This is a genomic window from Pedobacter sp., assembly GCF_040513095.1.
Lineage (GTDB): Bacteria > Bacteroidota > Bacteroidia > Sphingobacteriales > Sphingobacteriaceae > Pedobacter.
The window spans coordinates 1-46,367 of the sequence record NZ_JBEVDX010000010.1 but is presented as its reverse complement, the minus strand read 5'-3'; the positions used below and the strand labels follow the sequence as shown (position 1 = coordinate 46,367).

38 protein-coding genes and 1 tRNA gene are annotated in these 46,367 nt (G+C 43.5%); 16 read left to right on the top strand and 23 right to left on the bottom strand.

The window, feature by feature from the left end; all coding sequences use genetic code 11:
* Both ABWY16_RS01500 and ABWY16_RS01495 read left to right on the top strand, forming a co-directional pair.
* Positions 1 to 864, top strand: an 864-nt coding sequence (locus ABWY16_RS01500) for a HEPN domain-containing protein (RefSeq protein WP_353902881.1), incomplete at its 5' end; no start/stop codon positions are given.
* Positions 857 to 2,116 (top strand): hypothetical protein, encoded by a 1,260-nt coding sequence (locus tag ABWY16_RS01495; RefSeq protein WP_353902880.1) that lies wholly within the window; start codon positions 857 to 859, stop codon positions 2,114 to 2,116. The genes ABWY16_RS01500 and ABWY16_RS01495, both read left to right, overlap by 8 nt.
* 106 nt (positions 2,117 to 2,222) lie before the next feature.
* Here the strand turns inward: ABWY16_RS01495 and ABWY16_RS01490 are convergent, their stop codons facing one another.
* The 3 genes from ABWY16_RS01490 to ABWY16_RS01480 all read right to left on the bottom strand — a co-directional run bounded on the left by ABWY16_RS01490 (position 2,223) and on the right by ABWY16_RS01480 (position 4,594).
* Positions 2,223 to 2,864, bottom strand: coding sequence for a phosphotransferase (locus tag ABWY16_RS01490; protein ID WP_353902879.1), 642 nt, complete (start codon positions 2,862 to 2,864; stop codon positions 2,223 to 2,225).
* A gap of 473 nt (positions 2,865 to 3,337) precedes the next feature.
* Positions 3,338 to 3,411: transfer RNA gene (locus tag ABWY16_RS01485), tRNA-Pro, on the bottom strand.
* A 157-nt stretch (positions 3,412 to 3,568) separates the two neighbouring features.
* Positions 3,569 to 4,594, bottom strand: coding sequence for a GntR family transcriptional regulator (locus ABWY16_RS01480; RefSeq protein ID WP_353902878.1), 1,026 nt, complete (start codon positions 4,592 to 4,594; stop codon positions 3,569 to 3,571).
* 249 nt (positions 4,595 to 4,843) lie between these two features.
* On the opposite strand from ABWY16_RS01480, the gene ABWY16_RS01475 reads away from it, so the two are divergent.
* On the top strand, positions 4,844 to 4,984 hold the full coding sequence (locus ABWY16_RS01475) for a hypothetical protein (RefSeq protein WP_353902877.1): 141 nt from the start codon (positions 4,844 to 4,846) through the stop codon (positions 4,982 to 4,984).
* A 148-nt stretch (positions 4,985 to 5,132) separates the two neighbouring features.
* A complete protein-coding gene (locus ABWY16_RS01470) occupies positions 5,133 to 7,583 on the top strand; it encodes a TonB-dependent receptor domain-containing protein (protein ID WP_353902876.1) in 2,451 nt (816 codons plus the stop codon).
* Between the two features lie 358 nt (positions 7,584 to 7,941).
* Here ABWY16_RS01470 and ABWY16_RS01465 read toward each other — a convergent pair whose 3' ends face one another.
* Together ABWY16_RS01465 and ABWY16_RS01460 are read right to left on the bottom strand one after the other, a co-directional pair.
* Positions 7,942 to 8,412: an Lrp/AsnC family transcriptional regulator gene (locus tag ABWY16_RS01465; RefSeq protein ID WP_353902875.1), complete on the bottom strand. Its 471-nt coding sequence runs from the start codon at positions 8,410 to 8,412 to the stop codon at positions 7,942 to 7,944.
* A 168-nt stretch (positions 8,413 to 8,580) separates the two neighbouring features.
* Positions 8,581 to 8,760, bottom strand: a complete 180-nt coding sequence (locus ABWY16_RS01460; protein ID WP_353902874.1) for a hypothetical protein — start codon at positions 8,758 to 8,760, stop codon at positions 8,581 to 8,583.
* A 108-nt stretch (positions 8,761 to 8,868) separates the two neighbouring features.
* Here ABWY16_RS01460 and ABWY16_RS01455 point away from each other — a divergent pair, with 108 nt between their 5' ends.
* From ABWY16_RS01455 to ABWY16_RS01430, 6 genes are all read left to right on the top strand, one after another.
* On the top strand, positions 8,869 to 9,117 hold the full coding sequence (locus ABWY16_RS01455) for a hypothetical protein (RefSeq protein WP_353902873.1): 249 nt from the start codon (positions 8,869 to 8,871) through the stop codon (positions 9,115 to 9,117).
* A 42-nt stretch (positions 9,118 to 9,159) separates the two neighbouring features.
* Positions 9,160 to 10,035 carry a DUF808 domain-containing protein gene (locus tag ABWY16_RS01450; protein ID WP_353902872.1) on the top strand — a complete coding sequence of 292 codons (876 nt, stop codon included), beginning with the start codon at positions 9,160 to 9,162 and terminating at the stop codon, positions 10,033 to 10,035.
* Between the two features lie 4 nt (positions 10,036 to 10,039).
* The gene (locus ABWY16_RS01445; RefSeq protein WP_353902871.1) at positions 10,040 to 10,759 is read left to right on the top strand and encodes a cytochrome c biogenesis protein CcdA; all 720 of its coding nucleotides are present in this window, start codon (positions 10,040 to 10,042) and stop codon (positions 10,757 to 10,759) included.
* A gap of 156 nt (positions 10,760 to 10,915) precedes the next feature.
* Positions 10,916 to 11,500, top strand: a complete 585-nt coding sequence (locus ABWY16_RS01440; protein WP_353902870.1) for an RNA polymerase sigma-70 factor — start codon at positions 10,916 to 10,918, stop codon at positions 11,498 to 11,500.
* 6 nt (positions 11,501 to 11,506) lie between these two features.
* The gene (locus ABWY16_RS01435) at positions 11,507 to 12,487 is read left to right on the top strand and encodes a FecR family protein (RefSeq protein WP_353902869.1); all 981 of its coding nucleotides are present in this window, start codon (positions 11,507 to 11,509) and stop codon (positions 12,485 to 12,487) included.
* 9 nt (positions 12,488 to 12,496) lie between these two features.
* Complete coding sequence (locus ABWY16_RS01430; protein WP_353902868.1) at positions 12,497 to 14,215, top strand: carboxypeptidase-like regulatory domain-containing protein; 1,719 nt, start codon at positions 12,497 to 12,499, stop codon at positions 14,213 to 14,215.
* 37 nt (positions 14,216 to 14,252) lie between these two features.
* Here ABWY16_RS01430 and ABWY16_RS01425 read toward each other — a convergent pair whose 3' ends face one another.
* The 10 genes from ABWY16_RS01425 to ABWY16_RS01380 all read right to left on the bottom strand — a co-directional run bounded on the left by ABWY16_RS01425 (position 14,253) and on the right by ABWY16_RS01380 (position 27,879).
* On the bottom strand, positions 14,253 to 15,164 hold the full coding sequence (locus tag ABWY16_RS01425) for a helix-turn-helix domain-containing protein (protein WP_353902867.1): 912 nt from the start codon (positions 15,162 to 15,164) through the stop codon (positions 14,253 to 14,255).
* A 13-nt stretch (positions 15,165 to 15,177) separates the two neighbouring features.
* On the bottom strand, positions 15,178 to 15,936 hold the full coding sequence (locus ABWY16_RS01420; protein WP_353902866.1) for an SDR family NAD(P)-dependent oxidoreductase: 759 nt from the start codon (positions 15,934 to 15,936) through the stop codon (positions 15,178 to 15,180).
* Positions 15,937 to 16,061: 125 nt separating this feature from the next.
* The gene (locus tag ABWY16_RS01415; protein WP_353902865.1) at positions 16,062 to 17,324 is read right to left on the bottom strand and encodes an MFS transporter; all 1,263 of its coding nucleotides are present in this window, start codon (positions 17,322 to 17,324) and stop codon (positions 16,062 to 16,064) included.
* Between the two features lie 329 nt (positions 17,325 to 17,653).
* Entirely contained in the window at positions 17,654 to 17,917 is a 264-nt protein-coding gene (locus ABWY16_RS01410; RefSeq protein ID WP_353902864.1) for a hypothetical protein, read from the bottom strand.
* A gap of 197 nt (positions 17,918 to 18,114) precedes the next feature.
* The gene (locus tag ABWY16_RS01405; protein ID WP_353902863.1) at positions 18,115 to 19,530 is read right to left on the bottom strand and encodes a calcineurin-like phosphoesterase C-terminal domain-containing protein; all 1,416 of its coding nucleotides are present in this window, start codon (positions 19,528 to 19,530) and stop codon (positions 18,115 to 18,117) included.
* 4 nt (positions 19,531 to 19,534) lie between these two features.
* Positions 19,535 to 21,034: a DUF5689 domain-containing protein gene (locus tag ABWY16_RS01400; RefSeq protein ID WP_353902862.1), complete on the bottom strand. Its 1,500-nt coding sequence runs from the start codon at positions 21,032 to 21,034 to the stop codon at positions 19,535 to 19,537.
* Between the two features lie 55 nt (positions 21,035 to 21,089).
* Positions 21,090 to 22,571 carry a SusD/RagB family nutrient-binding outer membrane lipoprotein gene (locus ABWY16_RS01395; RefSeq protein WP_353902861.1) on the bottom strand — a complete coding sequence of 494 codons (1,482 nt, stop codon included), beginning with the start codon at positions 22,569 to 22,571 and terminating at the stop codon, positions 21,090 to 21,092.
* A 12-nt stretch (positions 22,572 to 22,583) separates the two neighbouring features.
* Positions 22,584 to 26,033 carry a SusC/RagA family TonB-linked outer membrane protein gene (locus tag ABWY16_RS01390; protein WP_353902860.1) on the bottom strand — a complete coding sequence of 1,150 codons (3,450 nt, stop codon included), beginning with the start codon at positions 26,031 to 26,033 and terminating at the stop codon, positions 22,584 to 22,586.
* A 191-nt stretch (positions 26,034 to 26,224) separates the two neighbouring features.
* Complete coding sequence (locus ABWY16_RS01385) at positions 26,225 to 27,232, bottom strand: FecR family protein (protein ID WP_353902859.1); 1,008 nt, start codon at positions 27,230 to 27,232, stop codon at positions 26,225 to 26,227.
* A 77-nt stretch (positions 27,233 to 27,309) separates the two neighbouring features.
* Positions 27,310 to 27,879, bottom strand: a complete 570-nt coding sequence (locus tag ABWY16_RS01380; protein WP_353902858.1) for an RNA polymerase sigma factor — start codon at positions 27,877 to 27,879, stop codon at positions 27,310 to 27,312.
* 223 nt (positions 27,880 to 28,102) lie between these two features.
* Between ABWY16_RS01380 and ABWY16_RS01375 the strand changes: the two genes are divergently transcribed.
* On the top strand, positions 28,103 to 29,440 hold the full coding sequence (locus ABWY16_RS01375; RefSeq protein WP_353902857.1) for a sensor histidine kinase: 1,338 nt from the start codon (positions 28,103 to 28,105) through the stop codon (positions 29,438 to 29,440).
* Positions 29,441 to 29,463: 23 nt separating this feature from the next.
* On the opposite strand, the gene ABWY16_RS01370 is transcribed toward ABWY16_RS01375, so the two are convergent.
* The gene (locus ABWY16_RS01370; RefSeq protein ID WP_353902856.1) at positions 29,464 to 29,727 is read right to left on the bottom strand and encodes a helix-turn-helix domain-containing protein; all 264 of its coding nucleotides are present in this window, start codon (positions 29,725 to 29,727) and stop codon (positions 29,464 to 29,466) included.
* Positions 29,728 to 29,919: 192 nt separating this feature from the next.
* Between ABWY16_RS01370 and ABWY16_RS01365 the strand changes: the two genes are divergently transcribed.
* Positions 29,920 to 30,444, top strand: a complete 525-nt coding sequence (locus ABWY16_RS01365; RefSeq protein WP_353902855.1) for a DUF2911 domain-containing protein — start codon at positions 29,920 to 29,922, stop codon at positions 30,442 to 30,444.
* Between the two features lie 94 nt (positions 30,445 to 30,538).
* Here the strand turns inward: ABWY16_RS01365 and ABWY16_RS01360 are convergent, their stop codons facing one another.
* A complete protein-coding gene (locus tag ABWY16_RS01360; protein ID WP_353902854.1) occupies positions 30,539 to 34,804 on the bottom strand; it encodes a hybrid sensor histidine kinase/response regulator in 4,266 nt (1,421 codons plus the stop codon).
* 258 nt (positions 34,805 to 35,062) lie between these two features.
* Here ABWY16_RS01360 and ABWY16_RS01355 point away from each other — a divergent pair, with 258 nt between their 5' ends.
* Complete coding sequence (locus ABWY16_RS01355; RefSeq protein ID WP_353902853.1) at positions 35,063 to 36,112, top strand: isoaspartyl peptidase/L-asparaginase family protein; 1,050 nt, start codon at positions 35,063 to 35,065, stop codon at positions 36,110 to 36,112.
* Between the two features lie 49 nt (positions 36,113 to 36,161).
* On the opposite strand, the gene ABWY16_RS01350 is transcribed toward ABWY16_RS01355, so the two are convergent.
* Entirely contained in the window at positions 36,162 to 36,605 is a 444-nt protein-coding gene (locus tag ABWY16_RS01350; RefSeq protein ID WP_353902852.1) for a hypothetical protein, read from the bottom strand.
* A 114-nt stretch (positions 36,606 to 36,719) separates the two neighbouring features.
* Here ABWY16_RS01350 and ABWY16_RS01345 point away from each other — a divergent pair, with 114 nt between their 5' ends.
* The gene (locus tag ABWY16_RS01345; RefSeq protein WP_353902851.1) at positions 36,720 to 37,088 is read left to right on the top strand and encodes a hypothetical protein; all 369 of its coding nucleotides are present in this window, start codon (positions 36,720 to 36,722) and stop codon (positions 37,086 to 37,088) included.
* Between the two features lie 29 nt (positions 37,089 to 37,117).
* Here the strand turns inward: ABWY16_RS01345 and ABWY16_RS01340 are convergent, their stop codons facing one another.
* Positions 37,118 to 38,170 carry a glycoside hydrolase family 130 protein gene (locus ABWY16_RS01340; RefSeq protein ID WP_353902850.1) on the bottom strand — a complete coding sequence of 351 codons (1,053 nt, stop codon included), beginning with the start codon at positions 38,168 to 38,170 and terminating at the stop codon, positions 37,118 to 37,120.
* 228 nt (positions 38,171 to 38,398) lie between these two features.
* Here ABWY16_RS01340 and ABWY16_RS01335 point away from each other — a divergent pair, with 228 nt between their 5' ends.
* Both ABWY16_RS01335 and ABWY16_RS01330 read left to right on the top strand, forming a co-directional pair.
* Positions 38,399 to 39,334, top strand: coding sequence for an EamA family transporter (locus ABWY16_RS01335; RefSeq protein ID WP_353902849.1), 936 nt, complete (start codon positions 38,399 to 38,401; stop codon positions 39,332 to 39,334).
* Positions 39,335 to 39,506: 172 nt separating this feature from the next.
* Positions 39,507 to 41,897 (top strand): ABC transporter permease, encoded by a 2,391-nt coding sequence (locus tag ABWY16_RS01330; RefSeq protein ID WP_353902848.1) that lies wholly within the window; start codon positions 39,507 to 39,509, stop codon positions 41,895 to 41,897.
* Positions 41,898 to 42,057: 160 nt separating this feature from the next.
* On the opposite strand, the gene ABWY16_RS01325 is transcribed toward ABWY16_RS01330, so the two are convergent.
* The 4 genes from ABWY16_RS01325 to ABWY16_RS01310 form a co-directional block, all read right to left on the bottom strand.
* Complete coding sequence (locus ABWY16_RS01325; RefSeq protein WP_353902847.1) at positions 42,058 to 42,393, bottom strand: hypothetical protein; 336 nt, start codon at positions 42,391 to 42,393, stop codon at positions 42,058 to 42,060.
* Positions 42,394 to 42,448: 55 nt separating this feature from the next.
* A complete protein-coding gene (locus tag ABWY16_RS01320) occupies positions 42,449 to 43,882 on the bottom strand; it encodes a DNA/RNA non-specific endonuclease (RefSeq protein WP_353902846.1) in 1,434 nt (477 codons plus the stop codon).
* 188 nt (positions 43,883 to 44,070) lie between these two features.
* On the bottom strand, positions 44,071 to 45,162 hold the full coding sequence (locus ABWY16_RS01315; protein ID WP_353902845.1) for a PAS domain S-box protein: 1,092 nt from the start codon (positions 45,160 to 45,162) through the stop codon (positions 44,071 to 44,073).
* Between the two features lie 74 nt (positions 45,163 to 45,236).
* The gene (locus ABWY16_RS01310; RefSeq protein ID WP_353902844.1) at positions 45,237 to 46,112 is read right to left on the bottom strand and encodes an alpha/beta hydrolase family protein; all 876 of its coding nucleotides are present in this window, start codon (positions 46,110 to 46,112) and stop codon (positions 45,237 to 45,239) included.
* Positions 46,113 to 46,367 lie beyond the last annotated feature (255 nt).

Genomic DNA, 46,367 nt, shown 5'->3' with positions numbered 1-46,367 from the left:
CATAAAGAACAGTTCTCGGCATTTATCAAAGTGCTTGCTGAAAAGTTTAAACCCTTATACATCTACTGTTTTGCTCAGTTTGTAGAGTCAAGCCGTAAATCAGGTTGCTTCATTGACAATTCTGCTGATGAAGCATGCAGGTATTATTTGCTGATGATTACTGAAAGCTCCACCAGAATCGAACACGAAGTACAGAATTATGCCAATGATCAGTTTCAGCATGGCACAATTACTTTGCTGGTGCATGGAAAAGAAACACTCACAGAAGCGGTAAGGGCTAATAATAGATTTTTCATCACTGTTGCCAACAGTGGGGAATTACTATACAGCCATGATGGAATGATCAGGTCTTTTCAGGTGCCTGATTTCATCCCTACGCAGGCTGCGGTAAAAGCCAGAAAGCATTACCGGCACCGAACAGATATTGCTACGGGCTTTTTGGAAAGCGCGATGGAATGTTTGCGTAAAGGAAAGTATCAATTAAGCGTATTCATGCTGCACCAGGTTGTTGAACAATGCTGTATCGCTTTGATTAGGGTGCATCTGGCCTACCGCTCAGATATACACAACCTGTACAGGTTACTTCGATTATGTGATAGTTTTTCTCCTGCGCTGTCGGTCTTGTTTCTGGAAGAAAGTGAAGAGGGCAGAAGGCTCTTTGATCTAATGGTTAAAAGTTATTCCGCTGCGCGTTACAAAGATGATTTCCATGTAGAACAATCAGATGCCGAGAAATTGTACAATCAGGTTGCTGTTTTCCTTAAACTGACAGGAACTTTGTGCAGTGACAAAATAGAATTGCTGGCGATAGAGGCAGAAGTTTACAAGCACTTGCAAACAGGAAGGGAGACTGATCATGTCTAGTTATTTCATTCTTCCATTTAATCCGGGCACGCGAAAACTCAGCCTGAAAACCCTGAATAGTCAATCCGCATTTAGAGCGCCGCAAAGGAAATACATGCCCATCTATATCAAGGAACTGGAATATGTAAATGAATTACTCACAGTACGTGTAAGAATTCATAAAGAGGAACCGGAGTATGTATACCTGAAGGTCACAGAAACTGCGCTGCTGGTGAGTTGCAGTGTGGATACGGATGAAAGCTATTTAAGCCGCAGTGCTTACTTTGGGCTGCTTACTATGATCGGACCGCATGAGACTTTTGATTTTGAGTACCATTACTGGCCTGGCTTTTTTGATGCAGTAACAGGGGTGTGTAAGTTTATGGTCATTACAAAGATGCAGGGGAGGGTGGTGTTCTATTTAAAAGCGAGATACCATGGTTTTTATAAACCGGGGCACGATCTGCCTGTGTTATCGGCTGATCTTTCTGTGCCGCGCAAGCATGTGCCCGCTATTCTGGAATCTAAAGCCAAAAGCGACGCGCCCGTACTGGGCTTCTGTCTGGCCGATATGCGTCCCAAAGCCTGGGGCAGTAACCACTGGCCTTTCCTTATCCCCTATGTCGGTGTTTTGGATAAAAACAAGACTGCTGTTAAAGGTTTTGAAAGTTATGTTTTTAATGATCAAAACCTGTTTCTGACAGATCTTGATGATGAACAATACCAGCTGAATGAAATTTGTTTTGAGATGAAAAAGATCGCCCTGATGGAGCATATCAGCATACATCAGGCTTCACATTTATGGATCGTGAAAGATCAAATTTACGGGAATCATTTCAAACAAATGTTTGAGTTATGGGAGCAGGCAATGCCAATACTTGCAGGAAGATTGTATACCCACTACTATTTTACATATGCTATGAGAAACGTAAAGGGTAAACCACGTAAGCAGGAGCTCAAGCCTTGTACTTTTAGACCTGAAATTCCTGAACTATGTTTCCTGTGGAAGGAGTTTGAAGGATATTACAAACTTGAACTGCGGTTTAAGCTGGGCAAGAAAATCTGGTTGCCATCAATTGATTATCCCACCACCTTCTTTGCCAATACCGCAGAAGATCCCAAAACCTTTTATCTGTTGAATTCGGTGACGGATTGCCAGTTGATGAATTTCTTCCATAAGACGGAGTACAGGCTGTTGATCATGAAGGCACACTATGAAGGGCGGTGTAAAGAATTTGTGGATCATCTGAGAGATAGGTACAGATTTATTTAGCGGCTTTAGTTCTTATTTTTTTGATAATAAACAAATTTAAACCGGCCACATCTATTGCAAATATGTATATATGGCCGGATATAATAGATAAAAAGGCCGCTTTACTTTATAATGATTGCCATGTAACACCATCTGGCTTGGACAGTTGCAAACATTGGGCTGCCCATTCCAGTTCTATTGCGATAAGCTTTAAAAAAATTTTTCTTAACCAATCTGGCATTTGTTTATCGGCTATTCGCTTAATATGTCTGGCACATGCAAGTGATGCCTCTCTACCGCCATCAGGCATGATTTCAAATGGTAGCGGTCCAGCTTCGAGATAAAGTGTGGGTAGCAACATTGAAAGATCATAGTTCTTGCTTCCCCGGGATGCGTGGCTCCAATCAACAAACATGGACTGATGACCTTTGAAACATATATTGTCGCTTCGCATATCACCGTGTACCAAGCAATCTCCAGTAATATCGACCTTTGATTCAGCATCTATTAAAGTTTGTTTACATTTATTAAACCATATTTCGGAACATAAGTTGAGACGAAGAAATCCTGATGGATTTGCTGTTATTTTTGACCAGATCGATATCGTTCCTTTCTGCTGTGCAGGTAGCATTGATGAGGCATTTATTTCTGAAATTGCTTTTATGCCAGTAAATAAATTATCAATATCACCTTTGCGCCAGGCAACACCATTGTTGCTGGCAGGCCAATAAGCATCACTAAGATCTTCAGTTATTAAAATTGGAAACATGGAGGACTGATCAATCCAGGCTATAATTTCGGCATCAGGTGACTGGTATGAGCGGATAGAACTATATGTTCATTCCTTAGCCAACTTGCCGTGTCTTGGTCGTTTGCCGCTTTTAAAAAAACCTTAGTATTATCTTCCAATAGGACACTGTATCTACTAGCTGAAGAAAGGCCACAATCTGGTACATTCCATCGCCTGGCTATTTTTCCGGTTGCTTGTTCTACAAGTTTTTCGAGATTCCTCAGGCTGATCTCCGGTTTGTTTTTCATTATGATACAATCAGTTATCAAATAAACAGCTGAGGATATAAAGTCGGCTATAAAACGGCCACAGCTATTACAAAAATATGATATGTGCGGATGAATACCAATCTATTCTGTTTGGATCATCCTAAATTGGTGTACCGAATAGGGCACATGTATAAATGAAAAAAACCTCTAAATAATTAAATTTAGAGGTTTTTTTCGTTTAAGTCGGGGTGGCAGGATTCGAACCTACGACCTCCTGCTCCCAAAGCAGGCGCGATACCGGGCTACGCTACACCCCGAACTTGACCAACAAGTCTGGTTATAAATAACCTTCGTTGTTGTTGGGATTGCAAAAGTACAACAATATATTTATTACGCAAATTTATTTTCCTGTTTTACGAATAAAATCTATCAGCTATATTGAATACCGGTTTTAAGTTACTGTAAAGCTGCAGATTACAGTGAATTTCTAACAGTAACTTTAAATGGAACAGCAATACGCTCAGCAGAATTCTGAAGGATAAGCTCAGCAGTTTTCGCGCCCATGAGCGTAAAATCAGTAGAAATAGTAGTGATGCCATCCAAAATGATCTTTTTAATAGGTATCTCATTGTAAGAGATAAGACCGACATCTTTACCAACTTTGAATTTCCCCTCAATCATCTTTTCTATGAGCATCACCAGGTCGTCCTCCACCAGATTAATGTAAACGCATCCACTTTCGATTTGTTCCTCCCGCAGGCAGTTCAGAATTTCGTGTTTCAAATCATATTGCCTGCAAAAACGGCGGAATCCCTGAATGATTTTTTTTGAATGGTACGTATTATGGGGGAAGATAAGTTTGAGTGTATGGTATTTATGCAGGAGATCCGCCAGCTGCTGCAGTGCCGAAAAGATATCATTTTCAAAATCTTCGTATACTGCACCAAAGTTGCCGCTGATCCCATGTGCCAGTTTATCCATCAGTATCAGTTTCTTTTTTGGCAGAGAGTCTATCAGTTCATAGCCAAGGTCTTTATCCTCATTGAAATTGGGGATAATCACGCATTTCTGATAACACCCTGCCTTATCTTCTAATATTTTTTTGAATAACTTATAGTCATTGTTATAGATATAAAAATCGATAGCGGCTTCATTACCAAGGGTAGCGGCAAAAGCATCATAGATCATCTTTTTATGGATACTCAGTTTATTGAAAAGCAGGAGGATTTTTGTGGGTCTGATGTAACTGGTTTGGGCTATAAAATATCCTTTTCCTGCTACCGAGGTCACAAGGCCCATTCTCTTCAATTCATTATACGCCCTTTCAATAGTGCTCCGGGCTGTTTCCAATGTACAGCTCAGTTCATTGATAGATGGAAGCAGGTCATGCTTCTTAATTTCTCCGGATTGAATACCGTCCAGGATCGAATTGATCAGCTGCAGGTACTTCGGCGTCATCGAGTACTCGTCAATACTAACTATATTCTGGATGTTGTTCATGGTAAAGGGTCGTGCTATCTGGTTTCCTAAAATAGTAAAACACACAACTTTATGGAGTTTTTGAAAATATATTTATATTCTTGAATGGCCTTATCTGCAATGAGTTAAAACGTTTTCTGCAGTTATGATTTGATATTTATGAGCGATAATTGAAGAAAACCCTCCAAATATTTTAATCTCTTTTTAATCCTTTCAGAATTGGTACAGTCTATGTAATAGAAGTTAGGAAAACATTTAAATAACACGCAAATGAAAACATTCAGAAATTTAATGCTGCTGTTGGTTACGGCATCATTGTTAAGCTCATGCTACGTACAGGAAAATGGCAGAGGCCGGGGTCACGGACACGGACGCGGTCATGGTGGACCAAGACATCACCGTGGGTACTAATATTCCTGAAGAATTATCAAGGGCTGCATATTATGCAGCCCTTTTTTTATGTGCAAATGTCTGATAATAAGTATTTAACGATTTAATTGCCAATTGGCTGTAACGTTTTAACAACAATTGACATCTTAAAGATATAAATGCTTTGAAGATGAAAAAATTAATTCCTTCTATACTGATATTCGTTATATTTCTTTTTATGTTGCCGGCAGCGCATGCGCAACCTGGTACCGGAAAGCTGTCCGGGAAAGTGCTGGACGAGAAACATGCAAGCTTATCCTACGCTTCAGTGAGCCTTTTGAAAGCAAAGGATTCTACACTGATCAAAGGATCAATCACAGAAGAAAACGGCACCTATGCTTTTTCTAACCTAGCCGACGGCCAGTATATTATCGCCATCAATATGGTTGGATATGCAAAAGTACTGAAAGGGCCATACCTGATCAATGATACACATAAAACTTATACAGTAGACCAGGTAGAACTGGCACCCACCTCCAAACAGCTGAAAAATGTTGAGATTGTAAGCCGTAAACCACTGGTAGAAAGACAGGTTGATAAAACTGTTTTAAACATAGAAAACAGTGTTTTAGCAGCTGGAAATAACGCATTGGAGATCCTGCAAAAAGCTCCTGGAGTAACAGTAGATAAAGATGGCAACATCAGTTTGAGAGGAAAAAAGGGAGTATTGGTAATGCTGGACGGTAAACCTACCTATATGTCCAGTGAGCAGCTGGCTAATTTATTGCGGTCCACAGAAGGCAATGCGGTGCAGTCCATCGAACTGATCACCAACCCTTCGGCCAAGTATGATGCCGCGGGCAACTCAGGGATAATCAATATCAAACTGAAGAAAAATAAAAATTATGGAACCAACGGATCAGTCAATGCAGGAGCAGGATACGGAAGGTATTACAAAGCCAATACAGGTATATCTTTGAACCACAGGGAAAAAAAGTTCAATATATTTGGGGATTTTAATTATTCGCGCCGCAAGCAATATCATAACCTGGATATCATGCGGGTGAACAATACAACCACAGATCAAACCTATTTCAACCAGACCAGCGAGGGCAAAGGCCCGAGGCGCAATTACAATTTCAAAGGCGGACTGGATTACTTTCTTGATGATTCCAATACGATAGGACTGGCAGTAAACGGATACAACGGAGGGGGATCAAATGATGCCAAAGTGTTAACGCTCATTGGGAGCCAGCCGCTGCAAACGGATTCTTCAGTGCTGGCAAATAATCCCAATCAGTTTAACTATCGGGGAATCACTTATAACCTGAACTACAAAGGAACCATCGATACCGCCGGACAGGAAATCACTGCTGATATCGACTACTCAAAATATAAAAACTCAGGAGACAATCAATACAATAATAATTATCTTGATATCAACGGACAGCCCTACAGATCTCCGTATATCTTCAGAAGTTTCGCCCCATCTGAAGTGAATGTGTTTGCTGTTAAAACAGATTATACTTACCCCTTCAGTAAAAAGATGAAGCTGGATGCGGGACTTAAAAGCAGCGTGGTAAGCACAGATAATAACTCCATATTTGAGAACTTCCTCAATAACAACTGGCAGAATGATGCCAGCCGCAGCAACCAGTTCAAATACGATGAAAATATCAACGCCGGCTACCTGAACCTGAAACGTGAATTTACAGGAACCACCATACAACTGGGCTTAAGGGCTGAGCAAACCAATTCTACCGGTAATTCCATTACAGAACAGAGGGTATCCAAACGCCATTATTTTAACCTCTTCCCAAGCCTGTTTGTCAACCACGTGTTATCAAAAAATAACGAGATTGGTTTTTCCTACAGCAGGAGAATAGACAGACCTGATTACGGTGATCTGAACCCGTTTATATCTTTTGTGGATCTGTATACTTATGGAATAGGCAATCCCTTTTTAAATCCTCAGTATACGAATGCCTTTGAGGTTTCCTATTCTTATAAGAAAACGATTAATGCTACATTCGGATACAGCCACACCAATGATGCGATCACAAGAGTGCTGTTATCAGATACTGTGCAGAAAACCTTATTCATCACCTCCAGGAACCTGGCCGTTAAGAAATCGTATAACCTCAATGTGAACTCACCACTGAATATCTTTAAATGGTGGACAACCAATAATAACCTGACTGTCTACTATAATAAATTCAGTACACCTAACTTACTTGGTGTTCCTTACAGTAGCGGTAAACTTGCTTTCAATGCCAATACCAATCATACTATCAGTCTCAATACAAGCACAAACATAGAGATGTCTGGTTTCTATCAGTCATCAATGGTAGAGGGTACCCTGGCGCTGAAACCGCAGTACGGTATCGATCTGGGCGCAAGCAGATCATTCGCCAATAAAAAGTTCAATGTGAAACTGGCTGCAAATGACGTTTTCAACCTGCAGAAATGGCGTATTACCAGCGCATTGCCGGGTCAGAATTATTCGGTATTCGAGAAGGAAGAAAGCAGGATCTTTCGTTTAACCTGTACGTACCGCTTTGGCAGCAATGATATCAAAGCTGCAAGGCAGCACAATAAAGGTTCAGCTGCGGAACAGAACCGCGTTAAGTCAGGAGGATAGTGGTTTTGTTGGCCGCAGGTACAGAAATTAAGTCTATCTGCCGAGCGGAGATACCAATATTATTTTGCTTTTTAAGGATTTTAAGGCCTGGAACCTGAGAAAATATCAAAGTAGAACCGGGCAACAGCAAAATTTTCTTAATTCATTTAGCAGTTAGTATTTTTTAATTTCAAATCCCAACTTTACGTTGTCAACGAGCCCGGGAAAGGAGACTCAAAGCGGCCCCTGATGAATACAAATAGAGAATTATCTTTCGATAATTATCAAACAGCATAAAGACTTTGCCCGATGGTGGATGCCAGAGGTAAATAGGTAAATAATAGTTAATAATCATTAAAGGCCGGTTTTCAACTGGCCTTTATAGTAAGATGGGTAAGCCAATTTCGGCTTTTGCCTGAGAAATCACAAGTGAACTGTGTACATTTCCTACATTCTCCAGGGTAGCGATCTTCTGCCGGAGAAATGCATTATAAGCATGCATATCAGGAATGATAATCTTTAACATAAAATCGTAGTTACCTGTAATATGATAACATTCGAGTACTTCGGGGAATTCAATCACGCTTTTTTGAAAGGAGGCCAGCGCATCTTCGCTATGGTTGTTCAATACAATCTGGGGAAACGCGACCATACTTGCCGTTATTTTCTCCCTGTCCAGAACCGCGACATATTTTTTGATATATCCCATCTCTTCAAGTCTTTTTCTCCTGTCAAATATCGGAGAAATTGTTCTGTTGAGATTGTAAGCAAGTTCTTTATTGGTTAGCCTTCCATTTTCCTGCAGCAGATTTAATATACCCAAATCCGTAGGGTCCAAGTGCGGGTTCATAATTGAGAAAATTTTACTTAGTGTAGGTTTATTTGGTTTTTGGTGGTTGATTATAGAATAATCAAATATAAGATATTTCGTTGTGTGCTTGCAAACTTGATTGCAAAAAAATATTTAATTTGTTAATAAAACGCCTGCAGGATAGTGTAAAGGCTGATCGCAGGTGTCTTATCCTTTACCTGATCCGGGATCTTCTTTCTTTTCTATATGGTGTTCTTTCAGCGCCTGGTTATAACCTAAATTATAACTGATCTGTCCCCATGCTGTCAGCATCAGTATAATATCTTCGTCTTTTAAAGGGCCTTTAACCTGATTCTGGCAATAAACAAGGAAATCACTTTCTGTCATTCTGTTATTTTTATTTTCGTGCAAAATACGATTTAGAGCAAACACATCAAAAGTTATCATTTAAAACTAAAACCGGCATCTGCTGTTTTTTAATCAAATTATACGATCATGGAATCAAATGAAGAAAAACAACTGGATATAGATAACAAATTGATTATTTCAGCAGAACAAGCCCCGACTACACCAGAAAAACCTATCAATGAGGAAATAAAGAGCGAAGCTTATAATTCTGCAAATGACACCGGTAACAGCAATGAGGATCTGGAACTTAGTCCGGATGACAACCCTGAAACTAACGTAGACGAATATGATCTGGAAGCTTTGAATGGAGAAGATATGGAGTCAGATGACTTATAATTCAAATCATATGTATATTTTGCAGCCATTTAACAAATAGATATGGCTTCAGGTTTTTTTGCGATTTTAGATGATATAGCTGCTTTAATGGATGATGTCGCGCTGACAGCCAAGATAGCGACGAGAAAAACTGCCGGTATTCTGGGAGATGACCTGGCCGTGAACGCAGAAAAAGCCACCGGTTTTGTATCTTCAAGGGAATTGCCTGTATTGTGGTCAATCACAAAAGGCTCCCTGGTAAATAAGGCAATTATAGTACCCATTGCCTTAGTGCTAAATGCTTTTTTTCCGGCTGCAATTGCAGTTGTATTGGTTCTGGGCGGATTTTACCTGGCCTATGAGGGAGTTGAAAAGATTGTTGAATTTATTTTTCATCGTCCTGATCCTGCTCATAAAGCTACTGTTGTCCAGCCTGCCGCTGCTAAACAGGATGAGGCCGGGGCAGAAAAAGCCAAGATCAAATCAGCTGTAACTACTGATTTTATTCTGTCTGTAGAAATCGTGATTATTGCACTGGGAACAGTTGCTGCAGAAAATTTGATGATACAGATTGTAACCGTTTCGATCGTTGCCATCTTAGCAACAGTGGGTGTATATGGTATAGTTGCAATTATTGTAAGAATGGATGATACCGGCTTTAAGCTCATCAAACGTTCCGAGGATAAAGGTTTTTTTGCAACCCTGGGACATTTTCTGGTTAAAGCGCTGCCTGTGATTATCAAAATCCTTGGTGTTGTTGGTACCATCGCACTGATACTGGTGTCCGGAGGTATTTTCGTTCACAACATCCACTTTTTTCATGATTTAATGCCTAACATACCTTCCATCATTAAGGAATTTGTACTAGGTTTGCTTGCCGGTTTACTTGCGGTTGGAGTGGCCACACTTGGTAAAAAGGTTATAGCGTTATTTAAATAAAAACATGAGTTTCCTGAATTTTACCCGCCCTTTGCTGGCTGGTATTTTACATTCTTTTGAACCTGATCATATTACGGCCGTCTCTGTGTTAGCTTCAGAACAGGCGATCAGAAAAAAAAGAATATCATGGGGCGTAATTTTCAGGGCTTCTCAATGGGCACTGGGGCATTCCGTTACCCTCCTTATTTTTGGCGGTATCGCGCTGGCTTTCAAAGCATCCCTGCATCAGTACATAACGAATATTTCGGAGTGGGCAGAGATTGCAGTAGGCCCGATCATGATTTTACTGGGCATCAAAGCGATCAGAAGTAATGCAAAAATCAACGACCTGATACTGTCCAATGAACTGGCAGAGAGCCATGTGCATACTGACCAGTCTAAGCCAATTCACATGCATGGCAAAAATGGCGAAGTGATTGCGGTAAACCCACTGACCCGCTCTTTCTGGGTAGGCATGATCCACGGGCTCGCCGGAACAGGAGGCGCTTTAACAACAGCGCTTGTAATCAGTGCTGCTACCATTCAGGCTTCAATCATGGTTTTGGTTATTGAATCTGCAGGTATCATTCTGGCAATGAGTATTTACAGCTATGTTCTAATATCTACTATGAGCAGGTATCTGCAGAAAAATATGTCTGTCTTTAAATGGATCAATGGAACCGCAGGTGTAGGATCTGCCACTGTAGGATGCATCGTGCTCTACAGGGTGCTCTCGGCTGCTTAGCTTTCTTTTCAGGGCAGTTTCTCAAATAATTTAACATCCGCATAAGGGTAAAGCCATTCTGGCGTGTTTGATAAGCAGAAGGGGATGAACTTGTACTCATTTCCTGGTAAATAACTATAATTGTTAAACAATGCTTAACCCTAAATCGCCGGAATTTTGGATTTGAATAACGAACAGCTTATACCCCTGTTGCTTTCAGGAGATGAGAAAACTTTCGAAGGTGTGTACAAACATTTTCTGAAGCCGCTGCATGTTTATGCGATCACTATGCTCAAAGACGAAGAAGCAGCTAAAGGAACCGTACAGAATATCTTCCTTAAATTATGGGAACGAAAGAGTACGCTCAACTTCAACGGCTCGCTCAAGGCTTATCTGTACAGTGCTGTCTATCATGAATGCCTCAACCACATCCGTCACCAAAAAGTTAAGCTCCATCACCAGGATCATCTGGTATACACCATGAAAAATACAGAGGAACACGACAGCGGTATTGAGCTTAATGATTTGAAAGGAAAACTTCAGCAGGTAATGAATAACCTTCCGGAAAAATGCCGCACAGTATTTCAATTGAGCCGTTTTGAAGAACTGAAATACCGCGAAATAGCAGAACAGATGGGCATTTCCGTAAAGACTGTGGAAGCACAAATGGGCAAAGCATTAAAAATTCTCCGGCACGGACTGGTTGATTACCTGCCGCTGATCATCTGGTTAATCAGCCAACAGTTGATCATGTTTAAATAGAAGGATATGGAAGAGATTTTAATAAAATATGTGATTGGCGAAGCCACAGCGGCGGAAGAAGAACAGGTATCAGGCTGGCTGAAGGAAAATAAGTCGAATGTACAGCAGTTTGAACACTTCAGACTGATCTGGGAAACGAGCAAGACATTACAAACAGAAAGCATACTGGATGAAGAACTTTCCTGGCAGGAGTTTAAAGCTATTGTAAACGAAGCACAAGCTGATGCAAAACCTGACCTGCCTGCAGGGAAACTGGAAAAACAAAAAAAACCGGTACGATGGATGCAGATGGCAGCAGTTTGGGTGCTCATCGCGGGTGCTGCCCTTGTTTGGTTTACGCAGTATTATCAGGCCAAGGCTGAACTGATCACCCTGCAGAGTTTTGATACGGTAAAAACAGATACCCTGGCAGATGGCTCCATAATTACACTGAACAAAAATTCTGTAGCCGTATACCCTGAGAAATTTACGGGCAATACAAGGGAGATGAAACTACTGAGCGGAGAAGCGTTCTTTAATGTAGCGCATAACCGGGAGCAACCCTTTATAGTACATATCAATGATGCAGCTGTCAGGGTAGTAGGCACCTCATTTAATATCCGCAATAATAAGACAAAGGCGGAAGTTATTGTGGAAACCGGGATTGTTGAGGTGAGCAGGAAAAAGGTAACCATCAGGCTAAGGCCCACAGAAAAAGTGGATATAGATTACGGAACAGGCAAGTTCAAAAAGGGAATAACCAAAGATACTTTCTACAACTATTACCGCACAAAGGAATTCGTTGCCCTGAAAACACCATTGTGGCGTGTTGTGGAGGTATTGAATGAGGTGTATAAGGTTGATATTCAAATCCCTGATCAGGTGCTGGCCAACAGGAAACTGACCACTACGCTCAGATTAGGCAGTCTGGATCCGATCCTGGAAGTTATTGCGATTGCTTTTAATGCGCATATTGTACACGAGGGTGATAAAATCATCATACAGTAGCTACGGGGAATGAAATATACCTTCAGCATTGTTTGTTATGTGATGATACTATCGGGATTGCTGATATCCTCTGCCCCCGCGCAGAGTAAACTCGATAGGGATATCAGCATTCATGTAAAGCAAACTAAACTATCAGCTTTGCTTGATACTATCGGGAAAAGGAACAGCTTTTATTTCTCGTACAGTAATGACCAGATCAACGCGGACAGCCTGGTTAACTTATCAATTGACCATCAGCCGCTGAGCGTAGTATTGGATTCCTTGTTTAAAGGCAATGTAGAGTATAAGGAGAGCCCTGGATATGTAGTGCTTCGCCTTGCGCCAAATGAGTTGACGCTGAAAGCCGAAAATGTGGGCGGAAAGGAGCAGAGTTATTATATCAGCGGTTATATCCTGGATGAGCACAGCGGACTCGGCATCCCCAATGCCAGTATTTATGAAAAAAGACTACTGATCTCCACACTAAGTGATCAGAAAGGGTATTTCAAGATCAGGGTTAAAGCTGCAGGAATGATCACGCTTACAGTGAGCAAGGAGTTTTACAAAGATGCCAGTGTGAACTTCCTGACTGATGTGACTATTGGGTTGAAACCCAGAGAGCCGGATTATAACCAACAATCAAACCCTGATAAAGCTGCTAAAAGCTGGCTGGGGCGAATATTCATTTCATCGAAACTAAGAACGCAGGGGATTAACCTCAGGAATTATTTTGCCAGTGCACCGTTCCAGACTTCATTAACACCAGGTTTAAGTTCCCGCGGGATGATGAGCAGCCAGGTAGTTAACCATTTTTCATTCAATCTGATAGGAGGATATACGGCAGGACTGGATGGGGTAGAGTTCGCTTACATCTTTAATATCAACCGGCTGGATGTAAAATATCTGCAGGTAGCCGGACTTTTCAATGTTACCGGAGGGAATTTTAATGGCCTGCAGATTGCTGGAATAGGTAATAATGTGTTAAAAAAAGTAAATGGCATTCAACTGGCCACTACTTATAATATGGTGACTGATAGTGTGAAAGGTCTACAGATAGGAGGGATATTTAACAGTACAAAAGGAAGTGTTAACGGTGTACAGCTATCTTCCATACTAAATTTCGCAAAGAAGAACAGTTCGGGATTCCGCATTGCAGGAATAGCAAATATTACTGGTGATACCGCAAAAGGGGCACAGCTCGCAATGCTATTCAATAAGGCAAAGGTGATGAACGGGTTTTCATTCGGCCTGGTAAACATCACTGATACGCTGAACGGCTACGCCCTTGGATTGCTGAATATTTCAGTAAACGGTTATCACAGGATCATGGCTTACTCGAGCGACATAGCACCTGTAAATCTTGCGTTTAAAACCGGTAACCAGAAATTGTATGCGGTACTTTCTGCAGGAGTAAACCCAGCTGACAGGCTTACTTACTTTACTTTGGGTTATGGTCTGGGACATGATTTTATCCTGAATAACCGCTATTCCATCTCTGCAGAAATTTCTTCGCAAACGCTCCTTGCAAATAAATGGAGCCAGACACATTCCGTAAACAGGCTGAGTGCATTGGTTAATTTCAAAATGAACCCGAAGATTTCGTTCTTCGCAGGGCCATCTTTTAATATGTACTTTGATAAGGGGCCTTTGAATGAACAGGAACAGTTCATTAGAAATAAGCCCGGCCTGATGGATATCGGCAGAAATAAGGCCTGGATAGGCTGGACTGCAGGCGTGTCTTTTTTATAGGGATTTAACTACCTGTCCAAAGCTTTATGCTCCATTCTTAGACTATACCACGGAACGAACTTGGCGAAAAGGTAGTTTCCTTTTTGAAGAAATTGGAAAACTGCGCAAGGTCATCAAACCCTAAGGTATAGGCGATCTCTACAATGTTCCAGTCGGTTTGCTTCAGTAAAATCTTGGCTTCCCTGACCACCCTGTTACTGATCAAACGTGTGGTGGTATTCCCGGTAACATCTTTTAAGACCTTGTTCAGGTGATTCACATGGACGGCTAAACGCTCAGCGTAATCTTTTGCAGTGCGCAGGCTCAGCCGCTGCTGTGTGGATTCCAGCGGAAACTGGCGTTCAAGTAGTTCAAGAAAGAGGGAGGATATTCTTTCTGATGCATTTTGGGTATTTCCAAGCGCTGTCATGGGTTGCAGTTTCTGACCGTAATGGATCAGTTCCAGCACCATGTTTCTCAACAGATCATACCTGTACTTGTAATCTGATCCCATTTCTTTGAGCATCTTCCTGAAGATATATTCAATCTCCTGTTGTTCTTCTGCTGTAATTTCAAATACGGGTGTTTGCCCCGCCTGGAATATGGGAAGTTCATCCAGTTGCAGCCCCGTCTTGCCTGACCATAAAAACTCCGGGGTAAAAATGCAGAACATCCCTGTTTGTTCGCTGTTTTCCGGTATCCAGTGATAAGGGATTTTAGGAGTGGCGAATAATAGGGCGTTTCCCTGGATATCGATCACTTTGTCTGCATATTCTGCCCTGCTTTTCCCCATCAGCCAGCTTATTTTGTAGTAGGCCCGGCGACTGTAGGGCATTACACGACTGCCGTCAGCCTTGTTAAAGAGTTTTTCGCTTTCAAAAATATTGAAATGACCAATCTCACGGGCAATACCATCAGGTTGTGCGGCCCCGTTTCTTTTGTAAAAATCGTCCAGTGAAGTATTGGTCATTTCTGTAAAGATACTATAAAAACATACCTCCGGAAACTTCGATGCGCTGTCCGTTTACCCAGCGGTTATCATCTGATAACAGGGAGGCGATCATCGGGCCGATATCATCTGGTAATCCCGGTCTGCCAAGCGCGGTTATACTCGAAATCATTGCGTTTACTTCCGGATTATCACGGACCATGCCACCGCTGAAGTCAGTCTGGATTGCGCCCGGGGCCACTGTGTTAACCTTGATCCTGCGCGGACCAAGTTCTTTTGCCAGATATCGGGTCAGCACTTCCACGGCACCTTTAATTGACGCGTAAGGTCCGCTCTCCGGTACAGATATGCGGGTAAGACCGGTAGAGATATTTACAATGCTTCCTCCGTCATTGATGATCGGCAGCAGCTTTTGGGTTAAAAAGAAAACACCTTTAAAGTGAACATTATACAGGAGATCAAGTTCCTGCTCTGTTGTTTTTATAATAGCGTTGTGGTGAGAGGTACCGGCATTGTTCACCAGGTAGTCTATCCGTTCTGCTCCCATAGCTTTCAATGCAACTTTAACTTCTTCGACGAAGGCATCGAATGCGCTGCTGTCACCAGTATCGAGTTTCAGCGCTATAGCCTGCACTCCTTCCTGCTGTGCGAGCTCTACCACTTTTTCTGCTTCTTCTTTAGCAGAGTTATAAGTGAAAATAGAATGAATACCTCTTTGAGCGAGGTTCAGTACGGTATTCCGGCCTAGTCCGCGACTGCCGCCGGTAATGAATGCGATTTTATTTGTTGCCATGTTTTGTCTTTGAATTACTGATACAAAACTATGGTGCTTAATGCGCTGGTGTTTGTTTAAATCAATCGGATGTTTGAGAATTTCAATCAATTCCACATATGGTAATTCAGCAAAATCACCGTAAACTAAGCTATGCTGCTTTTTCTGTGGCCTGTTTCTTTTACTATAACGCTCAGCACAAGCGCAGCCATTATCACTGCAATCAGAAAAATCCCCGCAGAGCGGAAATGGCTTTCATGGTCAGTGGCAACAGCCAGTGTTCTGCCGAAATAAATGGCGAAAACCGGACCCAGACATGAGGTTACACCAAAAGTGATAAAGTTAATCCCACCTGTGGCACTGCCTTTTACCTCATCGGGATTGGCTTCTTTGATCATCGTGTAAGGGATCATCGCTGCACCGGATGCAATGCCAAAAGCCAGCATGGTAATGATCACCGGAATAGTTGAAGGCGCAAAAAACAACTGCAGGAAACAAAGTATCATTATTGCACTGCCGCCGATAAGTACCGGTTTCCTGCGTCCGATTTTATCAGAAATGAAACCCAGCAGCGGACAGCCGATTACCCAGCCCATTGGCACCATCGCACTGGCAACCACCGCCGAATGCTGTGCTATACCCCGGTCCGCTACCAGAAAGGAAATGCCCCAGGTCATAGCAAAAACCGTGGTCGGTACAAAAAGTAAACCCGAAATAAGTCCGTTGATATAAGATTGTGGATTGCTGAAAACAACTTTGTAAGGCACCAGAATATTGCCTGAGGCCTTTTTCTGATCGGCAAACCGTTCTTCCCGGGGAGTAGTAAACAATAACAGCAGACAAATAATCCCACAGGCAGTACCCATGATGATCCAGAAAAGCTGTACGCTGAGTCCATTTTCTATGAATGGCCCGGTGATAAACTGTCCGGATGATCCGCCCAGCATACCCATACACTGGGTAGCCCCAATAGCTGTAGCAATGTATTTGGCCGGGAAACCTCGTGAGGCAAGATAAACGCAACCGGTAAAGGAAAAGGCCGAGCCTGCACCCTGTAACAGTCTTCCGGAATAACCCGTCAGTTCTCCCGAAAGAGAGAAAAGCAGACAGCCGATGCACAACAAGCCTGCACCAACCGCTATCGGATACTTTGCACCAAAACGATCATAGGCAACTCCCGCGATAAGGCTGACGATAGCATAAGAATAATAATATGTTCCCAGGATAGAGCTGATCTTAAATGCAGACATATCAAAAGCAGCCGACAATTCATTGATCATCACAGCAGGAGAGGAGCGGATGGCATATTGCAGCAGGTAAAATACACAGCCAATAGCCCATGAGAGTATAAAGCCTCTCTGTAGTTTCTTATTCTTTAAGGCATCTTGTGCTGAAGCGTCTGTCATCATATTATGCCGTAAGGTAGCAATATATTGTATATCATCAGTCGTATAGATACGCTTATCAGTGAAAATGATAAGAAATTGTGCTCATTACGGCTTTGATAGCCAGTACAATCTTTCTACCTTCGTTATTCATTAAGGCGTATAACGAATACTAATATTATTAATAAATATTTACGCTCCTTAATTGTGATGGGCCTTGCTGCAGGACTTATTCAATCAGTTTTTGCCCCATGAGTGTGTCAGGATCTCCGGCTTGAAAAGGTGTAGCCCTGTATGAAGACAGTCCCAGCACAAAACCTGCGATTACCAGGATAATAACCAATTTCATTGTACTATTCGTAAGTCTCCTTCAATACCCTGTCACGAGATTTCTCCAGCTCCCGGTTCAGCGTTCCGGCAGTATACAGTTCGGATACCTGATCGTAAGTGTATTTGAACGAATAAGTCCTGCCGGATTTGGTGCCATCAATAACCAGTACAGGGCCGTCAGCTTTTGCGGTCTCTGGCCTGGTGTGATAAATATCTACTTCATCAAAGCTGTCTTTGAAAGCAAGCGTTACAATTTCGTTTATTTTATCTCTGTCTATTTCGAACATACCATATTGTTTTTAAGGATCCTCCGGCCATGCAGCCCTTATAAAATGATAAGATACTCATTAATTATTAAGCAGCATAAATTGTAAATGCTATCAGCAGATGTTTGTTAAACAAAACAACCCCTGTGTAAGCTACAGGGGTTGTTTTCATTAGCAATTTAATCACTGCTTAAAAAGATGAATTTAAAAGGAGCAGCCTACTTTGCCGAGATCTCACTTTGGTACTGGTTGCCAAACTGGTCAGTGGCAACAACCTTTACCTTACTTGCAGACATATCAAGATCAGCAGAGAAGAGATGCCCGGTTTCGTGAGGTTCCACAAAATGACGCCCCTCGGGCTTGTCCTCACCCTGATATAATTCTACAGACAACGGATCAAAACCTTTTTCCTTACTAAGCTCACCAGCGGGCTTGCCATCCAGAAAATACGCTATTTTCCATTGGGGGTCATAGTTCCATATATTGGCCAGCAGGCGCATACGGTTGTCCTCTTTTTGAATATGCAGACTAAGCTGATGTTCTTTTGGCAGTCCGGTTGATTTGTAATATCCCTTGAGATCAACGCCATTGACTTCATACACACCATAACCACGTGGTGTACCATCAGTACAGATCGGCCCTGTCCACCAGGCACCACAGACTGTACCATGGTTATGCTCATAAACGCCATTGCTGAAGTTGTTATCGTGGTAATGTGTGTGGCCCGACATCACATGGACATTCTTGAACTCCTGCAGTACCTGATAGAAGGCAGCATTATTCTTCACGCCAAGGTAAACCGGAATGTGCAGGTTGATAATGATCAGCTGATCTTTGGCTACATGCTCCAGGTCTTTGGCCAGCCAGGCCAGCTGTTCCTCAGAAATATACCCGTCATAATTCCTTTCTGTACCCAGGTAACGCACATCATCGAGCACTATATAATGTGCCTGTCCGCGGTTAAATGAATAGTAGGTAGGGCCGTAAAAGTTTTTAAAAGTCGCATCCGATGTTTCATCGCCTCCCAGGCGGTAATCCATATCATGGTTGCCCAGAACCTGGAAAAACGGAATGCCTATTTTTGCAATGGCTGCATTATAGTCGGGAAACAGGGCGTGGTTATCCCAAACCATATCACCCACACAGATGCCATGTACTAAAGCGTCCTTTCCCAGGGACCGGATAGTTGCTATGGTATCAGGAACTGAAGTTTCCATCATTTGCTGTACATCCTTTTTATTTTTTACCTGCGGATCTGCCCAGATGATAAAATGATGATGGTTATCATTGGCTTTTAGTTTTTCCAGATTAAAATCGAAATTAGAACCAGCCTCTAGTTTTTCGTATTGTCTGGCAATGTTGTAATCGTTTTTAAACCGGTAACCGGCAGGTGTGCTCATGAAAATACTTTTTGCTTTTTCATTTGGCATTAGCTCAAAATATCCTTTTTCATCTGTAGGGACAACGGTAAAACCATCAGAAATAACTACATTTCGGATACCCTTTTTTCCGGCTGTTACCCGGCCTTTGACCAGGGTTGTTGTATCTGCAAATCCAAAAGCATTGGTATTAAGTGCGATGAAAGCGCTTCCGGCAATGAGGCCTGCGCTGCGGAGGAAAGATCTTCTGTTCATGGGTCTAGTTTTTAAGCGTGGTAAATGCTGTGCCTGTTTCGATTGTGCTCAATGGTGATTTTGCTGTCAGCGTGATACTGGTTACAGTTCTGCCCGCTATCCATTGTCCAGTTGATGCATCGTAAATACCACCAAGTTGCGAAAATGCACCGGTTGCAGGTAACACAAGCTTCGATGTATTGGTGCCACCCCCGTAAAATCCCTGTGTAAGTCGTGTTACAGGATTAATGGTACTGTAGTAGTCGGTATTTGTAATCCGGTAACCTACTTCAGGAGGTCCTGCTGCATACACCGTACCATTACCGCCGTACATAACCACATCCAGGGGAACTGTTGCAGCATTAACTGTAATCCCACGGAAAACCGCGATGCCCGCTACGTTACCACTATTGGCCAGTAAGTTGGTAGTTGCTGTTCCGAAGTCTGCCCCGGGAATAGTAGAATATTGTGTGCTGTTAATCCATATGGCTGCACTGATATCCGTAGAGCCTGCGCCCCAGATATTTTTGTTACCGCCAACATAGAAGAATTGCCCCTTGCTAACTTTACCTGCTGTAAGGTTAAACTTATAGCTACGGGCAGCGCCAACCGCCCATCCATTTGCAGGGGCAGGATTTGTGCCGGCATTGTTGCAGGTTACCAGTGAATAATTGGTTACGGAAAAATCAATATCCTGAGTGGCCATCAGCTGAATGTATTCATAATTATTATCACTCCCTGCCGGATCTGTAAGATATCCTGCAATGATTACCGGTGACGGTTTAATGAGCGGCAGCTCAAATACGTCGTCCAGCACCCTCGGCCAAAGCTGTATGTTGGTTTTGCCGCCGGCAGACACAATCACAGGAATACCTGTGAAATTTGCGCTGGCGGGAATCTTCTCAGCAGCGAATCTGGCTGAGGCTTCGGTATGCAGTGTGACCTTACCAAAACCATCATTGATAGTTTTATCACCGCTGAATGTATCACCGGGCTGAGGTTCTGGTTCTGTTACTGCTTTACTGATAGTAACCAGCGTGTTTTCATAATCATCAGGTGCAGCGATAAGGGCGGCCGACTGAACCGAGCGAAGTTTTAAGGAAGGTAGTTCAGCAACTTTATTTACAGCAGTTGCCGATAAGCCGCGCAGGCGTATACTGCCATTTACCCGGGTAAGGGTGGCGCCGACTACTTCTACTGTTACAGAGTCACCCTGTTTATAACCCGCTGCTGCTGCACCGATTTCGAGGGCTATACCTCTGAGCGCATTGCGGCGGAAGTTTTGTATCACCACAATACCAGGCGGAATATTGCCTGATGCAGCATCGGAAATCACTACACCGCCGATCTGTTTGGCGCCCGATAAGTTTGCTGTGCTTAAAGTAAGATCACTGCCTTTGTACAGGTCCTTTAAATCTACCACGGCAATCACCGGGCTAAGTGTTCCTTCTGCATTTTCGTTCTTCTTGCAGCCGGATAATGCAGCTAAGGCAATAAGGGGAAGGAATAAATATATCTTCTTCATTTGAGAAATGATCTGAATTTTTTTCATGAGTGCATTTGTATATTTCAAAGGGCGGCTATGGTTTTTGCCACCAAACCTGCGTGCTTATTTCATCTGGTCCCTGAGCGGCAACTGCTGCCTTGTAATGCTCGGGGTTGGAGGATTGTACATATACAGGATAATTTAAGCGGGCAGGCATAATCCCGTTATTGAGCAGCCCGGCGCCTTTGGGCAGGATAGGATGCCCGGTACGGCGGTACTCAAACCACTGCTCAAAATCTGTCCCGAACATCGAGTAATACTTTTGCGCATGGATCAGCTCCATTTTCTGGGCAAGTGTTCCAGTATTGTTCCATGAGATATCGGCAGCGGCCAGATAAGTTTCTATTGGAGTAGCAAATGCGGGTACCCACAAAGTGATGCCTGTTAAAGTGCCGTTATTGTAATAAGTCCTGGCATTTCCCGCAATCCATCCTTTAGCGGCAGCCTCGGCCAGGATAAACTGGAGTTCTGAGTAATTCATGATATTTCCCATCAGTGGCTCGTTCATCAGGCTGGTGGCGGAGGTGGTAGACAGGAAGTAAGATTTATTATCTACACCTCTTCCGGGTGCATAGCCACTCGGCACGCCTACAAAACTTCCCTGGTAGGTTGCTATAGAAAAGCGGTTGTTAGGACTCAATCGCGGATCAGCCCAGCGGTTAAGGTTATTGATGAAAAACTCCGAAATCCCTACAGCGCGCCAGTCCTGCTCGCGCACACCACCTATAAACGGTGAGGTGAGTGAGCCTACGCCTGTCCAGCGCAGGATGGCGGCATCATCATTACTTGTCATGATAGGGTAGGCAGAAGGGTTGGTATCTACGATTTCTTTGATCTTGGCAATACATGCCGCTGCAACTTCGGCTTTGCCCGAAAGCCTGAGCAGCAGGCGCAGGTAAAGGCTGTTGCCAAACTGGCGCCACTTAACCACATTCCCATTGTAAACAGGATCACTTGTACCACTTACATTTTTAGCACCGATCAAAAGGGTATCTGCAGTTTCAAGTTTTTTAAAGATATCCATGTATACATCCTTTTGGGTATCAAACTTAGGTGCAAAATTACCTTCTCTTCCCAGGTTGGATTCAGAATAAGGGATATCGCCATAGGTATCGGTCAGCAGGGAATATACCCAGGACTGGCAGATCAGCGAAATGGCCATGTATCCTCTGTCATAGGTTAAAGGCTGACTGGCAACAGTATAGATATCCTTGAAATTGGTAAGCTGCGTGTACCAGTTATTCCAGGTATTGTCAGCCCATGTCCGCCTGATATCGTAACGGAAAACCTTGCCTTCGCCATCTCCCGGATCTACAGTCACCTGCATCAGTTCATTGTTGAAATTCCGGTTGCGAAGCATATTGGTGCTTACAGTATTTACCAGTGCCGGCGCCAGCAATTGCTGCGGCAAAGCATTGGGTGTGCCATTGGGATCTGTGTTCAGTTCCTCAAAATCTTTTTTACAGGAGGATAGTCCAAGGGCAATAAACAAAAGGGCAGTTATAATCTTTTTCATTTTTTTTAAATATTAGATACCGATAACCAGGTTAAAACCAAATGTGCGGGTAGAAGGAAACTGGGCAACCTCAAAGCCCTGTACAATGTCACTTCCATCCAGTGTTCCGAATTCAGGATCAAAAATCGGCCACTTCGACCAGATGTAAAGATCCCTGCCGTAAACGCCTACGGTAGCACGCTGCAGGCCTAAGCGGTGGGTAAGATTCTTTCCGATAGTAAAATCAAACCTGGCTTCGCGGAACTTCACAAAGTTGGTAGAGAAGGTATTGCCCTCTGCATTGTCAATGCCGTAGTGCGAACGGTAATAACCATCCACATCTGTAGCAATCACATCATTTTTGCGGTAGGTTCCGTCGGCATTCTGGATCACGCCGTTACCGATAATCCCGTTGTACCTTCCCGGCAGCGTATTGGTAGTTTTACCCTGTTCTGCCAGTTTGTAGTTGGAAAGTGAGTAGGCTACTGCGCCAAACTGGGCATCAAACAGCAGGTGCAGGCCGAACTGTTTGTACTTAAAATCGTGGCCCATACTGGTTTTCCATTTGGCTGTAGTGTTACCCAGGTAAACCAGCTCATTTGATAGCTTTGCAAAACCTGTTGCCGCATCATAAACAATCTGTCCGTCTGCAGCACGCAGGTACCCGCGGCCATACATATCGCCCATGCTTCCGCCCACGCGGGCAACGATCTGGGCACCGCCGGTTGGCCCGTTACGCAAAACTACCGCGCTGTCTGCCAGTTGCTCTATCTTGTTTCTGTTGGCACTGAAGGTAGCAAAGACCGACCAGCTGAAGATTCCCGGATCCTGTAACGGAGTTCCGTTAAGTGAAATCTCAAGTCCCTTATTGTTCACCCTGCCTACGTTGATCACTGCCTGACTGAAGCCGGATGACTGATCAATAGTGCGGTTAAGGATCTGGTTTTTGGTATTTCCGCTATACACCGCAACGTCGAATCCCAGCCGGCTCTTAAAGAACTTCATCTCTGCACCCAGTTCCAGTGTGGTGGTGCGCAGCGGTTTCAGGTCCGGATTGGCCAGGATACGCGGATTTTGTAAGCCCCCGGCATAGGTACTGCCGGCAGTGACATAGTTGAAGGTGGTTTGATAGGGATTAGTGGTTCCACTGCCCACACCTGCAAGGGATGCCCTTAGTTTGGCGTAATTGATGGCTTCAGGCATTTTGAAAGCTTCCGTAGCGATAAAACTTAAGCTTGCGGATGGGTAGAAGAAACCCACCTGATCAGTTCTGTTGGCAGTAGCAAGTGTACTTACCCAATCCTGGCGTGCCGTGATATCCATATACAAATAATCCCTGAAGCTGGCTGACAGTAATCCATAGAAACTGTTAATGGCATATTTCGATTTAAAAGGTGCAGTAATCAGTGGCCCGGCATTGTTGGCCATGGTATATATTCCGGGATAGACCAGTGAATCGGCCCGTACTTCATCTCTGTTGTAATTGTTGCGGAGCATACTGCCACCACCTGTTGCGGTAACATTGAAATCAGAGGTTACTTTTTTGTTGTAGCGCAGCAGAAAATCGCCTCCTGCTTCCTGGGAGTAAATATTTTGCGTGCGGTAAGATCCCTTTGGATATTTGGTCCCTGCATCATATGGGCGTTCCTGGGCACGCTGCTCATAACCCATGTCGAGCGTAGCTCTTACCTGAAAGCTCAGTGCATTGGTGATCTTGTATTCGGCCTGCACGTTACCCGTTACAGAATTACGGTTTGATTTGTTGATAAACTCCTCCGAGATCGCATACGGGTTTTCAGGGAATGAACTGAAAGGGTAGAAGATCTTTTTGTCTGTCTGGCCGAGAGCCCAGTAATTTTTAAGCCAGTTGAGGTCGGCACTAGGCTGCCAGAAGATATACCAGTACATGATCGACTGGTTACCATAACCAGCGCCAGGAAGGTTTGCACTGTTTTTATTGTTGTAATTTACTTTTGAACTGATGGTCAGCTTGTCATTGATCTTTGAATTGACCGACAGCGCGATGCTGTTACGGGTATAACCGGTATTTGGTGTGATCCAGTGATTGGTCACATTGGTAGCCGAGAAACGCGCTGATGTTTTATCACTACCGCCATCTACACTAACAGAGTTGGTATAAGTACGGCCTACATCAAAAAACTCACGGCTCTGATTTTTGTAGGGAACCCATGGGGTCCTTACGGTAGATTGCTTCTGGGTCAGCGGATCCAGCTGGTAAAACATTTGTCCGTCAAACTTAGGTCCGTAGGCAGAACTTGTACCACTGGTACTTGCCCCGTCAGGCCCTGCACCATAAGAATAGTACCTGGAGCCGGCTGTTCCCTGTCCGTATTCATACTGCATATCAGGCCAGCGGTTTACAGACTCCATTGAAGTGTTGGAATTAAAAGTAATACCCAGTCCTGTTCTTTTTACGCCGGATTTTGTAGTGATAATAATAGCGCCGTTTGCTCCGCGCTGTCCATATAAGGCAGCTGCGCCCGGTCCTTTTAATACACTGACGTTCTCAATATCCTCAGGATTAAGGTCGTTCAGGTTGCTTCCGTAATCTGCCGGCATGTTATCACTGCTGGTACCATAGGCTGCTTCGCCTGCGTTTGAGGTACGCCTGCCGCTACCCTGGTTGATTACTACACCATCAACTACAATCAGCGCTTCGTTATCGCCTGTAAGGTTATTTTCTCCGCGCAGAATAATCTTGTTTGAGCCTGCCGGACCACTGTTTGAGCGTACCAGGTTAAGGCCGGCTACTTTACCTGATAGTGCATCCGTCCAGTTGCCGGATAAGGCGCTGGTCAGTTGTTCTCCTTTTACTTCTGTTACAGAATAACCAAGTGCCTTTTGTTCCCGTTTAATACCGAGTGCCGTTACTACTACTTCGTTGAGGCTGTTATCGGCTTCATTCAGCGTCACATTCAGGTTGGTTATCCCATTGGCCTTTACCGTGATGCCAGTCATAGTTTTTGTTTGTGCGGAGAGATAGCTGAATTCAAGGGTATAAACCCCTGCATCTACGCTCATGCTGTAGCTTCCATCGTTTACAGACATTACAGCAGCACCAACCGAGCGGATCCTTACGGATGCACCAGGAATTGGTTCCCCCTTGTCATCAAGAACTTTACCTGTGATCCGGCCTTTTCCCTGTGCCTGCGGAACGATCAGCACATTTTGTCCGCCAGTTTGCCTGAAGGTATAACCGGTGCCTTTTAACAGTAAATCAATTGTTTCCTGTACAGTACGTGTTGCTTTAGTTAGGCGTACGGTCCTGTTTTCATCCAGCATATTGTTGTAGCTGATGGTGATATTGCCTAATTTTTCTATCTGCTGAAATGCATTTTTGAGGCTGATGCCTTCTGCCCCGAAGGAGATTTTTTTATTATTTACCGGCTGTGCCCCTGCCTTGAAGGCGCCAAAAGGCGTGTACAGGAGTAAAAGTATGGTAAAAAACCACAAATGTTTCATAGTTGATCGATTGTTTTTAGCGGTCATGAAGCTATAATCGGCTTAATTATTACATTTGAAAATGTAAGCCGATGATGTATTCATATGTTTACTTTAATTTATGCTTGCTTGTCGTGAGTTTAAATTGTTAATGATCAGCCTGGGATTGTTACAGCAATTCCAGGCCTCATGATCTATTGATCTGGTAAATGCTACTTCATGATTTTTCCTCCTTTTTGGTTGTTGTTTGAGATATACAGGTGATTTCCGTTTTTTGTATAGGCAAGTCCCGACAGGATAGTCAGGTTTTCCATGGTTTCAGTAAGCGATGTGTTTCTGAACCTTGCAGTAAGCCTCACTTTACTGAGTTCAGGATCAGTAAATTCTATCTCCACACCATAATGATGTTCGAGCGAGGCGGCTATATCTTTAAAGGAAGTATTGTGAAAGATAAAATCATGGTTAATCCAGGAGACCACCTCATCAGCATCGGTCTTGCTGAAGGTATATAAACCATTTTGGGTATTGATGCTGATCTGGTCATCAGGCAGCAGGTACCTGATCAGGTCATTGTGTCCCTTGCTTTTTGCCATAACGGCCACCTTTCCTGTTTTTACAGTTACTGCAATTTTATTTTCGGCGCCGTAAGCCTTAATGTTGAATGATGTCCCCAGAACCACAGTGGTAATCTCTCCGGTAGTCACTGTAAAAGGGTGTCCGGACTGATGAACCACATCAAAGAATGCCTCGCCGTCCAGATACACTGCACGCGTTTTTCCACTGAAATTTTTTGGGTATTTCAATTTGCTCCCACCGCCAAGATACACCACAGAGCTGTCAGGAAGTGTAAACCTAACCTGTTTGCCATTGGTATTGCTCAGCAACTGATAAGCAGTTCTGTCGTAAAAGCTGTACTTGTAAACCATTGAACCCAGCAGACAACAAACCAGGCAGGCCGCCACATAAGTCATCCATTGTCGCTTTGGTTTTTCAGGTATTTCTGTCCTGCTGATATGTTCCTGTACTTTTGCCCAGGATCTTTCTGGATTTAGCGCCTGTTTGAAATAGGATTTCGATGCCTCAAGGATTTGGATCGTTTCACTAAACTGGGCCAGGTTCTCCGGGCTTGCTTCTATCCATTCCTGTAATTGGGTAAGGCCCTCATCGCTGATGGTCTTCTCAAAATATGCGATAATTAATTTGTAGCTGTTATCTTCCATTGCTGTCTCTATTGGGAAAGACAGGATAATGGCTGGTTCTACGTATCCGGGCGCGTTAAGGTTATATTAACAAATCGTTAATTTCCGGAGGTAGACCGGCGGAAGTCAGCAAGCAGCAACCGGAGTTTTTTGATAGTTTTATAAAGTGTGGAATCCACAGTGCGGACAGAGATGCCCAGAATACCGGAAATTTGCTGGTTAGTCATACTATCGATATGACTCATCAGCAGGATCTGGCGCTGGCCTGCAGGTAAGGTATTGATCACATGAAGAATGCTGTTGTAAGATTCCCTGCTGGACAGGATCTTGAAAGGGTTGTCCCTGTCCTGAAGGGTAGAGTGGTCAATGCTGATATCCTCGATAGAGTCAACCGGTTCTTTCTTCTTTTGAAGGTAATTGAGCGCCTGATTTTTTGCAGCTACAAAAAGGTAGTTTTTAATATTCAGAATTACAGCATCCTGTCTGTTATCCCATACTCTCATAAAAAGATTAGCAATGATTTCTTCAGCTACCACATATTCCCTGGTGTAAACCGCGCAGAACTGGCAAAGCGGTTTATAGTAGCGGTTGAAAAGTGTCTCAAGAGCTAAATGGTCGTTTTTGTGTAAGAGATCCGTTAATGCTTCATCAGTAAGTTGAGGATACATGCAAATGGGTTATTTTTACAAATCTAGACTTGCGATATTAACTCAATATTAAATACCTGCTTAAGTTGACCAATTAATTTAGCCGGATACATATTTTGCGAGACGATGACCCGGTTTTAGAGATAGATTGTGATCCTTATGCATGTCTAAGCTGTGTAATGTTTGAAGGAAGTCCTTCTGGCATACATCTGTGGTACGGTAAATGCCGTAGGTGGGGTATCCCATGAAATTAACAAATCAAATTAAACAGCTGCATGATATCCTGGCTGGTCATCAGTCGGTTATGTCTCTGCAGGCACGCCTCTTCCATACCATCTGCATTGCACTGCTGGTGTTTATGCCAGCTACTTTATTTGTTAATCTTTTTTTAAACATGCCCCATGTGACAATGGCCATCTCTGTAGCTGTTACTTTGATCGGGCTGTTATATTATAACTCCAGGTATCTGGGCAATCTGCGGTGGAGCGTTGTACTGTTTGGTATTATACTTTACGGCTGGCTAACGTTCAATTACTTTGTAAATTCCGGGATAAACGGGCCGACACTTTTACTGTTTCTGGTGGCGCAGGTATTGATTATAGCTGTAATGCCCAGAAGTCAGTATTATTTCTGGCTGCCCCTCAATGCCCTGCTGGTCATCGGCGTGGTGGCCATAGAATATTTTTACCCGGCAAGCGTGGTAAGCCATTATTCCCTTCGCCTGAACCTGTTTACTGATGTTTTAACCACTTATGTCTGTGCTACGGCCAGTATCGCAGTAGTGTTCTACTATGTTATCAGAAACTACCAGGCAGAGAAGAAACGAAAGATAGAACTGTTCAACTCACTAAAAAAGGCGGATGAATCAAAAGCCAAATTTCTGTCCATACTATCACACGATTTAAAATCCCCGCTGAATTCCATCCAGAGTTTCCTGGAAATGCTGACAGACTATGACCTGGCACCGGAAGAAGAAAAAATGATCAAAACCAGCCTGCTCAAAGAAACCAGAAATACCCAGATCATGCTCTTCAATATGTTATCCTGGACAAAAGCCCAGATGGAAGGCGGTATCAGGGTTAGCCTTGTGCCTGTAAACGTAAGTAACGATTTGGAAAGCTCTATTGATTTGTTCAAAGTGGCTGCAATGGATAAGATGATTACGCTGAGTACAGACATTGATGACGATGTGTGTTTACATGCAGATATGGACATGATTACGCTTGTAATCAGAAACCTGGTAAACAACGCAATTAAATTTACCAACACAGGCGGGGAGATCATGATCAGGGCAAAAATAGTAAATGGCGACGGTGTCCTCAGTGTTGAAGATAACGGCATAGGCATCTCAAAAGAGAAACAGCTACAACTTTTCGAATTGAATTCCGGAACAACCTATGGGACCAACAATGAAAAGGGTGTGGGACTGGGATTGATGTTATGCAAAGAATTTACTGAACTGCAGGGCGGAAAGCTGAGCTTTACCAGTACCGAAGGTAAGGGTAGTGCTTTCAGTGTATCGCTGCCCATCTGTGCAGGCGCTTTTCATTCTTCTGCTACCGCATTAGAGGAAGTGCATTAAAAAAATAGCTTGAGGCTCTCCGCTTATTTAACAATGATTTCCATTTTGGTGAGGGGCTTGTCCGGAAGGAAATAGCGTGGGGTAATGTCGAAATAATTCGCCAGGGCATTGATATGTTTCAGATTGTATTTTGCCGGGTTCTTATAGTTTTCAACATTGCCGATAAATGAGGTCTTGGTATTAATTATTTTACCAATATCACTTTGTTTTAGATTGTGTTTTCTTCTGAGCATGATCGTTACGTCAATAGTGTATTGTTCTATCGGATCAAGGAAGGGCTGTTGCATGTTTATAGGTTTACGTTATAACAAATATATCCTGTAAGGTTAAATTTGTTTAGGCGTATATATACCCGTTATACGCTGGTAAACTAACAAAAAATAATGCGTTAAACCACATACTATTGTTTTTACAACGTATTCATCTGATCTCTGATTTTATTTATTTAATATTACAGTACTAACTAAAAAATCTAACATATGAATATCAGAACAATCAAAAACGGGGTATTGGCTATTGCTCTACTACTCTCGTCTACAGCAATCAAGGCTCAACAAGCCAAGGCCAGTCCGGCTGAAACAGCAACAGGAACGATTAACGGGGCGAATATTTCGATCAGCTACAGCAGTCCTGGTGTAAAGGGCCGTAAGATTTTCGGAGGATTAACTCCTTATGATCAGGTATGGAGAGCGGGCGCAAACGAAGCGACGATTTTTAAAACTGATAAAAAGGTAATGATTGGAAAAACTCCGCTCGAAGCCGGTGCCTACAGTATTTATGTAATTCCTTCGGAGAATTCATGGAAGGTGATCTTCAATTCGCAAACCGGTCAATGGGGTGTTGGAAAAGGCGGATCATCACGTATTCCGGAAAAAGACGTGACCACCATCACGGTTAAGACTATGAAGACTCCTGAACTGGTAGAACGCCTTAAATACGAGATCACACCAAAAGGTGTTACACTTGCCTGGGAAAATACATCTGTATTGATTCCTGTAAAATAAGCATCAACTTTAATCAGAAAGCCCGCTTTTGATTGTCCCGATAAGAAATTACCGGGCAAATCGAAAGCGGGCTTCCTAATGCCATAGCAATGAATTATTTTATCATAGTCTCATAGGCGATTTTGAAAATGTCCTTCAGCTTTTCCAGACTCATCGGCTTGGAGATATACTCATCCATGCCGCCTTTAAGATAAATCTCCCTTTCTTCGGGCATCGCATTGGCAGTCAGTGCTACAATATAGGGCTGATAGGGAAGGCTCTTCCGGATCATTCTGGTAGCTTCCATGCCATCCATTACAGGCATCTGTATATCCATGAGTACAACATCAAAACGTTGCAGCAGCAATTGTTCCACTGCCTGTTTTCCGTTGTCAACAATTTCAATCTTATACCCAAGTTTATGCAGCACTCTTTCAATCAGTTTCTGGTTAATCATATTGTCCTCCGCTACCAGGATGTTCAGGGGATACATCTCGCTGAACTGGTCACTCAATACCTGCCTGGCGTTCTCTTCAGGCGGTACCGCCGCCTGGGATACCGAAAATTGCCTTTCAATGCTTTTCCACAGTTGTTTCTGCTTAACAGGCTTGGTCAGGATAGCTGAAAACAGGTTCGAAAAACTTTTCATGCTCTCATCTCCAATGGAGCTCAGCATAATCACAGGAAGCTTGCTCTTACTGGCTTTTATCTCCTTTGCAAAGGCCACCCCATTCATTTCGGGCATTTCCATATCCGTGATGATCAGCTCAATATTGCCGTTCACTTTCATCACATCCAGCGCTTCCTGTCCAGATGATACTGTCACAGGAACAAATCCCCATAATCCCAGCTGGGTATTTAAGATAACGCGGTTGGTATGGTTATCATCCACCACCAGGATGTGTTTACCTTTGATCTCGGGAGGCAGGCTCTCCAGCGGAAGGGTTAAAGTTTGTTTGGCACTCTTAGTGACCCGCGCGGTAAAATGAAAGGTAGAACCTTCGCTGATCCTGCTCTCCACCCAGATATCACCGCCCATCAGTTTTACAATCCGCTCACTGATTACCAATCCCAGTCCCGTGCCTCCGTATTTACGTGTAGTAGAGGAATCCACCTGCGAAAAGGGTTTAAAAAGATCGCCCAGTTTATGCTCAGGAATACCTATTCCGGTATCTGTAACGCTGAATTCAATCAGTAACTTATCGTCCTCCAATGTTTTGTTAAGGCTTACTTTCAAAAAAACTTCCCCTTTTTCAGTGAACTTAACAGCATTGTTCACCAGATTGATCAGCACCTGTTTAAGCCTTAGGCTGTCGCCAATGACCTGCTGTGGTAGATCATGCTCAATATCATACAGCAGGTCGATATGCTGCCGGGCCGACTTCTGGGAGAACATATCCATCACCTCTTCGATACAACTGCGCAGGTTAAAATCTTCCTGTTCGATATCCATTTTTCCGGATTCTATCTTGGAGAAATCCAGGATATCGTTGATCACACTCAGGAGGTTTTCGCCGCTTTTGATAATTGCATCAGTATATTCTTTCTGCTCCTCGGTGAGGCTGGTTTCCGTTAAAAGTGAAGCCATGCCTACCACTCCGTTCATCGGGGTCCTGATTTCATGGCTCATACTGGCCAGGAAAATACTTTTGGCCTGGTTGGCCTTATCAGCTTCATTGCGGGCAAGGTGTTCCTGTTCCCTCTGGTGAATCAGCTCGTCCGACTGGATCATGAGTTCTTCTGACTGCGCCTGCAGCTCTTCCGACTGCACCTGCAGTTCTTCATTGATGGACTGCAGTTCCCTGGCTTGTTTGGAAACCTCGGATGTACGCTCCTCCACCAGCTTTTCAAGGATGGCTTTCTGGCGGATAATGGCATTGATCCTGAAGCGGTATAGCACATAAATCACAGCTGCCAGCACCAGTGCCGATAGCAGTTTAAACCACCAGGTTAACCAGAATGGTGGCACTATTTCGATGTTCAGGCTGATGACCGAGGCGACAGAGTCCTTCTGATCACTGTTACGGCATTTTACGATAAAAGTATAATCGCCATGAGGCAGATTGGTGTAAGATGCAGAGTTTTTGCGGCCTACGTTGTTCCATCCCTTATCAAATCCCTTCAGCATGTAGGAGTATTTCTTTTTTCCATGGGATAAAAAATCCAGCAGGGCAAAATCAAAAGAGATCGTTGATTGGTCATAGGACAAAGTGATCGATCTGGTTTCTGAAATATCCTGTTTCAGCACAGATGTATCGCTGCTGTCTGTTGCAACAGGCACCTCTTTATTAAAAAGCTGAAAACCCGTTAACAACAGCGGAGCTTTTGATCTGGCATCCATAATCTGGTTGGGATAAAACTTATTGAAACCGTTTACTCCGCCAAAAAACAACTCGCCCGTACTGCTTTTCAGTGCAGAATGCGGCTTATATTCATCTTCCTGCAGGCCATCTTCGTCAGTGAAATTTGTAAAGTTGCGCGATTTACGGTTGAACCGGGATAAGCCACTGTTTGTACTTATCCACAGATTGTACTGGTTATCTTCCAGAAGCGCATAGGTGAAATTATTTATCAGTCCGTCCTCTGTAGAAAAACGGGTAATCGTGCGTGTAGCAGGGTTAAGCTGGTTGAGGCCGTCAAAGGTACAGAGCCATATATTACCCGAATGGTCTTCCTTAATATCCACTACCGTATTGTTACTGATGCTTGTTTTCGCAGCAGAATGTTTGTAATGACTGAACTTGCCTGTTTTAGCATCAAATAGATCAAGTCCGGCATCGTTGGTCCCTATCCAGAGATTTCCTTTTCTGTCTTTCAGTAATGAATTGATACGGTCACTGCCGATGCTTCCGGGATCATGGTCATTATGCCTGTAATGGATAAACTTGCCGGTTGCCGGATCCAGCAGGTCCAGCCCCCCGCCAAAGGTACCTATCCAGATCTTTCCGTCCTGGTCAGGGATCAAAGTATAAATATCATCTGTACTCAGACTGTTTTCATCCTTCGGGTTGTGCCTGTAGCTTTTAAACTGGCGGGTTTTGAGGTCCATCACACTAAGGCCCGTGCCCCATGTAGCAATCCAGAGCTGTTTGTTCCGGTCTTCTTTGGTATCCAGAATATAATCACCTGCAATACTGTTTTTCCCTTGCTGGTGTTTATAGACCTTAAAATCATCTGTCTTGTTGTCAAATAAATTGAGCCCGCCACCGTCTGTTCCGATCCAGAAGTGATGATCTGAATCCTCAAAAATGCTGAGTACAAAATCGTTGGATAAGCTGTTTGAGCTGCGGCTGTGTTTATAATGCAGAAAATTGGTGCTGTATCTTTTGTAAAGATGGAGGCCACCGCTAAAGGTACCTACCCACATATTCCCATAACGGTCCAGGGTGATGGCGTCTACAGAATTTGTGCTTAAACTGCTTTGGTCGATATCATCGTGCACATAGGTTTCAAAGGTGTTTCTTTTGTGGTTGAAAACACTCAGGCCTTCATTTTCGGTTCCTATCCACAAATTTTTCTTGTTGTCTTCGGCAATACTTTGAACGCTGTTTCCTGCAAGTGAATTCTTATCGTTTTTATTCGCTTTGAAATGTTTAAAGTTACCGCTGGAGGGGTCATACAGATTTAAACCTGCATCATTTGTTCCTATCCACAGCTGCCTGCTGCTGTCTTCAAAAAGGTAAGTGATCCTGTTGCCCGAGATACTGCCCGGCACACTTTCCTGGTGTATAAATCTTTTGAAGCTGCGGGTCTTGCTGTCAAACAGGTTCAGCCCGTTTTGCTGATCGCCGGCCCAGATTTGATTGCGGCCGTCTCTGAGTATGGTGATGATGTTATCGCCGCTTATGCTTTTCGGATCAAGCTTTTGATGGCGGAAATGCTCTGCCTTGCTGAGCTTTGGATTAAACAGGTCTAAGCCATCATTCTGCGTGGCTATCCAGATATTTCCCTGCTCATCAAACACGATCCTGTTGATGAAATTGCTGGCTATACTCTGCTTGTTTGCCCGATCGTGCCGGTAATGTGAAAATTTGTTTGTCCTGCGGTCAAACTTGTTGAGTCCGCCTCCCATTGTTGCCACCCAGAGATTGCCCTCTTTATCCTCCGCAATGTGTGAAATGTAGTTGTTGCTGATGCTGTTTGGGTCATCCGGGTTATTCCTGAATACTTTGATCCTGTAACCGTCATATCTGTTTAAGCCATCGCGGGTAGCAATCCACATAAATCCCCTTTTGCCCTGATAGATGTAATTCACGTTCCTTTCCGAGAGGCCGTTCCTGTATCCGATATGGGAAAAATGTATCTGCTGATTTTGTGAGAACGCCAATACAGAGATTGCCTCAAGCAAAATAATCAGCAGAAGTTTGAATTTGGAGATCAATTTTTTTGGTTAATAAATGGTTTAAGATAATGCCGGTCAATTGCTTGGAATCTGTTCCAAGATAATATATTATTCTCTAATTTTCTGTTAGAAAAGACACATAAGCGTGTGTTTTAACCTATTTAAGCAGAATTGTTGTTTGCCGACAGGAAACACGAATAATGTGGTTTATGCATTTCAGTTTAGGATAGAATGGCTGAATTCAGTATCTTCATTTTTCTGTCTGAACTGGGTTTACAACGAACAATTATTTAATATATGATAAAGAATTTCAGGGTATTTGAAGCAGCTTTGTTTCTGCTGATCTGTTTACTGGCAAATATAGCGTTTGCACAAACCAAAGAGCCAAAGTATATTATGGTGATCCATGGCGGTGCCGGAACACTGACGCGCAAAAATATGAGCGCTGAAAAGGAAGCCGCCTATCGTGCAGCCCTAACACTGGCGTTGCAAACAGGTTACAATGCGATCAAATCAGGTAAACCAAGCCTCGATGCTGTAGAGGCTACCATACATACCCTCGAAGATAACCCGCTTTTTAACGCCGGTAAGGGAGCTGTATTTACACATGAAGGCAGGAACGAAATGGATGCAGCAATTATGGACGGCAAAACATTGAAGGCAGGTGCTGTAGCTGGGGTTACCGTAATCAAAAACCCGATTTCGGCAGCGAGGGCGGTAATGGAAAAATCTGAGCATGTAATGATGGCCGGCCCGGGCGCCGAAGCTTTTGCCAGGCAGGCAGGGCTAACCATCGTAAATCCTAAATATTTTTACACCAAAGAGCGCTGGGATGGTTTACAAAAAGCACTTAGAGAAGATTCTGTAAAGGCGGTACTGGACCATGGAAGTAAGAAGTCCATGCTGCTCGGTACATTGAACCGCGACAATAAGTTTGGTACGGTAGGAGCTGTAGCATTGGATCTGGCAGGTAACCTCGCCGCCGGCACTTCCACAGGAGGTATGACCAATAAAAAGTATGGCAGGATAGGAGATTCTCCAATTATAGGCGCGGGCACTTATGCCAATAATGCCACCGCAGGCATTTCCTGTACAGGCTGGGGAGAGTTCTATATCAGAAATGTTGTGGCTTATGATATTTCTGCCATGATGGAGTATAAACACATGACTGTTGCCGATGCTGCGCATGCTGCTATCGGGAAAGTGGGCGCAATGGGCGGCGATGGCGGTCTAATAGCCCTGGATGCACGGGGCCACATGGCTATGCCATTTAACACAGAAGGAATGTACCGGGGCACTGTTACTGAGGACGGTAAAATCGAAGTGTTTATCTTTAAAAAGGATTAATGTTTTCCTGTCTGAAAACCTGATCTGATCAGGTTTTCAGACAGGCTGCTTATTTGCTGGTTTTAAGCAGATTAACTACTGCAGCAGTAACCAGTGCCCCAAACAGGTAATAACCTACGGTCAGGATTTTTACTTCATCGGTTTTGGTCACAGGTGTTTCGTCAAGTCCCATAGGTTTAGGCAGATTGACGGCGCCTATTCCCGCACTTAAGCCAACAAAAATCGCCTTTGGCCACAGATATTTTGCCTGACCGGCACCAATCAGGCTATAGTAGATTGTATTACCAACAATGTCACCTGCTAAAGTTGCCTTGTAAAGGGTTTCTTTATCGTCAATATGTCCGCCGAAATAACTCAATGTTCTTTGCACAGCATCTTCTCCAAGCAGGTCAATCCTTGGTACATCATTGCTTTGTTTTTTCAATGTTTCGTGAAGGATATTCAGTGCTACCGCACCTGCCAGTCCTGCAATTAAGTTTTTCAGTTTGCTCATTTTCTACTATTTAGGTTTCTGATGTGTGCTTACAACAAGCTCAGCTGATGAATGTTTGTTATTTAATTGTGTTATATTGTAGCGCTTTGATAAATGATAGAAAGCCCCGGCGGTATGAGAAAGTTTATCTTGTTTTTTGTTGTACCGGCTATGCTGACGGCATGCGTTAAACCTACCAGTTGGAGGAATTATAAGTATACCCTCAGCAGGGAAAACAAACTTTATATAGAAGTATTCAAGGCTGGGATACTGGGAAGATCAACTGCCCAGTATCTAACCGACTCGGTTAATTTCAGGATCCACATCGGCACTTTTGATGATGATAAAGAGCAGATCCATTGCCGGATCAATCGCAATCAGATCGAAGTTGAAAGAAGGCAGCGCGTAAAAGGCGAAAACAGGCAGCTGGATGTGCTGATTGTTGTTTCCACAACTCATTACAATTTACAGGAGCTGAAGAAAAAACATGTATTTGAAGAATGAGGTTACGGAAGCTTCAACACCTCTCCAGGTCATACAGGCGTTAAAACTGCAAGGATCTCGCTGACAGAGAAATGTGCCCCGCAAACAAATTCATCTGCAGCACCATAATACACGGTTAATTTATCTCCTTCTCTCACATGGCCATTGGTAAAAACTACAAAGCCGAAAAATCCGCTTAATTCATATGTTTCCAGCGGTACCATGATCGGGTCAATCGTTCTTGCCCTTACGATTGAAGGATCCTCCAGGTCCATCAGGAAAGCCCCCAGGCAATACTGGTGTTTTTCATTCGCGCCGTGGTAGATCTCCAGCCATCCCTGGTCTGTTTTTATTGGTGATGCACCACCACCAACCCTTGCACTATCCCAATGGCCGGGCCTGGTTTTAACGATGCACTTATGGTTGCCCCAGTGCAATCCATCCGGTGATTCTGCCAGCCAGATAAAGTTACCGCCAAGGTCTACACTGCTGGGACGGTGCAGTGCATAAAATTTACCATTGATTTTTTCTTCAAAGATCGCACAGTCTTTGTTGTGCGGCGGCAGGATCAGACCATGGGATTCAAAGGTTTTCCAGTCTTTTGTGGTTTTGAGGCCAACAGCAACACCGTTTTCTGAAACTGCGGTAAAAGTCAGATAGTAAGTATCGCCGATCTGGCTTACCCGGCAGTCTTCAATGCCAAACCGTTCAGCCGGACCGCTTCCAAATATGGTCGGATAGCCTTCCGGTTCTTCAAAATGTAGCCCATCATTGCTGCAAACTAATCTAAGGTGCGAAACTGTAGTAAGGTAATCAAGGCCTTTGTACCTGAATACCCTGGCATCGTTTGAAATCAGATCAGGATCGTTTAATGGAATTTCAATATAATCTGTTGTTCCTTCGCTGTTATGTACCGGAACGTAAACAAATCCTTCGCGCTGCTTTACACTCTCCGCAACCCTGATCAGCAGCCATGTTTTTCCCTGGTAACTGAAGGTTCCGGGATTAAGCAGGCTGATGACCTGCAGCGCTGCACTGCTGGACTTTAAATCTTTTGGCAGGAGGATAGGGTTTTCCGGGAAACGTTGTGCAAGGTCTGTCATTTGTATCGTGTTTTATTTTTGGCTCTTATTCAGCATATGCTTACTTCTATGCTCATCGGTTCTTCAGGGCAATAAAGGTTATATGCTTTTCTGCTGCAATTTTGTTTTAACAACAGTAGTTGCGGATAGTTTGCTCAGGTTCAAAATGATATTTTTTTGAAGATGTTTTATTAACTTGGATAGGTTATTTAATAAATGTAAAACAGAATTATTTATGGTTAAACATCGATGATCGGAAAAGATAATAACAAACTGCTGCTTATACTCGCTTTTTTAGCGATCTACTTTGTGTGGGGAACAACCTATTATGCCAATTTACTGGCGCTTGAAAGTATTCCCCCCTTCATCTTTTCTTGTTTAAGATATCTTACGGCTGGTATCGTGCTGTATGCCTGGGCATTTTTCAGCAAAATGGCCTGGCCGGATAAGAAAACGATCTGGGTGCTGTCAGTCAGTGGTATCATTATGCTGGTAGGTGGTTCAGGACTGGTCGTATATGCAGAACAATATATAGGTTCAGGATATGCGGCGGTTGTAGTGGCTACGGAACCCTTGTGGTTTATCGTGCTGGACAGGAAGCGGTGGAAGCAATATTTTTCGAATATGAAAATCATTGCCGGCCTGGTGATTGGATTTGCGGGAATTGCTTTGTTTTCCTGGTTTACGCCCGGCAGTCAGGCCGGGGATGCTGCAGCCAACCATAAACTTATAGGTACGTTGATCGTGCTGCTCAGTGCTATATTATGGGTGCTGGGTACATTATATGCCAGTGGCAGGGTAAAAAAGGAAAGTTCAAACATCGTCAATTCCTGTGTGCAGTTACTGGCTGCCGGGCTGTTTTCAGGTATCATCGCAGTTTATCAGCGGGAATGGATTGGATTTTCCCTGCTGCATGTTTCTGGCAGGGCATGGGGCGGACTGGCATTTGCAATATTGTTTGGTTCACTGATTGCCTACATGGCTTTTAACTGGCTGGTGAGGGTGCAGCCGCCAGCTATCGTGAGTACGCACACTTATGTGAACCCGGTAGTAGCGGTATTTGTAGGCTGGCTGCTTGCCAGCGAACAGATTATTTTTAAACAAGTGATTGCTCTTGTCATCGTACTTGCAGGAGTGATGTTAACACAGACCAGCAAGGCCGCAATTTCAGGAGAGGAACCTTAGCCATTATTCAGCATTTTCATTGCCCATGATCTGTTCATTTACGTGCATATTATTGATCAGAAATGAACAGCTATACAACTAGCACGTTTTAAAACGGCCGTCAGAAGGCAAATTCCAAACTTTCAAAATCTGGCATACCGATAGCGGGATATTGACTGTAAGCAAATAAAGTATGTTTAGACTGAACCTTAAAATTGCCTGGAGGAACCTTTGGAAAAACAAAGGATATACGCTGATCAACATACTTGGGCTCGCTGTAGGGATGGCCTGCTGTATGCTCATATTTATCTTTATCAGGTTCCAGCTGAGCTTTGATGAAGGGTACCGGAATGAAGGCAGGATATTCAGATTTGTAACCAACTGGAAATATGCAAGTTTCACAGATTACTCACAGGGAGTGCCTGTTCCGCTGATAGATGCAGCCAAAAATGAATTTGCAGGAATTGAGAAAACTGCTGCCCTGGTCAGACGATGGAGGATTCTGCATGTGAAAGATAAGGCAGGCAGGGTAGTTTTAAAAACCGCTGATGGTGTTTTTTATGCTGAGCCCGATCTTTTTGAAATCTTAAATATCAGCTGGCTTTATGGAAACCCTAAAAAAGCTTTAGCCGCACCAAATACTGTAACTTTATCTGAAAGTACAGCAATAAGGTTTTTCGGAAGTACAGCAAATGCCATTGGAAAACATATTTTATTAAGTAACCGGACGAACCTGGTGGTTACTGGTATTTTTAAAGACCTGGATGCCAATAGTAGCTTTCCTCTGAAGATTGTGGTCAGTTACCAGACTTTCGATCAAAAACAAGGGCAGAACTGGGATGCCGTAGCTTCGCAAACAGAATGTTATGTACTTTTGAAAAAGGGAGTACAGTTGTCAGACCTGCAAAAGCCACTGGCACATTTCAATAAAAAATATTACCAGGATAAAAAGATTGCCGGCAACCAGAACAATCAGCTTCAGGCATTAAGGGATATCCATTTTAGTGAACGGTATGGCAATTTCGCAAACAGTTCCATTGCTTTGAAGCAGATTTACGGGCTTGCTGTAATCGGCATTTTTTTACTGCTCACGGCCTGTATAAATTTTATAAACCTGGCTACAGCACAGTCTGTTAACCGGTCCAAAGAAGTTGGTGTCCGTAAAGTTATGGGCAGTAAACGGAAACAATTGGTCCTGCAATTTTTAACTGAGACATTTTCTGTAGTGCTGTTGTCCCTCCTTGTTGCCTGTATTTTAACGGAACTGGCCATTCCGGCTATGGAGAATCTTTTTAGCAGCAAAATAACACTGAGTGTATTCTCTGACCCCGTCATATTTATATTTATGCTGATGCTGGTGATCCTGGTAAGCGCAATGGCAGGTTTTTATCCGGCAATGGTTATCTCAGGCTTTAGTCCTGCACTTGCCATTAAGAACAAGGTTACAATAAATCCCAAAGGTTTAAGTTTGCGTAAGATCCTCGTTGTAGTGCAATTTGCTGTAACGATCATCCTGATTATTGGCACGCTGGTGATTATCAGTCAGATGAAATACATACGGCAAAAGCCCTTAGGTTTTACCACTGCAGCAATCAGTATGGTAGATATGCCGGGAGACAGCACGAGCAGGACACTTTATAATACCTTCAAAGAAAAGGTATTGCATATTCCAGGCCTGAAGCTCTTGAGTTATTGTACTATTCCTCCATTATCTGAAGATACCTGGTCGACCGATTTCACTTACAATGGTATAAAGAATACAGATTTTGAAATACGTATGTCCATCGCTGACCGTAACTATTTTCAGGTGTTTGGCCTGCAGGTTATTGCGGGGAGGGCAACTTTCGCAAATGATACGGCTCAGGGTGGTGTGGTCAATGAAACATTTGTGCGCAAAATGGGGCTTTCAAATCCGCGGGATGTGCTTGGCAAGACAATCCTCGCAGGAGGGAATAAGCTGCCCATCGTAGCAGTAATAAAAGATTTTCATGACAAGTCATTGAAGGAAAGTATTTCTCCACTGCTGATTTTCCCTAATGATAACGAATATTATAAAGCTGCTCTTCAGATCGATGAAAAGGTGCTCATGTCTGCCATGAAACGGGTTGAAAACATATGGAATGCTACTTTCCCCAATTATATTTATGAGGCGGAATTTGTCAGCGATGATGTAAACAGATATTATGAAAATGAGCGGGTTACGGGTGTACTGTTCCGGGTTTTTGCCGGCATGATTATCTTCATTTCTTTTACAGGTCTGTTCGGGCTGGTATCATTTGTAGCTTCTCAAAGGCGCCGGGAGGTGGCCATCAGAAAAGTACTTGGGGCAACAACGGCTGAACTGATTAAAATGCTGAACAGCTCATTTTTGATTATGGTGCTTATTGCAAACTTAGCTGCCTGGCCTTTAGCGTATATCCTTGTGTCAAAATGGCTATCTGGATTTGCTTACCGGATCGACCTCAGTGTATGGCCTTTCTTGCTGGCATTTTGTGTTTCTATGCTGATTACATTCATCACTGTTAGTTTTCAGTCCTATAAAGCAGCGGTTGCCAATACGGTTGATGCGCTTAAGTACGAATGATTGCAGGAGAGGAGCCCTGATCTTAAACTAAAATTAGTAATAAGGAAATTCTTCTTATCTGGGGACAAGCCCTCAGACAGTTTCGCGCTCCAAGCGGGCTTCGTAAAATTTTATAGTTTGGATGCAATGTTATAAGCTGCCTGATGAACAGGCAGCTAAATTAATTCCAAAGGCTGCCGTTCAACCCCAAGATCAGGGCTATCCACAAACCAACCACATAACCGATTATACTCAGTACAGTAAATAATCTCCCCTGCCATCCAGCTATATCACGCAATGGCCCGGTTGCATGGTAGCACGCAGCAACAATCGATGCAAGCAAGGGGGTAAGAAGCAAAGGTTTTAGCCTCCAGTAAGCACCCCATGAAGGCTGGCCTTCACCTGCGGTTATTACAAAAAAGCTGACCAGCAATAAGCCGATGCCTGCACCTGTGAGCATGCGTTTCATCAGGGCAGGACTAAAGAATGTACTTGTCATCGATTGTCTGTTTTCCATTTCCGTAACTGTTATTTAAATTATAAAGATCGGCAATGTTCCGGAGCAGTCAAAATTAATTTCCGGGATCTTTCAGCTTCTCCACAACATCCTGAACAGCCTGCGGCAGGCTTGACAGCAGGTTATAACCTGTTTGCGCCTCAATATCCCTGACCGTTACGATATACTGCTTCCAGTCGGCATTGATACTGTTTACATTTGGCGTATTAATGGCAATCACGCGTGTGCCTGTGCTTACACGGCTAATGTCATTATCACCTTTCGGCATAATTACTACAACTTTCCATACGTTAGCCGGCACGTTGATTTTTCCATTATTTATGGAAGTAATAACCGATGTGCTTGCCGATCCTATACCACCGCTTCCATAGCTGCCCATAATGATATAGGCTTCGTTACCGCTCAGTACCTGTGTCCTGATATAACTCTCAAAAGCCTCCCAGGTTTTCTGGTTGTTATTTGGTGCCTGAGGAATCATATTGGTCATCAGGAAGGTAGCTGAATTGGCATCACTTGAGCTGGTTCTGTCACCACTTGGACAATTGTGCCCGCGGTCAAAACCAGAACCGGAATAACTGTTGCTCTGAGCCTGGTACCAACCGGAAGGAAGATCAGAAAAAGATGCAAAGTCATCCTTACGGGTTACTGCTCCTGTAAAGTTGGTTGCATCCAGGTGCCAGCTTACCCAGTTCGGACGGCCCTTGGTCATGCTATAGCTTTCACTGTAGTATTTCATGTCGATCAGGTAGTTTTCTGCAACAGTAACAGAAGCTATTGCCGCTGAAGGATTACCGAGCAAAAGGTTAGAGTTATCACCTGCTGCGGGAGGAGCATCAACACCTGCAACCGGCGTTCCGCGCCCTGCAGTTGGGGTCGTAGTTTTCGTCGTATCAGCTGGATTGGTATCCGGAGCGCCTATAATAATACCAGGATCTCCAATTCCCTTAAATGTAATATCGTCAATATTGATGCGTGTTGTTCCTGCTTTCTTTATCTGGAAACGAACCCTGGCTGTTGCAGTAACTGTAAACGAATCTGTTACAAGAGCAGTGCTGGATTCTGTAATGTCAGTTCCTAGCTGTGTAAAAGTCTTTCCGGCATCGGTAGACATCAGCAGCTGCCAGGTACTGTTGGCATCTGAACCAAACTTCGCGTGCTTGATGTAAATTTTCGATAAACCGGCAATGTCAAAATTCATTCCCAGGTAACCTGTCTTTAAACGGACTGATTTTGCACCGTTTTTCGCGTCAGTAGCGAGATTACCTAGCAGTGCATCACTGAACGTCCACTTTCCTGTGGTCAACTGTAAGCTGTCGATTGCATATCCGCCTTTGGTACCTGACTCAAAGTCCTCAGTAATTGAATAAGACACTGGTACCGGCGAGGCAACAACAGGAGTTTCGGTATTGATTGCTGTTTTCTTTGAACAGGCCGAAAAGGACAGTGCACCAGCAAGGCTACAATAAAATAGTAGATTTTTAATAGTCATAGATTTAGAATTGCCCGCAGAAAAGGGAAAATGAGTTAGGTAATAAATGTTAGTACTGATCAAAAGTATAGATCTCTGATAAACCTTCAGCTATTATTTTACTATAACCCCAGTAAACATTTGTTATAATGGTGGTTATCATATCACTATCAAATGTAAAAATAATGATATGGCATTGATATTGCAAATTATTCAGGTGATACCCTGATGCTGGCTACGATCTGACGTATCTTACCATCCAGCTCTTTGGCAGACTTTTCAAGCATGGGCAGTTCTTCCATATCATTTATTCTGCCATCCAGGCGGATAAGGCTTAGCAATCCTAAAATGGACGCTACAGGCTTACGGAATTCGTGCGACTGGATCAGGGCGATTTCTTTCAGCTTTTCGTCCTGCATTTTCAGGGTAGTTTCCTGCTGAACCCGTTTATTCACATCGGCAACGTTAATAGAAACACCAATGATTTCATTGTCTGCATTGAAGGCTGGCTCAAATTTTACCACCCGCCAGTAATCTCTACCATTTTCTTTGAGGTTTCTTTCATCATAAACGGCAGTGCCATTTAATGCTATCTGGTAGTCCCTGTAAAATATCCGGAGGTTATCCTGATGGATGAAGTGGACCATGGGTAAACCCTTTTGCATCTGCAGCCCGTATGAATTTTTCACATGCCTCTCCCATGTCCTGTTGAAAGCTAAAATTTCAAATTTCTTCCCCAGCAATAAGTGCTGGTCGATTGAACTTTCAAAAAATGACCGCAGTTCAATCTCAGAACGTTTTGTATCCACACATAAATCCTTCATCAGGCTCAGGCTCCTGTCAAAATCCAGCAATTGTACGGCTTGTTTGGCCATTACCTTCAGCATCTTTTCCTGATCTGTTGTCAGTATCCCAGGCTGGTCGTCCAGAACACATAAACTTCCTATATTAACACCATCTGAGGTTTTCAGTGGTATCCCCGCTAAAAATTTAATGCATTGCTGACCATTCCCGCCCAGGAGATCTTCTATCAGGGTATCGTCAACAGTGACAACACAATCCTGGTTACAGATGTAGTTGCATACTGATTTTAGCTGTGGAGCTGATTCGAAATTAAATGTTTTCTGAAGACTAATAGATTGACTTTCATAGTCTTTAAGGATTAATACTGCTTTAGATGTTCTACATATGCCGGCGGCCAGTTCAATAAGTTCGCCTAGTTCTGCATCCTTATCAATTTCGAGTTTGAGGAATCTGTTGAGTTCAAGTTGTTTTTCAAGCTCTTTTAGCGCATACGGCATATACCAGGAGTCATATTTACAGTAGTTGATATACGGGAATAAGTTCCATACAGATTGTTGTGGCGGTCTTATTATTACATGCTTAAAGCTTTGATCCATAGAATAGCGGCATCCACTGGTTCCTGTGATTTTGCAAAGGCAGTGTTATGTCCCAGATCCGGAAACAACCGATACATATAGGGCTTGCCTTGTGCTTTAAGCGTATTGAGACGTTCTGTTGAAAGCGCTACCGGAACCTGAATATCCTTGCCCCCGAAAAGCCAAAGCCCGGGGCAGGAAAGCCTGGCCAGAGCATCCCGCGGATCGGTCGCTGCGAATTGATAACGGTCAGGATCACTGCTTATGTGTCTGCGCGCTTCATCCTCAGTGTGCGTATCCCAGAAGCTGGCGTTTCCTTGTGTGTAAAACTGAAATCTCAGCTGTTCCAGGGTGCTGACAACAGGCCCGCTAAATATCACAATAAAATCTACTCCTGGATTGCTGTATGCCGCAAGAGGGATGACCCAGCCGGCCTGACTAAAACCCATTAATCCCAAAGGTCCGTGATCCTTCGGCAGATGCGCCAATAGTGTTTTAGAGGCAGCACTTGCATCCAGCGCCAGCAGCTTAAGATTGGCAGAATCTATATTGTTCGTTCCCACTTCCGGTCCGGCATATATTCCGCCCGACTTCCCCGATCCGCGTTTATCATAGCTGAAAACCATAATACCTTTTCCGGCTAAAAGGGAAGCCATCCCTGCCATCCTTGTTTCCTTACCAGATCCATGCACAAGGACAACCGATGCATATGACTGTTTGGGCTTAAAAATAGTACCTGCCAGAATAATCCCGGCACTTTTAAAGTTCACATCTTCAGTGCTGAAATCCTGTACAGAAGCAGGATCGGCTTCAGTTTGTCCAAACAAGGTACCGCTGAAGCAGCAAAGCAGGATAAATAAATAGGATCTCATATAGTAAATTTTAATGGAGGTGTAAACGTTAAACAATATTAGTCAGGCCAGAAACCTGAAAATGATAAATGTGATGAAATACCTAAAATATGTGATGAAAGTGCGGTTTCCTGCCAGCTCATTGCAAGCATTGACTGGATGACCGTAGTCTTGTCTTTTATATTGCACGGCAATTAATTTGCCTGTTAAGGGATAATTTAATACTACTAACTTTGTAGTATATTTTATAAATTGATATATTTACCCCCGGAACAG

Excerpts from the sequence above, each read along its gene's own strand:
- ABWY16_RS01495 (WP_353902880.1), top strand. The coding sequence starts at position 857 with ATGTCTAGTTATTTCATTCTTCCATTTAATCCGGGCACGCGAAAACTC.
- ABWY16_RS01490 (WP_353902879.1), bottom strand. The coding sequence starts at position 2,864 with ATGTTTCCAATTTTAATAACTGAAGATCTTAGTGATGCTTATTGGCCT.
- ABWY16_RS01480 (WP_353902878.1), bottom strand. The coding sequence starts at position 4,594 with ATGAACAACATCCAGAATATAGTTAGTATTGACGAGTACTCGATGACG.
- ABWY16_RS01475 (WP_353902877.1), top strand. The coding sequence starts at position 4,844 with ATGAAAACATTCAGAAATTTAATGCTGCTGTTGGTTACGGCATCATTG.
- ABWY16_RS01470 (WP_353902876.1), top strand. The coding sequence starts at position 5,133 with ATGAAAAAATTAATTCCTTCTATACTGATATTCGTTATATTTCTTTTT.
- ABWY16_RS01465 (WP_353902875.1), bottom strand. The coding sequence starts at position 8,412 with ATGAACCCGCACTTGGACCCTACGGATTTGGGTATATTAAATCTGCTG.
- ABWY16_RS01460 (WP_353902874.1), bottom strand. The coding sequence starts at position 8,760 with ATGACAGAAAGTGATTTCCTTGTTTATTGCCAGAATCAGGTTAAAGGC.
- ABWY16_RS01455 (WP_353902873.1), top strand. The coding sequence starts at position 8,869 with ATGGAATCAAATGAAGAAAAACAACTGGATATAGATAACAAATTGATT.
- ABWY16_RS01450 (WP_353902872.1), top strand. The coding sequence starts at position 9,160 with ATGGCTTCAGGTTTTTTTGCGATTTTAGATGATATAGCTGCTTTAATG.
- ABWY16_RS01445 (WP_353902871.1), top strand. The coding sequence starts at position 10,040 with ATGAGTTTCCTGAATTTTACCCGCCCTTTGCTGGCTGGTATTTTACAT.
- ABWY16_RS01435 (WP_353902869.1), top strand. The coding sequence starts at position 11,507 with ATGGAAGAGATTTTAATAAAATATGTGATTGGCGAAGCCACAGCGGCG.
- ABWY16_RS01430 (WP_353902868.1), top strand. The coding sequence starts at position 12,497 with ATGAAATATACCTTCAGCATTGTTTGTTATGTGATGATACTATCGGGA.
- ABWY16_RS01425 (WP_353902867.1), bottom strand. The coding sequence starts at position 15,164 with ATGACCAATACTTCACTGGACGATTTTTACAAAAGAAACGGGGCCGCA.
- ABWY16_RS01420 (WP_353902866.1), bottom strand. The coding sequence starts at position 15,936 with ATGGCAACAAATAAAATCGCATTCATTACCGGCGGCAGTCGCGGACTA.
- ABWY16_RS01415 (WP_353902865.1), bottom strand. The coding sequence starts at position 17,324 with ATGATGACAGACGCTTCAGCACAAGATGCCTTAAAGAATAAGAAACTA.
- ABWY16_RS01410 (WP_353902864.1), bottom strand. The coding sequence starts at position 17,917 with ATGTTCGAAATAGACAGAGATAAAATAAACGAAATTGTAACGCTTGCT.
- ABWY16_RS01405 (WP_353902863.1), bottom strand. The coding sequence starts at position 19,530 with ATGAACAGAAGATCTTTCCTCCGCAGCGCAGGCCTCATTGCCGGAAGC.
- ABWY16_RS01400 (WP_353902862.1), bottom strand. The coding sequence starts at position 21,034 with ATGAAGAAGATATATTTATTCCTTCCCCTTATTGCCTTAGCTGCATTA.
- ABWY16_RS01395 (WP_353902861.1), bottom strand. The coding sequence starts at position 22,571 with ATGAAAAAGATTATAACTGCCCTTTTGTTTATTGCCCTTGGACTATCC.
- ABWY16_RS01390 (WP_353902860.1), bottom strand. The coding sequence starts at position 26,033 with ATGAAACATTTGTGGTTTTTTACCATACTTTTACTCCTGTACACGCCT.
- ABWY16_RS01385 (WP_353902859.1), bottom strand. The coding sequence starts at position 27,232 with ATGGAAGATAACAGCTACAAATTAATTATCGCATATTTTGAGAAGACC.
- ABWY16_RS01380 (WP_353902858.1), bottom strand. The coding sequence starts at position 27,879 with ATGTATCCTCAACTTACTGATGAAGCATTAACGGATCTCTTACACAAA.
- ABWY16_RS01375 (WP_353902857.1), top strand. The coding sequence starts at position 28,103 with ATGAAATTAACAAATCAAATTAAACAGCTGCATGATATCCTGGCTGGT.
- ABWY16_RS01370 (WP_353902856.1), bottom strand. The coding sequence starts at position 29,727 with ATGCAACAGCCCTTCCTTGATCCGATAGAACAATACACTATTGACGTA.
- ABWY16_RS01365 (WP_353902855.1), top strand. The coding sequence starts at position 29,920 with ATGAATATCAGAACAATCAAAAACGGGGTATTGGCTATTGCTCTACTA.
- ABWY16_RS01355 (WP_353902853.1), top strand. The coding sequence starts at position 35,063 with ATGATAAAGAATTTCAGGGTATTTGAAGCAGCTTTGTTTCTGCTGATC.
- ABWY16_RS01350 (WP_353902852.1), bottom strand. The coding sequence starts at position 36,605 with ATGAGCAAACTGAAAAACTTAATTGCAGGACTGGCAGGTGCGGTAGCA.
- ABWY16_RS01345 (WP_353902851.1), top strand. The coding sequence starts at position 36,720 with ATGAGAAAGTTTATCTTGTTTTTTGTTGTACCGGCTATGCTGACGGCA.
- ABWY16_RS01340 (WP_353902850.1), bottom strand. The coding sequence starts at position 38,170 with ATGACAGACCTTGCACAACGTTTCCCGGAAAACCCTATCCTCCTGCCA.
- ABWY16_RS01335 (WP_353902849.1), top strand. The coding sequence starts at position 38,399 with ATGATCGGAAAAGATAATAACAAACTGCTGCTTATACTCGCTTTTTTA.
- ABWY16_RS01330 (WP_353902848.1), top strand. The coding sequence starts at position 39,507 with ATGTTTAGACTGAACCTTAAAATTGCCTGGAGGAACCTTTGGAAAAAC.
- ABWY16_RS01325 (WP_353902847.1), bottom strand. The coding sequence starts at position 42,393 with ATGGAAAACAGACAATCGATGACAAGTACATTCTTTAGTCCTGCCCTG.
- ABWY16_RS01320 (WP_353902846.1), bottom strand. The coding sequence starts at position 43,882 with ATGACTATTAAAAATCTACTATTTTATTGTAGCCTTGCTGGTGCACTG.
- ABWY16_RS01315 (WP_353902845.1), bottom strand. The coding sequence starts at position 45,162 with ATGCCGTATGCGCTAAAAGAGCTTGAAAAACAACTTGAACTCAACAGA.
- ABWY16_RS01310 (WP_353902844.1), bottom strand. The coding sequence starts at position 46,112 with ATGAGATCCTATTTATTTATCCTGCTTTGCTGCTTCAGCGGTACCTTG.